Source organism: Acidovorax sp. LjRoot66, assembly GCF_964253305.1.
GTDB lineage: Bacteria > Pseudomonadota > Gammaproteobacteria > Burkholderiales > Burkholderiaceae_C > Acidovorax.
Genome location: NZ_CAXUQU020000001.1, coordinates 3,330,743 through 3,388,413, shown reverse-complemented (window position 1 = coordinate 3,388,413; position 57,671 = coordinate 3,330,743). Strand labels below are relative to the sequence as shown.

Below are 57,671 nucleotides of genomic sequence, written 5' to 3'. Positions count from 1 at the left end.
CTGGTCATCCGCAATGGTCCAATAGGCTTGTTCCGGTTCAACCACGGCTGGTGAATGCCAATGACCCCCTGCCCGCCGAATCTTGTCCTGCACAAACTCGACGGAGTTGAGCGGGCGCCACCCGCCCGTGCACACCCTACCGTCCACCAGCGCATTCATCGCCAGAGGGTACTTCTGCAACGCGGCCATCTGCGCCACATGGAGTGGCGCCAGGTTGGCACCGCCACCGGACGTGGGATTGGGAAGGCAGATCGCGCGCACCGGACTTATCGTGCATGCACCTGCTCCACATACAACCCCAGCCACGACAACATCCCAGACACTTCAACCGTGCTGCCGGCCGGCGGCATGGCACCTTCCAGGCGCCGATGCAGGCAGATCCTGAACGAAGTTGCACCCTGGAGTTCGAATGTCGCAGTGTGGTTGCACCCCCGTCGTGCGTGACGCTGCTCGACGGACGTCACCTGGACCTCCACGCGGGCAGGCGAGCCAAAGGCCCACCCCAGCAGCGCGGCCCAGCCCCAGGGTGCTGTCGCCACCATGCAGGCACTGAGAACCACCCACGCAGGGTACGCAACCAGCCAACGCCCGGCCCAGCTGCGTGCACGGGATTCCTGCGCCTGGGCAATCCGCGCCGCAATGAACCAGATGGCCGCAATCACCGGCAGCAAGCCAAGAAAAAGCAGCCACGCCAGCGGGCCGTATGCGACCTCGCCAAACCATATGAATTGATGCGCCAGGGACAGCCCGAGGACCGTGCCGATCACTGTGTAGGCAACGACCAGCAGCACCGGAACCCGGTATTTGCGCGGGAGCGTCCAGCGCCTGGGCTCTTTGGCCGGCGCATCGAAGTTCCATGGCGTGCGATTCTTTTGCGCCGCCTCCCGCGCCTTCATGTCGCGCACCTGGGCTTCGCCAATCGCCAGCAACCGCGCCTCGATGCGGGCTGTTTCCTGTTCGTCCGGATTCACCTTTCGCTCAGGAGTTGCGTGCTCAATTCCAGGCGGGTCTGCCACATCTCCCGTACCGCCGCCGGGTGGCACGCCATGGAGCCCATCGCTAATCAGGCTCTTGGCCGGTTGCACGGCTGTAGCGCGCTCACCTGCCATGGATCTCTCGCACATACAGCCCCAGGCGCGAAACGCGCCCATACACCGCCACCGTGTCCCCGGCACCTGGCGCCTTCGCGGCCAGGCGCTCCTCCGCGCAGATGCGCGCAACCGTTCCACGGAACTCCAGGCGGGCATGTTGACCGCAGGGCACATAGTTGCGCCATGCCCCGATCGAGAGCACACGGGCGTCCACGCGCGAAGGCGTGCCGGCCATCCAGCCCAGGTAGGCAAGCCATCCCCAGGGTGCAGCGGCCACTGCTACCGCGCACAGCAGGGCCAGGAGGGGGTACGCGATCACCGTGCGAAAAAATACGCCAGGGAGTGGGTCTGCCATTTGGGGCACAACCCTTTCGAGCCGGCACAACACCACGACGAAGACCGGTACCAGCACACCCACCATCCACGGCATGGCAGCGCGCAGGGCGGTGTTGCCGAAGAACAGGAATCCCCCGCCCATGGCCCATTCGAAATAGAGGCCGCCCAACACGAAGACGAACGCCGCCACGGCAGGCACCGCGAAACTGCTGGGCAGCAGGATTCTGGCGCGTTCCTGTTCTCGCTGCAGTCGGGCCAGCCGCAGGTGCCGTGCCCGCAGCGACTGGATGGCACCCATGCCTTTGCGCACTTCGCCCAACACCCGCGCTTCACGCCGGTTCTGCGCAGCCGCCAGCTCCTCAGGGGTCTGCCTTCGCCTTCGTCCGTTGGGCTCACTTCGCATGCACCGCCCCCACATGCAACCCCCAGCGCGAGACCAGCCCCGACACCACGACGGTATCGCCCGCACGCGGCATCACCCCCGACAGGGCGGTGTTCATGCACACCCTACCCGTGCTGCCGCGAAACTCCAGGCGGGCGTACTGGTTGCAACTGCTCGAAATACGCGGTGCCTCCACCGACGCCACGAGCGCCTCCACGCGCGCAGGTTTGCCCACCAGTTCGCCCAGGTACGCGGCCCAGCCCCAGGGGGCGGCGCCCAGCGCTGCAGCACCCAGCAGCGCCGCGAAGGGATACGCCACCATCTGCCGCACGAACCAGGTGGGCATCTGCGCCACCCACCAGGGCGCCAGCACCTCGGTGCGGCACAGTGCCCAGTACCACAGCGGGGCCGCGGCCAGCACCAGCCAGGGCGTGGCGGAGTGCAGGGTGGCGTGACCGGAGACGAGGAAATGGTCGCCCTGCGCCATCTCGAAGAGGGCACCACCAAAAACGAAGACGAGCAGGGCCACGAAGACCATGGCCAGCCCGTAGGGCACGAACAGGTGCGCGGCAGGCGGGTTGCGCAGCAGTTGCTCGCGCCGCTGCTGGGCCCGCCGCATCCGTGCGCGGCGCTCTTGGTCTTTTTGCTTTTGCACCTGGCCCTGCACGCGCGCCTGGGCGCGTTGCTGGGCTGCGGCCAGCTCTTCGCGGCTGCGGCGGCGCTGTGGTGGCGCATCGGTTGCGCGGGCGGTGCTGCCGGGTGTGGCAGCGCCCGTTGCGTAGGCGGCTGGCAGCGCAGGGGCCAGACCTTCGGGGTGGCGATGGTCTCTCATGGTGTCATTTTTTATGGCTCGAAAACTCCCTCGCAGCCATCGTAAGCGCAGCCCTTGAATCGGCAAATTTCGCGTTTGCCATGCAGGTTGTGGGTGCTTTGGGCCGCCCTCAAGACAAGGGAGCAAGCGCATGCAGCCCATGTGCCCAAGCACCGCACAACAGAACCTGCAGCATTCCTGTTTGTCACGTACCATGGCACGCCCTGCCGCAACTGTTTTTGACCGAAAAGGAGCTGGACCACCATGTGCGATTCGAATGACGACCTCCACAAGTACACCCGCCGCGACTTCACCGCGTGGGCGGCTTCGACCGGCCTGCTGACAGCATTGCCTGCGGTGGCCAACGCTGCAACGGTGGCCGAGCGTGACGTGACCATCACCACGCCAGACGGAAGCTGCGATGCCTACTTCGTCGCACCGACCTCGGGCCCGGCCCCTGGTGTGCTGGTGTGGCCCGACATCTTCGGTCTGCGCCCGGCTTTTCGGCAGATGGGCAAGCGCCTGGCAGAGTCGGGCTACAGCGTGCTCGTCGTCAACCCTTTCTACCGGCAGAAGAAGGCGCCTACCGCAGCCCAGGGCGGCCAGACGCCGATTGCCGAAGTGATGCCGCTGATGCAGGCCCTGACGCCCGCCATGCATTTGAGCGACGGCAAGACCTTCGTGGCGTGGCTCGACGCCCAGGCCGAGGTGGACAAGGCGCGCAAGATCGGCACCACCGGCTACTGCATGGGCGGGCCGATTGCAGTGCGCACAGCCCTGGTGGCGGCGGGCCGCGTGGGTGCGGTGGCCAGCTTCCATGGCGCGGCCATGGTGACGCCGGCGGCTGACAGCCCCCACCGCCTGGTGGCGCAGACCAAGGCGCAATACCTCATTGCGATTGCCGAGAACGACGATACCAAGGACCCCGAGGCCAAGGCCAGCCTGCGCACCGCGTTCGAGGGCGCCAAGCTGCAGGCCGAGGTGGAGGTCTACCCCGCCGCCCACGGCTGGTGCCCGCCCGACTCGCGGGTCTACGATGCCGCCCAGTCCGACCGCGCCTGGGCGCGCCTGCTCGCCACCTTCGGCAAGGCACTGGCCTGATACCGGCCTGAACGCATGCATCCCGGGCGCCGCGGCGTCCGGGCATGCATGTGCCGGGTTGCCGCACGCCCCTGGCGCTCTCACTCCCGCCCGCGAAACGACCGCACCAGCATCCACGCGCTCACCGCCATGCCCACCATGGGGATGGCCGCCACCACCGCCACCGCAGCGCGCGCGGCAGGCGCCCAATCGAAGTCGCGCCCGGTGCGCCAGGCGCCGTACGCGGCGATCAGGCCCATCACGGCCATGCCCCGGCGAAAGCTCGCACCCTCCTTGAAGAACAGGATCAGCAGCACCACGTTGGCCGCGCCGATGAGCAGGGCCAGGTGGCCCAGGTGCAGGGAGAAGGTGGTGCGCTGGTAGCTGCGGTCGCGCTCCGGCATGCGGTCACCGTCGTCGTCCTCACCCTCGTCCTGCGCCAGCTGGCCGCGCGATCGGCTTGGTGCCGGGCTTTGCGGGGATGCGGCAGCGGCCGGTGGGATCGGCGTGCCCCCGGTGCGGCCCCAGTCCGTGCCAGAGAGCCCGGCGGCCGCTGCGGCAGCGCTGGCACCCGCCACCACAGCGGCACCCGCCGCGCCCTTCGGGGGTGCGCCGATGCCTCCCGCACCGGCCTGCAGCCCTTTCTCGCGCAGCACGGCGCGCAGGCGGCCCGGCTCGCGCAGGGCGGCCACCATTGCGCGCAAGGGGCCCTGCTCGTGGGGCGCAATTTTCAGGTCGTCCACGCGCCTGGTGGTGCCGCGTGTATTGGCCAGCATGAAGAGTGCCTTGGCGACCTGCGCATCCCGGGGGCCACCGATGCCGTCCTCGATGAAAACGCCCAGGTTGTAGGTGGCGTCGGCATGGCCGGCCTCGGCCGCCTGGGCATACCAGTCGCGGGCCTGCGCCAGGTTCACCAACCCGCCGTCGCGGCCGTGCTGATCGGACGTGCCCAGATGGAATGCGGCATGGGGGTTGCCCTCGCGGGCGAACCAGCCCACCAGGTCGCGCGTGACCGAGCCGGTCCACGCCACGGGGGTGGTGGCCGGTGCCGCAGGCGCCATGGGCGCCAGGCTCAGGCCGCCGGGGGATTCGGCCTCTTCCTTCGCTTGCCGCTGCTTCTGTTCCTGCTGCCACTGGTCTTTGGCCGCAGTGTTCCATTTGGCGGCCAGGGCCATGTCCACCGGGCCGCCCCAGCCGCGCTCGTGCATCAGTGCAAACAGGCGCTTGGCGGGCTCGTGGTCCCAGTCCACCGCGCGCTGGCACCAGTAGCGGGCGTTCTCGTAGTTGGGCTCCTCCCAACCGATCACCACCTCCAGCGCATACTGGAAGGCTGCCACCTCGTGGCCCTGCAGGGCGATGGCCTCCAGAGCGTCTGCGGCTTCGATGCGCTTTCGGGTGTAGAGCATCATCTGCTCGGTGTGCGTGAAGGCGGCGTCCACCGCCTTGCGCTCGCCATCGATGATCGTGAGCAGCATGTCGCCCGATGCCGACTTCAGCCGCGCCATCAGGGTCTGTATGCGCCCTTTCGCCTCGATGGGAAAGCGCTCGTAGAAGGCCTGCGCGTCCTGCCGGGTCGGTGCATCGTGCGCGCCCATCACCTGCAGCGCGGCTGCCAGGTCGAAATGCCGGCGCTGGCCCATGGCGCCAAAGCGCAGCGCGCGGCCCAGGGCGTACAGCGCGTGCGGGTTGCCACGCGCAGCCCAGCGCCGGTACTCGGCCCAGGCACTGGCGTCGTCGCCCCGCTCGCGTGCCTGCACGGCAAAGCGCACCTGCAGGTCCGGCTCCTCGGGCACATCGCCATTGCCCAGGTAGTGCACGCCGCTTTGCGGGTCGTACAGGCTCAGCCCCCGCAGGGTGGCCTGCTCCCACGCCAGGTTGAAAGCCGCGTCCCAATGCTCCGTGCGGGTGTTGATGCCAAAGCCGAGCGTGGCGTCTTCGGTGACGCCGTCCTCGCTGCCGTCCAGCCACACGTCCATCGCCTCAGGGTAGCGCTCCTGCAGCGCCCGGCCCCATTCCAGGAACTTGGGGTTCTGCCCTGGCGGCGGGCTGTCGCTGACGCGCTCGAACTGCGCATCGGCCTCCTTCTTGGTGGTCGGCCACGGCCAGTCAACTGGCTTTTCCCACAGTTGCAGCGTGTAACTCATGCTCGGTACCCTCCCAGGCCTGGTGTTTGTTGCGGATTCTAGAGCGGGACATTGCTGCGCCACGCCCATCGCGTGGCCTGCTTGCGCCACTTTTCGTTACATCAGGCCTGTGACTGCGGCCACATGCTTTGCAGCCCCCGCGTTCCTAGAATGGCCTTCGACAGTCCCGGGAGGATGAGGACCATGAACGACTACACAAGCAACCCGTTTCTTGCATTGCGGCTTTTGCGCAAGGCCACTGCCATGGCGGCGCTGGCGCTGCCTGCCGCTTTCCTGTTCTTGGTGCCATTGGCGGCAAAGTCCACCACGGTGAGCATGGGCTACGGCCATGGGTGCTCGGTGGCCGATACCAGCCAAACCACCTGCTGGGGCAGCCTGCCGGTGCAGGACCAGGGAGCCTATACCGTCAAGGACATCCGGGTGGGCCTTGATTTCAGCTGCGCGCATCTATCCAGCGGCGTGCGCTGCTGGGGCAACAATGATGTGGGGCAACTGGGCACGACCACGGTCGATCCCAAGGGCCAGTGGGTGGAGGGGGTCTACAACCCCAACCAGATCACCCTGGGCGCGCGGCACGCCTGTGTTGTCAACTGGGGAAACCTTGTCTGCTGGGGCGAAGCCAGCCAGGGGCAGCTCGGCGAGCCCGTCCGATCAGCCGTGGCCCGGCCGATGCAGATCCCGGGCATACCCAAGGCAGTGCATGCCGCAGCCGGCAAAAGCGCGACCTGCGCGGTGCAAGACGATGGGCGCGTGCTGTGCGTGGGCACCGGTAGCGGCCTGGCCGGCGCTGCCGATGCACCGGCCACGCCGCGTGGCGTGCCCGGCATCAACAATGCCGTGGAAGTGTCCCTCTTCGATGGCCACGCCTGCGTGCTGCGCAAGGAGGGCAAGGTATCGTGCTGGGGCAGCAACCGCTTTGGAGAACTGGGCGTGCCAGCCACCAACAGCCCGCTGACGGCGCCTGTCGAGGTCACCCACCTGGCCGCCGCCGCCAAGGCCGTTGCGGTGGGCGCTGGCTACAGCTGCGCCCTGCTGGTGAATGGCAGGATCCAGTGCTGGGGCAACAACGTCAACGGTCAACTGGGCTTGGCTCTGGGCGGTGTAGACAACGCGGGCCTGGTCACCGGCATCACGGATGCCACCGCCATCAGCGCCGGTCAAACCGCCGCCTGCGCTGCGCTGCAGGGCGGCTACGTGCAGTGCTGGGGCGAAGGCACTGGCTGGAGCAGTAGCCTGTGCCACGTGGCGGGCGGGCGCTACCCGCAACACCCCGACTCCTGGGGCCACATCGTGGAGCCTCCGGCCTGCGGCCAGCCAGGTTCGTCTGCACCCATGGCCGTCAAGGGCCTGGGCCCGGCGAACGACGCGGCCCAGGTGCTGGACTGGGCCGAGAAGACGCTGCCGCAGACCTTCCCCGCAGGGGGAGCAGGCGCCCCCGGCCTGGGCAACAACAACTGGTACTACCTGCGCGAATACCCCGGCGGCCACACACTGGCCGTCAACGCCCACGGCACACCGCACCTGCTTTACCTGGGCCCTCAAGGCGACGGCAAAGTGCTCGACCTGGGGCCGCTGAGCCGGTGGCTGGATGAAGCAAGCCGGGACGAGGGCACCCGGAGCGGCATGCAGGTCCAGGCGACGCCCTGGGTCGATTTCATGCCCACTATCTTCGGCGGTCCCTGCCAGAACTTCCTCGTGCGCTATGCCATCAGCGGCGCGGGGGGCGCCCTGCCCGAAGGCGTGGTCACCACCTCGGTGCGGGTGGAAGTCGACGGTCGGGCCGTGGAAATCCCCATCCGCGACCGCTATGTCGACGGCGTTCTGCAAGGCACCGCCCAGGGCTGCCCCATAGCCAACCTAGCCGGGCAGATGGTGGACGTGACCGTGTTCTACACCCAGGGCAACCGCAAGGGCGTGTTGCGCACCCGCGCCAAGGTGGGGGCGACGGCGTAGAGCGTTCCTCCCCCACCCGTCCGCACCGCACATACCCATCCATTCCATGGAGCGCTGGCATGAACCCTGATTTCTTCCCACGGCGCCTGTTCCAGCAGTTGCTTGCCCCGGTAGCCCTGCTGTTGTCCACCGCGCTGGCCCCTTCTACAGCCTCTGCCACCACGGTCAGCATGGGCACCAGCCACGGCTGCTCGGTGGCCGATACCGGCCAGGCGACCTGCTGGGGTGACCTGCCCATACAGGACCAGGCTCCCTATGTGGTCAAGGACATCAAGGTGGGCCGCGACTTCAGCTGCGCCCTGGTGCTCAGTTCCGTGCGGTGCTGGGGCAACAATGAATTTTCGCAACTGGGCACAGCCGCCGCGAAGCCGACCGGGCAGTTCGTGGACGGGCTCGATCAGGCCGACCAGATTGCCGTGGGTGCGCGGCACGCATGCGCGCTGCTCTACGGATCGCTGCGCTGCTGGGGCGATGCGAGCCAGGGGCAACTCGGCGAACCTGCGCGCGCGGCGGCGGCCCGTGCCACCCCGATCCCCGGCATTGCGAAGGCCGTGCATGTGGCGGCTGGCAACGGCGCCACCTGCGCGGTGCAGGAGGATGGCCGCGTGCTCTGCGTGGGCGCCGGCAGCGGCCTGGCCGGCGCAGCCGATGCGCCGCGCACGCCGCGCGCAGTGCCCGGCATCAGCGACGCACTGGAGGTCTCCCTTTTCGATGGCCATGCCTGCGTGCTGCGCAGGCAGGGCCGGGTGGCGTGCTGGGGCAGCAACCGCTTTGGCGAGCTGGGCATAGCCGCCAGCAGCGGCGCGCAGACCACGCCGGTCGAAATCACCCACCTGGGCGCCGCAGCCAAGGCGGTCGCAGCGGGCAACGGCTACAGCTGCGCCCTGCTGGTCAATGGCACCATCCAATGCTGGGGCAACAATGCCAGCGGCCAGTTGGGCACAGCCCTGGGTGGCGCCGCCACCGGCCTGGTCACCGGCATCACCGACGCCACCGCCATCAGTGCCGGGCAAACAGCGGTCTGCGCCGCGCTGCAGGGCGGCTACGTGCAGTGCTGGGGCCAGGGCACGGGTTGGAGCAATGGCACCTGCGGCGTACTGGGTGGGATCTACCCGGAGCACCCTGCCAGCTACGGCCCGGTTGCCGACATCGCCATGTGCCGCCCGCTGGGATCGTTCGCCCCCATGGCGGTGAAGGGCCTGGGGCCGGCCAACGATGCCGCCCAGGTGCTGGACTGGGCGGAAAAGACCCTGCCGCAGACCTTCCCTCCGCTGGGGGCCAAGGGTCCTGCGCATATCGACGCCTTCTACCTGCGCGAGTACCCAGGCGGGCACAAGCTGGCCGTCAATGGCCAGGGCACCCCGCACCTGCTGTACCTGGGGCCTTTGACTGCAGGGCAACTGGCCGACCTGGGGCCGCTGGGCCGCTGGCTGGACGAGGCCAGCCGGGAGGAAGGCCTCCAGAGCGGCCTGCTGGCGCATGGGTCGGCAGGTATCAACTACATGCCGATGTTTGGTGGGCGGTGCGAGAACTTCCGGCTGGTATCGGCCATCCATGGCACGGTTAACAGCCTGCCAGAAGGGCTGGCGACCACTGGGATGCGCGTGGAAGGCACTGGCTGGTCCATAGACCTGCCGATCTCCGGACGGACCCGCCTGGTGGTGCTGACCAACGGGGAGAGCTGGCCCCCTGCACACGCCTTCCAGGCAGGCCAGCCCGTTCCTCCCGGCATGAAGGCAGAGCCGGTTCTGTACAGCGGAGCGCAGGCCTGCCCCCCGCCCGCGCTTCACCCAGAGGGAACGGTGGACCTTACGGTCTTCTACTCTCTTGGCAACCGCAAGGGGCAACTGCGCACGCGGGCCAAGGTGGGGGCGGCGTACTGAGTTGCACGCCCCTGCGCATAGCGCTCTGCAGCATCGACGTCCACCATCCCGACATCTTTGCCCCGGCGCGTTTGCGCTCTCCCGCACTCAAGGACCATGACCATGCACAGCACACCGAGCGCACCGCGGCTTCTCCAGAAAATGGTGCTCTTCACCGCAGCGCTGCTGCTGTCCGCGGCCTTTGCGCCAACGGTGGCCACGGCCACCACCGTGAGCATGGGCCACAGCCAAGGGTGCTCTGCAGCGGACACCGGGCAGGTGACCTGCTGGGGCAGCCCGTCCTTGCCAGGCCTGGAGACCTACGCCAAGGATGTGAGGGTGGGCAAAGACTTTGGCTGCGCACTGGCGGGCAACAACGTGCGGTGCTGGGGGAACAATGATTTCCTGCAGCAAGGAAAGCTCTCGGCCTGGGGAAGCATCGCCGATGTCTACGCCACCCAGATCGCCACCGGTGCAACGCATGCCTGCGCGCTGGTCTACACCTACGTCCAGTGCTGGGGCGATGCCAGCCAGGGGCAGCTTGGCCAGGCGTACATGGTGCCGACGGCGGAGGCCGTCCAGGTCGAAGGGCTGTCGCGGGTCAAGCACGTGGCGGCAGGCAATGGCAGCACCTGCGCGGTGCGGCAGGACGGCACGGTGGTTTGCGTGGGTGCCGGCAGCGGCCTGGTGGAGGGAAGCATGGACCCCCGCCTGCCGCGCACCGTGCCCGGCATCACCGATGCGCTGGAGGTTGCGCTCTTCGACGGCCATGCCTGCGTGCTGCGTACGGGCGGCAAGGTGTCCTGCTGGGGCAGCAACCTGCATGGCGAACTGGGCGTGCCAGCCGGCACCGCCAAGGTGGTGCTGCCGGTGGAGGTGACCGGCCTTGCCGCAGCGGCCAAGGCCGTGGCGGTGGGCCATGGCTACACCTGCGCCTTGCTGGTGAACGGCACCGTGTCCTGCTGGGGCAACAATGCCAATGGCCAGTTGGGCACCGGCCTGGGCGGCTCCGGTGCAAGCCAGGTCACCGGCATCACCGATGCCACGGCCATCAGCACCGGCAAATCGGCGGCCTGTGCGGCGCTGCAAGGCGGCTACGTGCAGTGCTGGGGCGAAGGCGCCGGCTGGAGCCATGGCATCTGCCGCGTGCCGGGCGGGCTCTACCCCGGCGTACCTGCATCCTGGGGGCCCATCATCGAACCAGCGATCTGCCATGCGCAGGGCTCGGCGGCACCCATGTCGGTCAAGGGCCTGGGGCCGCAGCAGGATGCGACGCTGGTACTGGACTGGGCAGAAAAGACCATGCCCCAGCCGTTTGCAGCAGGCCCCGCCACGGTGCGCGACCCGGCCGACAAGCTCTACCTGCGCGAGTACCCCGGCGGCCACAAGCTGGGCGTCAACGGCCATGGCAGCGCGCGCCTGCTGTACCAGGGGCCCCTCAGCAGCGGGCAGTTGCTTGACCTGGGCGGCCTACCCTACTGGGTGGACCAAGCCACCAAGGACCTGGCCGCGCAAAGCGGCATCCAGATCCGTGCCGCGCCCTACTACAACATCGGGCTCAACACCGGCCTGTGCAACCTGATCGTGATCTACTGGGTGCGCAGCACCAACGGTCTGCCGGCCGGGTTCGCTCCGACCTCGCTGCGTGTGGAAAAGGAAGGTGGCGTTTCGGCAGAGGTTCCCATCCGGGACCGGTTGGTCTTCCCTACATGGACCTCCGAAACCGACTGGTCCGGCAATGTCCCTCAGCCTGACCCACTCCAACCCATCCCGCCTGGAGTCAAGCAGGAGCCGGTGCACTACGGTGTCGCCGATGGGTGTGTGACGGGCTTCTACGGCCTGACGGTGGACGTGGTCCTGACCTACACCATCGACGGCAAAAAAGGCCAGGTCCGCACCCGTGCCCGAGTGGGCGCTGCTTCTTGAAAGGCCCCTACACCACCGACACCGACGCAGCCCCCTGCCCCACCCCGCCCAGCACCGGCGGCATGGTCACAATCGACCGCAAATCCGGCACCGCCCGCCGCAGCGCCGCCAGATCCGGCCGGGGCCGGCGCAGTTCAGACCGCGCGGCAAACGCCCGCTCCATCGCCAGCGATGCCCCCAGCACCTGGTGGTCTTGCCGAAACCCGCCCACGATCTGCAGGCCGAACGGCATGCCCGCATGGTCCACGCCGCAGGGCAGCGACAGGGCCGGGTGCGTCATGAGGGTGACCACATAGGTCAGGCCCAGCCAGCGGTAGTAGGTGGCCTGCTGCTCGCCGTTGATGACATCGGCATACAGCTGTGTCCACGCGAAAGGCGACACGGGTGTGGTGGGCGACAGGACCAGGTCGTAATCGGCAAACGTGCGCTGCGTGGCCTGGATGATGCGCGTCTGCTCGGCCTGGGCCCAGGCGCTGTCGAGCAGGCTCATGCGCTTGCCCATTTCGTAGTTGGCGCGGGTGTTGGGGCCCAGGCTGTCGGGGTCGCGGTCGTAGGCGGCCTGCATGCCGGCGACGAAGGCCTCGGCGCGCAGCACGTCGAAGCAGCGGTGGGTATCGCCCAGGTCGAATTTCACCTCGTCGCAACTGCGAAACAGATGGCGCATGGCCGCGATCTTGCCGCGGAAGCTGGAGCGTATGCCCTCGTCCACCGCGCAGGTGCCAAAGTCTTCGGTGTAGGCCACACGCAGGCGGCCCAGGTCCACCTCGGGCGGGGTGAGGAAGCCCATCGCATCGAGCGGGTAGCTCAGCGGGTCGCCCGCGTGCATGCCGGCCGATGCGGCCAGTTGCAGGCAGGCGTCTTCCACCGTGCGGCCCATGGGGCCGACCACCGAGATGGGCGTCCACCCCAGCGGCTTGCGCACGCTGGGCACCACGCCCGGCGAGGGGCGAAAACCCACCACCCCACACTTGGCCGCCGGTATGCGCAGCGAGCCCCCGGTATCGGACCCCGTGCACACCGGCAGCAGGTCACACGCCAGCGCGGCCGCCGAGCCACCCGACGAGCCCCCGGCATTGAGGTTGGGGTTGAACGGGTTGCCCGTGGCGCCCCACACCGTGTTGCGCGAATTGGCGCCCGCGCCCAGCTCGGGCACATTGGTCTTGCCGGCCACGATGGCACCGGCCCGGCGCAGGCGCGCCACGAGCTCGATGTCCTGCGTGGGCACATGGTCGCGGTAGATGGCCGAGCCCCAGGTGGTAAGAAGGCCCTCGGTGGGCTCCAGGTCCTTCACGCCCAACGGCAGGCCGTGCAGCAGGCCCAGGGGCGCAGTGCCATCCACCACGGCCTGCTCGGCAGCGCGCGCCTCGGTGCGGGCGCGGTCGAAGCAGGTGGCGGTGACGGCGTTCACAAAGGGGTTGATGCGCTCGATGCGGTCTATGCAGGCCTCAAGCAGCTCCACGGGCGAGATCTCCTTGCGCCCGATGAGCCGGCGCAGCGCCACGGCGGATTGCTCCACCAGCGCATCGCCAGGGCGGCTGGCGGTGTCGGGGCGGTCGGATGGGGTGGCGGTGGAAGAAGCGATGTCTGGCATGTTGTCTCGGCAATGTTGTTCAGGGCACCGTGCGCTGCGCGCACAGCGCGGGGATCAGTCGGCAGTGATGTTGGAACGGGCTGCCACGGCGCGCATGGCGGGCAATTCGCGCTGGATCAATTCGCTGGCCGCAGCGCCGCTGCTGAACGCCGGCTCCATGCCCTGGGCAGTCAGCTTGGCCTTGGTCTCGGGGTCGGCCACGGTGGTGGCCAGGGCCTTCTCCAGCTTGGCGCGCACCTCGGGCGGCAGGCCCCTGGGTGCGGCCACCACCAGCCAGGTGTCCAGGTTGATGTCGGGGTAGCCGGCCTCGGCCAGCGTGGGTACGTTGGGCAGCAGCGGCGAGCGCTTGGCCGTGGTGACGGCAATGGCCTTGATCTTGCCGGTCTTGAGCTGCGGGATGGCGGCGCTCACCGTGTCCACGGTGAAGGGCACCTGCCCGCCCATCAGGTCCGTCATGGCCGGGGCGCTGCCCTTGTAGGGGATGTGCGCCATCTTCAGCCCCGTGGCCTGCAAGATGGTCTCACCCGCGAAGTGCGAGGTGGTGCCGCTGCCGAATGATCCGTACGAATACTTGCCCGGCGCTGCCTTCACGTAGTCGACGAACTGCTTGACGCTTTGCACCGGCACCTCCTGGTTGGCCAGCAATATCAGCCCCGTGCGGCCCGAGATCCCGATGGGCTCGAAGCCCTTGACCGGGTCGTACGGCAGGTTGCTGCGGATGGCGGGGTTCACCGTGAAGGTGGTGCCCGAGCTCATGAGCAGCGTGTACCCGTCTGCCGGCGCTTTGCTAACGTAGCTGGCGCCGATGATGGTGCCCGCCCCCGCGCGGTTCTCGATCACGATGGGCTGGCCCAGCGCCTGGCCCATGCGCAGCGCGATCACGCGGCCCAGCACATCGGTGGCGCCGCCCGGCGGGAAGGGGATCACCAGCGTGATGGGCTTAGTGGGGAATGCGGTTTCAGCCGCCTTCGCGGGGGCACTGAACGCAGCCAGCGCGGCCACGCTGGCCAGGCCGGCGAACAGCATGGCGTGCAGGCGGTGGGCACGCGCAGGGTTGGATCGGGTGGCAGACAGCGGCATCGGTGTTTTCATGAACAGCATTCCTGAAAGAGAGGTCGGTTGGTCGTCAGCGTCACATCCACGCCATGCAGCCATGGTAGGAGCCGATATTGAATGCAACAAGCGCAATGTTTAGAATTGTCGATTGCCGAAAAAGCAATTGAACCAGATGCCCCCTGAGTCGCTTCGCGCCTTCCCCCTCAGGGGGACGCCCCCAGTGCGGCGGGGCGGCCCTTGCACGGGGGCACTGGCTCTGGCCGCGCCAGTTGCATGGGCTGCGGGCAACGCATAGCGCGATAGATAACTGAACCGACAGGAAACCCCATGGCCAGCCACATCCTGCAAGAGACCGCCGTCCGCTACTTCCTCGAAGTGGTGCGCGCCGGCTCGGTGAAAGACGCCGCCCTGCGCCTGAACGTGGCCCCCTCCGCCGTGAGCCGACAGGTGGCGCGCCTGGAGCGCGAGATGGACACCCTGCTCTTCGAGCGCCAGGCGCGCGGCATGGTGCCCAATGCGGCGGGCGAGCTGCTGGCCGCGCACGCCAAGCGCGTGCAGCAAGACAACGAGCGCGTGCTCAGCGACATATCCGCCCTGCGCGGCCTGCGCAAGGGCTTTGTGCGCGTGGCCAGCGCGGCCGGCTTTGCCTACGACCTGCTGCCCACGCTGATCGCGCGCTTTGGCGAAACGTATGAGGGCATCCGCTTTCACCTGGAGATGTGCGCCCAGGGCGAGGTGCCGGGCCGCATCCGCGACGGCGAGGCCGACATCGGCATCACCCTGAGCGGCCTGCCCGAGCCCGGCATCAAGCTCGAGCTGCGCCACCCCTGCCCCGTGCTGGCCGTCATGTCGCGCCGCCACCCGCTGGCTGCGCAGCGCCAGCTCTCGCTCAGCCAGGTGGCGGCCTACCCGCTGGCCCTGCCCACGCCGGTCAGCTCCATCCGCCAGTTGCTGGACACCAGCTGCAGCCGCCAGGGCCTGCAGTACACCACCGCCATCACCAGCAACCACGCCGACTCGCTGGTGAGCTACGCCGCCACCGCGCTCGAATCCATCGCCTTCTACGGCGAACTCTCGGTGCGCACGCGCCTGCAGTCGCTGGAGCTGGTGGCCATTGCCCTGCGCGACCGCGAGATGAACGAGCGCTACCTGGAGGTGCAGACCCTGGCCGGCCGCGCCCTCCCCGCCGCAGGCAAGGCCTTCGTGCAGTTCCTCACCGAGCACATCAGGGCCGGGTAGCGGCGGGCGGGCGGGCGGGCGGGTGGGGGTTGGCCCCCCGCCCTGCTGCATATATGCCGGCACTCCCCAGCGGCTGATCCGCGCGCCAGAGTGGTCTCGTACCACCAACCTCCGCGCGGAGCCCTTTCCATGAACCTGTACGAACTGGCCTCGCAAGACGAGGCCTGGGGCGCTTTCACCCTCGACGACAACGACGACGGCACACCGTTGTCTGCCTGGCCTGCGGACCCGCCCGCCTCCATGCCGCCCGGCCCAGTACCTCTTGACGCAGCCCTGGAGGCTGCCGCCCGCGAATACGGGGTGGACGCCGACGTGCTGCGCGCGCTGGGCCACGGCGGCTCGGTCGATTCCATTTTCGACACCGCAGCCTCGCTGCGCTCGCGCCTGGAGGCCTTCGATGGCGACTACGCCCAGGCCCTGGCCTCCTACCGCCGGGAAGAAGAGGGCAACGCTGGCGATGCCTTGGCGGCACCGGCCGCTGCACCCCTCTCGCCCCCAACGCAGGCCGATGCGCAGGTGCCCGCCCCGGGGCCTGCACCGACGCCGGCCCCCTCGGAACGGCCCAGGCCCGCAAGGCCCCAGGCAGCCGCGCCCGTGCCGGGGGCGCCGCCATCGCAAGCCGCAAGGCCAGACCAGCCCCCTGCCCCGCCAGACGCCAGGCTGGGCGCCGCCGACGACCCGCGCAGCCTGCTGTACCGCCAGGCCCCGGCGACGCAGAAGCCTTTCGTGGATGAGGTGAAGAGCCAGCTGGCGTCGGGTGCGAAGACCCTGGCCCGGATGCTGCCGGGCATCGGCGCCGCCGCACGATGGGTGGCCACCCAGCCCGAGGCCACCGCCGGCAAGGCCACGCCAGCCAGCGTTGGCAGCGTGCTGGAACGCGCCGCACCGCCTGCGGACTTGCCCAGCGCCAGCTTCGCCCCGGTGCGGCCCGAGGTGCGCCAGGCCTTTGGCAACGCATGGAACGCAGCCAACCCTGAAGACCGCCAGCGCATGCAGTCCATGCCAGGATGGCAGGGCCAACTCGCACGCGAGAGGGCCGCGCAGTTCGCGCGGGCAGACGAAGGCGCCCTGTCGCGCTCGCCCACCGCAACCCTGCTCGATACCCGCGCCGAAGGCCGCACCAAGGCACTGATCGCCAAGGGCGAGCACCCCGACTTCGCGCGGCGCGCGGCCAGTGAAGGCGCAGCCGCAGGCGTCGCACCGGGGCAAGAGATCAAGGCCCTGGGCGGCACGGTGCAGCCCTCCACCTACGACTTCGACACCAAGAACCTGTTCGACCCCGACCACCCCGCCAACCTGCTCAACAACGCAGTGGTGCGCGGCGTCGCCAAAGGCGGGCTGGGCCTGGGCAAGGGTGTGGTGGGCTTGAGCCAGGCCATCGAAGACCTGACCGGCGCAGACGATGCAACCCGGCAACGCACCGCAGACCGCGCCACCTCATTGCGCGGCATGGAGCAGGCCATTGGCGAGCGCGGCACGCACCTGCAGCGCAACTTCGAAGGTGCCGTCAGTTCCATCACCCAGCAGTTGCCCATGCTGGTCACGGGCAGCTTCGTTCCATCGCAGCTGCTCAGCATGGGCGGCATAGCGGTGCAGTCGTTCGGCCAGGAGTACAGCGACGGCAAATCACGCGGGCTCGACCCGCAGCAGGCAGCCGGGCGCGCAGGCGCATTCGCCGCCTTCGAGGTGATCGGCGAGAAGTTCGGCTTCAAGGGCAACATGGAGGCCATCCGCAAGGCCACCGCCGGCATGCACGGGGATGCGCTGGCGGGCTTTCTGGCCAACCTGGTCAAAAAGGAAATCCCCGGCGAGGTGCTCACCACCACCGGCCAGTTCGCCGTGGACAAATGGGCCCCCGCCGGCATGGCGCTGAACCCGAACGCCACGCTGGGCGACTACGTCCAACAGCTGGGCGACACCATCACCCAGACCGTGATGCAGGGCGCAATGATGAGCGGGGGACGGCGCGTGCTGGGAGGTGGTGTGACGCAGCCCGCATCGCGCGTACAGGACCAATCCACCGCACCGCACGCACCCCAGGCCGGTGAAGGGACCTATGAGGGAGGCACCGGCAACACCACCGCCCCCACTCCAGCGCCCTCATCAGGCTCCACGGCACCAGCAACGGGCTACCACGGCGAGCCCGTGCCCAACACCACCCAATGGTCGGACGTAGCCGCCGCCGACAAGAAAGCCCGAGCCGAAGCCGAGATACTGCGCCAGGCCGAGGCCCTGCCGGCACAGGATGCTGCAACCGGCGCGGCGACCACACCAAGCCCTGCCGCCCCATCGGCCACGCCCACGATGCCCATGCCGGCATCGACGGACGGCAACAGCAGCGGCACACAGCAAGGCGCCAACGCCTTGCCGCACGGACAGGTCAACAGCGACGCAGATCAGGCAGAGACAGCCACCCAGGCAAGCGCCGCCGATCCCGCAACCAATGCACCCGGCACCCCAGCTCCGGCCCCAACGCCTTCCGCTGCGAACGCTGAAGCCGATGCCAGCGCCGCAGCCACAGACATAGCGCCAGCCACTACCCAGCACGGCTCGGCCCACCACACGGCAACGGCACAGGTCCAGCCCCCGGCCTCCGCCCCCATAGACGCACAGGTCCAGGCCCTTGACTCCGGCATGCTCGTCGTCGGCGGCGACCAGGCCACCATCCTGGCGCACCTGCAGGCTGGCGGCGTGCGCGGTGCCGAGCCATTCGCCGGCGTGACCCTGGTGCCCGTGGACCAGGCGGCACTGGCGCAACGGGTGCTCAGCCGCCCACTCGCCGTCACGGCTGGCCCGCAGGTGGGGAGCGGGTCTCAGCGCGCATCGGCAACGGCCACCCTGCCACAGGCCAGAGCCGCCTCGCGGTTCGCGCCCGCAGACCCTCGAGGTGGAGCGCCAACGGCTGGCAGCTCCAAGGAGGGCTCCAGCGATGTGGGCGCCGGCGCCTCACGCACAGAGCATGGCTCACCGGCGAATGGGGGAGCATTTCAGCCTGCGCCAGTCATGCAGATGCAGCGCGACGGCACGCTGATGGTCAAAGGCGACCCCGCACAGTTGCAGGAGCGCCTGCGCCAAGGCGGCGTGGACCGCGTGCTGCGGCGCAAAGGCGGCGTGGTTGTCGGGCTCGATCAGGTGGACAAGGCGCGGCAGTTGCTGGGCGGCCTGCAGCCCGCGCAACCTCACAATCCTGCACCCAGCCAAGGCAAGCTCGTTGCAGAGAGCTACCGCAGCGGCTACAGTAGTGTCAATGGACGCGTTCAAGAACCAACCCAGCCCGACGATGGACTCGGACCCACTCAAGGCGACGCCCGAGCGGCCGGCGATGGTGCTTTGCGGCGGGGTGGTGGAGCACCCTTACCGCATCGGACCGCCTCTCTCGTGGGAGTCGGATTTGCCGGGCGAATGGAGCCAGCCGACGACCAAGGGAGCAGCCAGGGGATTCTGCGGCGGGATGGAAGAACATCCCTACCACGTAGGACCGCCGCTCTCGTGGGACTTGGAATCGCCGAGCGAATCGAACGCTCCGGCAGCCAATCCCTCCTTGGCGAGCAAGTAGACAGCCCGCAACGCCTGGCCGAGCTGGCCCAGGTGTATCGCGATCCCCGGTTCGAGACGTTCCGGGTTTTCTTTGTCAAGGACGGCGTGGTGGTGCATGCCACCGGCGTTAGTTCCCGCATGCCTGGCACAGCGCCCATGGCTCCTGCTGGCGTCAGCGAGCAAGAGTATGTGAACCAGATGCGCGACATCAAGCAGAAGACTGGGGCGGACTCTTACTACCTGCTGCACAACCATCCGTCGGGCAATCCCACGCCCAGCCCTGAGGACGTTGGACTCACACGCATGCTGGGGGCGCATGTCCCGGGTCTCGTGGCTCACGTTGTCATCAACAGCAACAAATACGCCGTGATCGACGCTGCGAACCAAGGCAGAGAACCTGCCGACATGGTGCGCTACCAAGACTTCGGCGAGGACAGGCTGCTCAAGGCCAGCAAGCCCATGGCGGTATTGGGCGAAAAGATGGCTGGGCCAGACGACCTTGCCATCGTGGGCAAGTCCATGCAGCGGCCAGGCTGGATCACGCTCATCGGCACCGGCGCAGATGGCAAGGTGCGCGCGATCTCCGAGGCCCCAGCCAGCATCCTCACGCGCAACTATCCCTACCTCGCGGCCACCGTGCGCCGCTTCATGCGCCAGTCAGGCTCGGGCAGCGTTTTCGCGGTAGGCGACGCGGGCGACATAGGGTCCAAGCCTGTGCGCGATGCACTGGCCGCCGGCATCCTGCATGACGCGCTGCCCGATGCAGGGCGCACACTGCACCAGCAGGGCGTGCATACGGGCGGCAAAGGCTTCTCGCTGACCCGGGGGCGCCGGGTTGCCGAAGGCGGTCCAGCACCGACCTCCCCAAGCGCAGCGAGCATGGAGACGCAGCTCGACGGCACGCTGATGGTCCGAGGCGATCCCACACAGTTGCAGGAGCGCCTGCGCCAAGGCGGCGTGGACCGCGTGCTGCGGCGCAAGGGCGGCGTGCTCGTCGGGCTTGACCAAGTGGGCAAGGCGCGGCAGTTGCTGCAGCAGCCGCCGCCACGCACCTCGGCCTCGGCGGACCACTCTCTGCCCTCCCCCCTGTCGGGCCAGCAGTTCAGCCGCAACGCATCAGCAAGCAAAGCCGAAGATGGACCTTCGCCTGCCAGCCGCTACAGCACCCGTTCAACGCTCCCCAAGGCGGAGCTTTCGCTTGAACGCATCGACCAGGTGATCCAGGAGACTCTTGCGGGGGTTGCTGGTGCGCCACCAGTCAAGGCCGTGGGCAGCCCCGGAGATATCGAACTCGTCGTGCCTGCGGAAGTAATGGCATCGGGCATTACCCTCGGGAGTGGGGATATCTATGTGTTCCAGTCGGGCGTGGGCTCGGACCTGGACGTGCGGCTGGTCGTTTTCCATGAACTGCTCCATCGGGGTGTGCGCTTTCTGGTGCCACGCGCGCAGTACGTGCAGACCATGCTGGACCTGGCGGCAAGCGACACGCGGGTTCAGCAGTATGCCAATGAGTGGAAGCGCACTGGCATCGTGCCGCAACAGCGTGAGCAACTGGCGCGCCTTGGATACACAGGCAGTGAACTGCAAGGGCAGTTGGAGGCGATGGCCATTGAGGAAGGCTTGGCACGGATATCCGAGGAGCTGAATGTCGATTTGAGCATGGGAACGCGCTGGAAGCCATCGCGCATCCGAGCACTGGCGCAATGGTTGGCCACCGTGGCTGACAAGGCAGGCATGGCCAAGCTGGCGCGGGCCATAAGAGCCATGACCTACAACGAGGCCGAGCGCTTTGTGATGCGGGCAATCGAGCATGCGGGGCGCAAGGATGGCGATGCCCAAGGCAACAGCCAAGCCCGGTTCAACACCACATCCGCACACCAGTCGCAGGGATCGGGTGCAGCCGGTGCAGGTACGTTGCAGTTCTCTCGAACTGCAGCGACCAAAACTGCCTACGAGGCCCGAATCGATGCATTGTTTGCGGGAGCGCCAGCAAACAGAATCGGCGTCACTGTTCTGGACTCGTCTGACATGCTGGGTTTGCTTGGATACGCGGCAACACCACTGTACTTGCAGGAAAGCAAAGTCTTGCAAGGACAGTTCAAGCATCCCCACATGACTGCTGCTGAGTGGATGAAGGTACCGCAATGGCTGGAAAGCCCAGCTGCGGTTTTTGATTCGGATACCGTTGCAGGAAGGCTGGTGGTGGTCGCCCCAGAGACAGTGCAAGGTTCGCATGTACTCATGGTCGTAGAGCCTGACGCGGAAATCGGCTCCGCGGCGCTGCGACTGCATTTACTGGTCAACGCATACGACAAGGACGACGGGCCGCCGCCCTATGGCCGCTGGTTGAGGGACGGACTGGCGCGGTATGTCGACCAAAAAAAGTTCCCGACCATCTTGGCGCAGGCTGGGCTCCGATTGCCCAGTACGGCGGTCCAAAACAAGCCGGGAACGCGAAGGATTTTATCGGAAAAGCACTTGGCTGGCTACCGCCGCGCACAAGGCGAAGGCCCTGGCGCGCGTCCAGGCGCCCACACCAGCCAGGGCCTGCCCTCCCAGCCCGCCACCGTGCAGTCCGTAAAGGCTGCCGTGGCCAAGCTCACGAACAGCATGGGCCTGCTGGCAGAGGGTCGTGGCCGCGTGGTGGTGGCCACCTCAGCAGATATCCAGGCGCACTGGGAGCCTCTGGTCGGCGAAGTCGATCTGGGGTCGCCGGTTTCGGGCTTGGCACAAGGTTTCTACGACCCCAACAGCAAGACCGTCTTCCTCATCGCCGATCACATCGAAGCCGGCCAGGAGATGGCCGTGGCCGCGCATGAGCTGGTGCACAAGCATGGCAAGGCGGTGCTGGGAGAACAAGGATGGAAGCAACTGCACGAGGTGATCGGCAGTTGGGCGAACAGGCCCAAAGGGAGCCTGGAGCGCCGGGTCTACGACGAAGCCATGGCACGCGTGCAAGCTTCGCGTCCAGACAGTGCAGAGCCGGGCACCTACAGCAGCGAAGAACTGTTTCCCTACGCCGTGCAGGTGGCGATGGAGCTGGGCGTGCAACCTACGGCGCTCATGCCAGCCAACTCGGTGCAGGGCTGGTTGGCGCGGGTGCGGGCATCGCTGCAGGCCTTGCTGGGCAAGCTGACCGGGAATCCGCAGGCTTTCGATGGGCAGGACCTGGTGGATTTGGCGTTTGGCATTGCGCAGCGGGAACGCTCCACACGCGACGATACTTCTGGTGCCGCAACTGACCTTGTGCATGGAACGGCCCAACGCACTGCCTTGTTGTTCAGCCGAACACGTGTTCCGAAGGTGCGCGAAGCATCAACCTTCAGCGAAGCACGCGAGGCGGTTAAGCAATTTCAGGGCAAAGAGCTAACCAACGAGTCCACTGGCCTCAAGGCAGTGGTATCGCGCAATTCACTCGACAAGATGCTCAGCGGCAAGGCGGTGGCCAAGTCCGAGACACCCGCTACGCATGCCATGGCCGTAGCCAATGCGGACAGCTTGTTTGAGCATGCAATCCTGGGTTGGAGCAAGCAGGACCGAAGTGACGACGTGAACATTCGGGCAGTTCACCGCTTCTTCGCACACATGCAGGTGAATGGACGCTCAAAGCTGGTCAAGCTGACCGTTAAGGAAACGGGGCAAGAAGGACGGGCCAACCCACTGTACACAGTGGAGGCGGTGGAACTCAACGAGCATGTGCCCAGCGCCCAGTGGTTGGAAGCTGCAGCCCGCGAGGACGGGCTGGAATTGAACACAAAAGATCCCCAGCGGGGGGAGTGGGTTGGCGAGATAGCCGATCCACGAAAGACCGACCCTAGAACAACCCTCTATGGGGTGCAGCTCCCGGCTCGCGCCGTGAACCACTCCGCTGGGGACCTGTTCAGTTTAGCCCAGGAGATAGAGCGGCGCAATGCGCGTGGGGACGCTGCCGGTGATGCGACGCCTCGGTTCAGCACACGCAGCAATGACCAGGGCCCAGGCCTATCGCTTGAACAGGTGCAGCAACTTGTGCAGCAGGCTTTGTCGGGCCTCCGGAACCCGCCACCAGTCGATGTCGTGCTGCGGGCCGCTGACCTGGGGATAGTCGCGCCGGAAGGTGCAATGGGTGTATGGACGGGGAATCGGCTTGCCATCGTCGTCGAGAATCATCGGCAGGTCATACAGGTTCGAGAGACGGTTTTTCATGAGCTGTTCCATGCGGGGCTGCGCAACATCTTGCCCCGGCGTGATTATGTGCAGGCCATGCTCGATCTGGCAAAGCGCGACGCCAGAGTGCACCAGTACGCGATGGACTGGAAGAAGGACGCTCCTGAAGCGGCGATGCAGCTACAAGCCCTGCGCGATGCCGGGTTCGCCGGCAGCGAGCTGACAGCGCAGTACGAAGCCCTGGCCATCGAGGAAGGCCTGGCCGTGGTGGCCGAGGAACTGCGCGGGCGCATGCAGGCAGGCTTGCGTCTCGGAGAGCAGGTGCGAGTGCTTGCGGGTTGGCTGGCCAGCGTTGCCGACCGCATGGGCATGAACCGCCTGGCAGATGCCATCCGGGCGATGACCTACAGCGAGGCCGAGCGCTTTGTGATCCGCGCCATCGACCACGCGGGAGCGGCAGGCGGCGAGATGGAGAACTCTGGCCGGGCACGGTTCAGCACCCGCCGCGCACAAGCTCCGCAAGCCGGTGCTGCAACTTTTTTCGCGCAGCCAACCGACTCAGTGCAGATGCAAATCCAGCGCGACGGCACGCTGATGGTCCGAGGCGATCCCACACAGCTGCAGGAGCGCCTGCGCCAAGGCGGCGTGGACCGCGTGCTGCGGCGCAAAGGCGGCGTGGTCGTCGGGCTTGACCAGGTACACAAGGCGCGGCAGTTGCTGCGGCAGCCGCCAAGCGCCCCAGCCTGGGCAGGCCCCTCCCTGCCCTCCCGCCCCTCCCTGTCGGGCCAGCAGTTCAGCCGCAGCGCACCGCCTTCGCCTGACCGCACCTCGCGGTCCAGAGGCTTGCCCGCCAAGCCCGCCACCGAGCAGTCCGTGCGCGCCGCAGTGACCAGGCTCACCAACAGCATGGGCCTGCTCGCCGAGGGTCGCGGCCGCTTGGTGGTTGCCACCTCAGAGGACATCAAGGCGCATTGGGAGCCCCTGATCGGCGAAGTCGACATGGGCTCGCAAGACACCGGTCTGGCCCAGGGGTTCTTCGACCCCAACACCGACACCGTCTTCATCATCGCCGACCACATCGAAGCCGGCCAGGAGATGGCAGTGGCCGCGCACGAACTGGTGCACAAGCATGGCAAGGCAGTGCTGGGCGAAGCGAGGTGGAGGCAACTGCACGAAGTGATCGGCAGTTGGGCGAACAGGCCTGAGGGGAGCCTGGAGCGGCGGGTCTACGACGAGGCCGCAGCGCGCGTGCAGGGTTCGCGGCCGGCCGGAGCGGATGAGACCAGCTACAGCAGCGAAGAACTGTTCCCCTACGCCGTGCAGGTTGCGATGGAGTTGGGCGAGCAGCCTACGGCGCTGATGCCGGCCAACTCGGTGCAGGGTTGGCTGGCGCGGGTGCGGGCATCGCTGCAGACCGTGCTCGGCAAGCTGACCGGGAATCCGCAGGCTTTTGATGGGCAGGACCTGGTGGATTTGGCGTTTGGCATTGCGCAGCGGGAGCGCGCTACGGCAGTCAAAAGGAAAGGAAAATCATTCAAAAAAATATCGAGGCATACAAAAATTGAGACGGTGAGCATGCCCAAACGACCAGGATCACAACTCCTTGCTCGACCTTCCCGGCGCACCTTAATAGAACTCCATAAATTTGGAATGAATGCAAAACAACGCAGAGATTTTCTTCAAGGTGAACAGGTTATTTTCGAAGACCCATCCACTGAAAAATCAGTGATATACGTTTTCAAATTAGATAGAGGAATCTTTAGAGCAGGCATTTGGGATTTGATCAGCGATGAGAGTGGCGCTATAATGAATTTTTCAAACCAATCACGATCACTAGGTCAGAATCTTGGAGTTAGCCATCTGGAACTGTTTGGAGCAGACATTAGGAATACTCGTCTCGCAAAGCTATTGGCTAAGCGTGGTTTTTCAGAAGGGGAGTCCGTCTTCATTAGAGGCTATGGATTCAGCAAGCATGTGCCAACATTGCGCAAAATGGAGCGTTTGAAAAATGAATAATTCCACATCCGAAAAAATGAGGCCTTACATAGAGATGAAAAATTCTGGCGCAAGCAGCCATGAGGTATTCGCGAGACTAAAAGTTGATGGTTGGACAACCTCCGACTGCATGCTGATTGTGGCTGGCATATTTGAGATGGAATTGGGGGATGTCCGAGAAATTTGGCATGACTTCTACAGGCGGCACAAAACAGTAAAAACTTAATCCTTGCAAATCTTGATTTCGCATGGCTGAACGTCGAGCGCCCTCAGCCCCCTGAAGGTTCCTACGAAGCGACCCGCCGGCAACGCAGGGTGATAAGGTGCGCACGGCACCGGCAACTCAAGCTGCCTCATGCCGGTGCCGTCACCGGTCCCTACGTCGTCAGCAACTGGCTACCAAGACGAGTCCGCGCTCAATGTCACCCAATAGTTTGACGTAGGTAGCTACCGCCAGGGAAAGCCGAGACTCTCCCGACACAGACAGCACTAGGCCATCAGGACCTGCCGCTCCATCGGCCACCCCCGCGACGCCCTTGCCGGCATCGACTGACGGCAACCGCAGCGGCACCCAACAAGGCGCCAACGCCTTGCCGCAAGGACAGGTCAACAGCGATGCGAGCCAGGCGGAGAGAGTCCCCCAGGCACCCGGCACCCCAGCTCCGGCCCCAACAGCGTCCACGCTGAATGCCGAAGTGGATGCCAGCGCTGCAGAAGCAGCACCCACAACTACCCAGTACGGCACAGCCCGCCATACCGCAGCGGCACAAGTCCAGCCCCAGTCCCCCGCCCCCATGGACGCCCAGGTCCAGGCCCTCGACTCCGGCATGCTCGTGATCGGCGGCGACCAGGCCACCATCCTCGCGTACCTGCAGGCAGGCGGCGTGCGCGGTGCCGAAACTTTTGCGGGCGTGACGCTGGTGCCCGTGGACCAGGCGGCACTGGCGCAACGGGTGCTCAGCCGCCCACTCGCGGCACCGGCTGGCACGCAGGCGGATCGTGGGTCTCAGCCCGCATCGGCAACGGCCAGCTTGCCAGGGACCAGAACTGCCGCACAGCTTGCGCCCGCTACTGCCCGAACGCCAACGGCTGGCGACTTCACAGCGGGCCTCAGCGCGGTGGGCGCCGATGCACCTCGCACAGGTCATGGATCGCAGGCGAATGCTGGAGCGCTTCAGCCCGTGCCAGTCATGGAGATGCAGCGCGATGGCACGCTGATGGTCAAAGGCGACCCTGCACAGTTGCAGGAGCGCCTGCGCCAAGGCGGGGTAGACCGCGTGCTGCGGCGTAAGGGCGGCGTACTCGTCGGGCTCGACCAAGTAGACAAGGCACGGCAGTTGCTGGGTGCACCCCAACCCCACCCTGCGCAGATAAGCGAAGGCGCAGACACTGCAGGATCGCCACCCATCAATGCCCTCCACGCCAGTTCGGTCGCCTTCGAATCGCCCTCAGCCACCTCAGTTGCATCATCAAGTGACGATGCTCAACGCGAATCCAGAATTCAGGAACAGGCGCGCATACTGCAAGGAGCACCTGCGGCTGTGCTCAAAGGCAACGAAGCGCCTCACGGGTATCCGCTCCTGCGCGACTGGGCGGTGAGACTGTTCCAAGGCTTCGGCAACAAAGCCACGAACAGAGAAATTGGTCAGGTGGTGCTGGACGAACGGTCGGTGCGCGACTCAATGGCACACCGCATGAATCCTTACAAGGCGGTGGCGTTCGCCGCAGCAAGACAGGTGGTGGAGCATGGTGCTCTCGTACTGAGCGCACAGCACAGTCGCGACACCACGGGCCACTTCATCAGCGCGCCGGTGAGCATTGCAGGGGTGGAGAACATAGTCACCGTGCTGGTTCGTACAACGCCGAACAGCCAGCGCATGTACCTGCACAGTGCAATCACAAAAGAAAGCCTCCTGAAGTCCGGTAATTCCGGGGCCGACACCGTGGACGGTGTGGAGCGATCCAGCAAGGCAACTTCAGGAGACGTGGCCAGTGTACTTCGCAGGTTGTTGACGGTCAACGTAGAGGTGCCAGTTGCCAGCATCTCCAAGCCTTCACCCCGCAATGCCACATCCAAATTCAGTACGCACAGCGGTAACCACGCACCAGGGCTATCTCTTGAACAGGTGCAGGAGCTTGTGCAGCAGGCCTTGTCGGGGCTCCGCAACCCGCCACCAGTCGACGTCGTGGGGCGGAGCGAAGAGGCTTGGGTCGGGGCGCCGGAGGGTGTAATGGGCGCGGCGCTGCCAGAAGAGGGCCGGATCGTGATCGTCGCTTCGGCTCACCAGAACGCCGACGCGGTGGCCGAGACGCTTTTCCATGAAATGTTCCATTTGGGAGTGCGCAATGTATTGCCGAGCCGCGATTATGTGCAGTCCATGCTGGACTTGGCAAAGCGCGACAGACGGGTGCAGCAATACGCGATTGAATGAAAGGCGAAAGCGCCGGATGCTCCGCGTCAACTGCGCGTGTTGCGTGAGAGGGGCTTCACCGGAACTGAGCTGACAGCCCAATACGAGGCCCTTGCCATCGAAGAGGGTTTGGCCGTAGTGGCCGAAGAGCTTCGTGCCCAGAAGCTGGCGGGCACCCGTCTGGGCATGCGCATCCGAACGCTGGCCAACTGGCTGGCCAGCGTGGCGGACCGCATGGGCATGGGGCGGCTGGCCGCTTCGATCCGAGCGATGAGCTACAACGAGGCCGAGCGCTTCGTGATGCGCGCCATCGACCAGGCGGGGGCAGTTGGCGCGGAAGCTTCGCACACCGGGCAGACACGGTTCAGCACCCGCAGCGCGCAAGATCCATCGGCCGGCCTTCAAACTGATGACAAGAATGATGGCACGCAGATCCACTCCATGCGCATGCAGATGCAGCGCGACGGCACGCTGATGGTCAAAGGAGACCCCGCACAGTTGCAGGAGCGCCTGCGACAAGGCGGCGTGGACCGCGTGCTGCGGCGCAAAGGCGGCGTGGTTGTCGGGCTCGATCAAGTGGGCAAGGCGCGGCAGTTGCTGGGCGGCCTGCAGCCTGCGCAACCTCACAATCCTGCACCAAGCCAAGGCGACTTCGTTGCAGAGAGCTACCGCAGCGGCTACAGTGATGCCAATGGACGCGCTCAAGAACCTACACAGCCTGACGATGGCCGAGGACCAACAACTGGTCGATCCAGTGCTTCCACCGCTGACAGCGTGCGGGGGGCGGGTGATGCCATACCGCCTCGAACCGCCACTCTCGTGGGACTTGGAATCGCCAAGCGAATTGAGCGTACCGGCAGTCAATCTCTCGTCGGGCAGCAAGTAGACAGCCCCGCGCGCCTGGCCGAACTGGCCCAGGTGTATCGCGACCCCCGGTTCGAGACGTTCCGGGTCTTTTTCATGAAGGATGGCCAGGTGGTGCATGCCACTGGCGTCAGCGCGCGGCTGCCGGGCGAGACGCCCATGGTGCCGGCCGGGATGACCCATCCTGAGTACTATCAAGAGTTCCGAGACAACATGCAGCGCACTGGGGCTGATGGTTACTATGTGCTGCACAACCATCCATCTGGCAACCCCACGCCCAGCGGGCCGGACCTGGAACTGACCAAGACCCTCGCCGCGCATGTGCCGGGCCTGCTGGCCCACGTTGTCATCAACAGCAACAAGTACGCCGTGATCGACGCTGCGAACCAGGGCAGTGAACCTGCCAACATGGTGCGCTACCAAGACTTCGGCGAGGACAGGCTGCTCAAGGCCAGCAAGCCCATGGCGGTATTGGGCGAGAGGATCGCAGGATCGGACGACTTGGCCATCGTAGGCAAGTCCATGCAGCGGCCAGGCTGGATCACGCTCATCGGCACCGGCGCAGATGGCAAGGTGCGCGCGATCTCCGAGGCCCCAGCCAGCATCCTCACGCGCAATTATCCCTACCTGGCGGCCACCGTGCGCCGCTTCATGCGCCAGTCAGGCTCGGGCAGCGTTTTCGCGGTAGGCGACGCGGGCGACATAGGGTCCAAGCCTGTGCGCGATGCACTGGCCGCGGGCATCCTTCGTGATGCGCTGCCCGATGCCGGACGCACGCTGCACCAGCAGGGCGTGCATACGGGCGGCACAGGCTTCTCGCTGACCCAAGGGCGCCGGGTTGCCGAAGGCGGTCCAGCACCGACCTCCCCAAGCGCAGCGAGCATGGAGACGCAGCTCGACGGCACGCTGATGGTCCGAGGCGATCCCACACAGTTGCAGGAGCGCCTGCGCCAAGGCGGCGTGGACCGCGTGCTGCGGCGCAAGGGCGGCGTGCTCGTCGGGCTTGACCAAGTGGGCAAAGCGCGGCAGTTCCTGCTGCAGCAGCCGCCAAGCGCCCCAGCCTGGGCAGGCCCCTCCCGGCCCTCCCTATCGGGCCAGCAATTCAGCCGCAGCCCACCAGATCAAGCTTCACAGGCCAGGGGCCTGCCCTCCAAGCCCGCCACCGTGCAGTACGTGCGCGCTGCCGTGGCCAAGCTCACCATCAGCATGGGCCTGCTGGCCAACGGCCTCGGCCGTGTGGTCGTGGCCACCTCAGCCGACATCCAGGCGCACTGGGAGCCCCTGGTCGGCGAGGTGGACATGGGCTCGCAAGACACAGGTCTGGCCCAGGGGTTCTTCGACCCCAACACCGACACCGTCTTCCTGATCGCCGACCACATAGAAGCCGGCCAGGAGATGGCTGTGGCCGCGCACGAGCTGGTGCACAAGCATGGCAAGGCGGTGCTGGGCAAAGCGAGGTGGAGGCAACTGCACGAGGTGATTGGCAGCTGGGCGAACAGGCCCGAGGGGAGCCTGGAGCGGCGGGTCCACGACGAGGCCGCAGCGCGCGTGCAGGCTTCGCGGCCGGCCGGAGCAGATGAGACCAGCTACAGCAGCGAAGAGCTCTTCCCCTATGCCGTGCAGGTGGCGATGGAGTTGGGCGTGCAGCCTACGGCGCTGATGCCGAACAACTCGGTGCAGGGCTGGCTGGCGCGGGTGCGCGCATCGCTGAAGGACGTGCTCGGCAAGCTGACAGGCAATCCACAGGCTTTTGATGGGCAGGATTTGGTGGACTTGGCGTTTGGCATTGCGGAGTTGGAGCGCTCAGCCTCGGCCCTGCCGCAGAACGGTCTTGAGCGGCCCAATGGCAGCGCACCTTCCGCCCCCTCTCTTCCCATCCAGATGAGCCGCGATACAGGCAAGGACGGTGCGGGGACGGCGAAGGAGAAAGGCCCGCTGGGTTCGGAGGGCCATCCGCGTCCGGTTCCGCTCACAGACTTCAAGGTTAACTACGGACAACGACCCAAGTAACGCCATTACGATGCTCGTGGACGGAGAGCTTGTTGTTTTTTCCGGCATCGAAATAAAGGATTGCGATCCCATCCTATTTATTGGAAAAAATGGAAAAAAGAAATCAGGAGAGCACATAGTAATCGACGCCCATGGAGTGACAGAGGCGATGCTGAAGGCAGTGATTTCTTATTACATTGAAACGAAGGGCGCCCCTCCGGTTGGATTTCCGGGGAATTTGACTGATGATAATCGCAAAAATTTCCGAAAAGAGTTCGACAAACATCGCGCAAGAGATCACAATGGCACAATGGATGATTGGGCGCAGTCCGCAATAAGGGACATATCGTTCGGTAAAGCCAGGCAGAAACTGGGGTATGGGGTTTTTGAAATAGAGTTGCTGGGTTTTGTCAATGTCGGTGATTTTAAGAATGTGCCCAAAGAAATAAATGTTATTGCAAGGCGCTATTGATTTTTAAAGGAGTTACCATGACGGGGTTGGATGAAGAAGGTTTGGAGATGCTGAAGTCTTATCTTGGGAGAGACGTTTCCCAGGAGGTAGGGAGCTGTCGTGATTACATGGATGTGTACAATCTGCATATCGAGGATTTGCGCGAGCTTGTTCGAAAAAGAGCGGATGTGTATGCAGCGATGTACGTAATGCATCTTCTTGGGAAGGGGGGGCTTCGGAATGCAAAATTATTTATATGTGATGTTGTTAAAGAGAATGAAAATATTGATGATTGGTTGAGAGATAGTTACCAGGAAGGGTGAGATAATTTTCTGCGAAAGCTATAAGGATGGTCTGCAAAACCCAATTCGCCAGACCGGCACAGCCTGATGTCGAGCGCAAGGTCACTTGATGCCTGCGTAATCCGCTTTTTGGGACCGGTTTGACACCGTTTGCAGGCCTGTTTCAGCCCTTGTGGCGCCACTTCGAAACGGCGAGTTCAAACACGGTCGCGGCACGCTGGCTGGAATTGCTGAACAAAGAGATCGACTCGGAAGTGATCGCCCTCTGCAACGGATCTTCTACAGCCGCGACAGACGATCCAGTGACGTAGCAGGCTGCCCCGACCCCATAGACGCACAGGCCCAGGCCTTGGACTCCGGCATGCTCGTCGTCGGCGGCGATCAGGCCACCATCCTGGCGCACCTGCAGGCAGGCGGCGTGCGCGGTGCCGAGCCGTTTGCGGGCGTGACGCTGGTGCCCGTGGACCAGGCGGTACTGGCGCAACAGGTGCTCAGCCGCCCACTCGCTGCACCGGCTGACCCGCAGGCAGGCCGTGGGTCTCAGCGCGCATCGGCAATGGTCACCTTGCCAGGGACCAGAGCTGCCGCACAGCTTGCGCCCGCTACTGCTCGAAAACCAACGGCTGGCGACTTCACAGCGGGCCTCAGCGCGGTGGGCGCCGATGCACCTCGCACAGGTCATGGATCGCAGGCGAATGCTGGAGCGTTTCAGCCCGTGCCAGTCATGGAGATGCAGCGCGATGGCACGCTGATGGTCCGAGGTGACCCCACACAGTTGCAGGAGCGCCTGCGCCAAGGCGGCGTAGACCGCGTGCTGCGGCGCGAGGGAGGCGTGGTCGTCGGGCTCGACCAGGTACACAAGGCGCGGCAGCTACTGCAGCAGTCACCACACGCCCAAGCCTCGGCCGGCCCCGCCGCCACGGGCCAACAGTTCAGCCGCAGCGCACCCCCTTCGCCAGACCGCCCCTCACGGGCCATGGGTCTGCCCTCCCAGCCCACCACCGTGCAGTCCGTGCGCGCTGCCGTGGCCAAGCTCACCAACAGCATGGGCCTGCTCGCAGAGGGTCGTGGCCGCGTGGTGGTGGCCACCTCAGCCGACATCCAGGCGCACTGGGAGCCCCTGGTCGGCGAGGTGGACATGGGCTCGCAAGACACAGGTCTGGCCCAGGGGTTCTTCGACCCCAACACCGACACCGTCTTCCTGATCGCCGACCACATAGAAGCCGGCCAGGAGATGGCTGTGGCCGCGCACGAGCTGGTGCACAAGCATGGCAAGGCGGTGCTGGGCAAAGCGAGGTGGAGGCAACTGCACGAGGTGATTGGCAGCTGGGCGAACAGGCCCGAGGGGAGCCTGGAGCGGCGGGTCCACGACGAGGCCGCAGCGCGCGTGCAGGCTTCGCGGCCGGCCGGAGCAGATGAGACCAGCTACAGCAGCGAAGAGCTCTTCCCCTATGCCGTGCAGGTGGCGATGGAGTTGGGCGTGCAGCCTACGGCGCTGATGCCGAACAACTCGGTGCAGGGCTGGCTGGCGCGGGTGCGCGCATCGCTGAAGGACGTGCTCGGCAAGCTGACAGGCAATCCACAGGCTTTTGATGGGCAGGATTTGGTGGACTTGGCGTTTGGCATTGCGGAGTTGGAGCGCTCAGCCTCGGCCCCGCCGCAGAACGGTCTTGAGCGGGCCAATGGCAGCGCACCTTCCGCCCCATACTTTCCCATCCAGATGAGCCGCGGGGCGGGAGTGGACAACGCAGGTGCAGCACCGGAGAAAGGTCCGCTGGGAACAGAGACAAATCCTCGGCCAATCCCGTTCAAAGAAGAAGACCTCAAGGTCCGGATGTCAAAAGACAACCCCTATGAAGACGACATTGCTTTGCTCGTGGAGGGCGAGTATGTTAGTTTTGCAAACATAGAAGATACGAAATATGGCCCTCGCCTAAATATTAGCAAAACGGCACAAATGGAATCAAAAGAGTATATCAAGATTGATGATCACGGAGTGACAGAAGCGATGTTGAGAAAAATAATCCTTTACTACACACAAGAAAGAGGGGGACCTCCAACTGGATTGCCAGGAAATCTAGCCGGAAGCAATCTTGAAAATTTCCGAAAGGAATTCGACAAACATCGAAAAATCAATCACAATGGCACGAAGGATGATTGGGCACAGGCAGCAATAAGAGACATATCATTCGGAAAATCCAGGGAAAAACTGGGGTATGGAATCTTTGAAATTGAATTATCGGACTCTATTGATATCGACGACCTGAAAAATCTACCCAAAAATGTAAATATTATTTCAAGGCCCAGCTGATTTTCAAGAAAACATCATGACCAATACGAATACCATAGAGATTCTGGGGGCGGCCCTTGGAAGAGATATATCCCAAGAAGGGGGTAGCTGCAGCGATTACCTTTATCTATACAATCATCATATTGACGAAGTACGAAAAATCATGCCCATGGGCAGTGTTTACACCAACAAATTCATACTATTCCTTCTCGGCTGGAATGGCGACCTTGGAAACACGATGTCTTTTATGGAGTATGTAGTCAAAGGAAGGGAAGATATAAATTTGTGGCTGAAGGAGTCTTATAAATCCGAATGGAGAAAGAGCCCTCCTGCATCCTGAAATATGGTACGCCGGCGTCAGCGGAATGACCCGGCGGTCTCAAATTTAAAGAGCAACGCCGCGAGCCCATCCAAATTTGTTCGATTGGTAGTTGTAATGGGTTAAGGTCGGCGAGCCACTTACCGTCCTGAACAAACCCACTTCCCGCAAGCGCACCTGCAACAGCGCCCCAGGCCCGGCCACCGCCCCCATAGACGCACAGGTCCAGGCCCTGGACTCCGGCATGCTCGTCGTCGGCGGCGACCAGGCCACCATCCTGGCGCACCTGCAGGCCGGCGGCGTGCGCGGTGCCGAGCCATTCGCGGGCGTGACCCTGGTCCCCGTGGACCAGGCGGCACTGACACAACGGGTCTTGCTTCGCCCATCGCGCGCTCTGGCGCCATCAGGCCAGTCGGCAGGTCATGCATCGGTGTCTGCAAATAGCGACGGGACTACTGCGCGAAGGCCCGTGCGCGACACATCTGGTGAACGAGGATCCGGGCCCCATACTGGGGATCGCCAGGGGCATTCCCGCTACACTTTCCGTGATGACGACGTCCCCACCCGCCCTGCCCCATCCGTTGACCGGCATGACACGGATTCCGCCTCACCAGAACCGGTCGCTCCTGTCAGTGCGCGAGTCGGAGACACGCATGGATTACTACGATCCGGGCGGGCCGTTGATCTGGGAGTCGGACGAACAGGACGCGGTGGACGGGGCGACTTTGGCCCTGACAGAACTGCCGCAGATACCTCAAGTCACGGCAGTGGCCGCTTTTACCTCCACGAGCCCGCCCAGCCCGACGATGGATACTCTGCGGGCACCGCACAACCAGCCAGAGCAACTGCTGGCGGAGCGCGCCGTGGAGGGGCGGGCCAAGGAGGGCCCGCGGCACCCCGGGCCACTCTTGTGGGACTTGGAATCGCCGAGCGCGTCGAGCTTGCCGGCAGCCAGGCCCTTGTCGGTGAACGGGTAGATTCGCCAGAGCAGCTTTGCCTGCCGGCCGTTCAACGGCTGCGGCCCATGGCGTACCGCTTACCCGCCCTCCTCAACCCCCCGCACGCCGCCACACCAGCCCCAGCGCCTTGAATTTCTGCCAGGCTGTGGCGCGTTCGTCCGAGAGCACGTCGAGAAAGTCCGACAGGCGCTTGGACTTGACCATGGTGTAGATGGTCAGCGCGGTGGTCAGCACGAACACGAGGGCGAAGATCCCCAGCTTGCGGCCCAGGGGGGCATCGGCCTCGGCCAGCAGGTTCATGCCCAGGAAGCCCGTGGTCACGGTGCCGATCAGGCCGAAGATGGTGACGACCGTGAGCCGCACAACGGTGTTGGCCTGGCGGCGCAGGCTGTCGGCGTCCAGGTACTGGTTCATTTCGCCGATGCGCTCCTTGACCTCGGTGTACAGCGGGTCGAGCCCGAGGTGGTTGGCGCACATGCGGAACAGGGCGCGCACCTGGGCCTGTTCGGACACCTCGTGGAACCAGTAGCGGTGCGTGAAGCGCAGAAAGCCGGCAAAGCTGTCGCGGATGGTGCGCTTGAAGCGGCGCACGCTGGCGGCGTCGGCAATGTCCAGGTCTTTCAGGGCCTCGGCCAGCCGGTCCGAGAACATCAGCAGCGCCGCCTTCTGGAAGTGCGCGATCAAAAACAGCAGGAAGTGCTGGTGCCGGAACTGCGCCAGCACGCCCCGGTCGCGGCAGACGTAGAACGGGCTGCCGGCATTGCCCAGCACCAGCAGCGAGTGGCCGCTGCAAAGATAGCGCGTGTTGGGGGCGGCACCGCTGCTGCTCCAGAAGCGGTCGTAGCAGAACCGCTTTTCAAAGTCGGCCAGGTGCTCTTCGGAATAAGGCAGGCAGGTGTCGTCGTCGCTGGGCGGGGCCGCCCCCGTGACCAGGCCGAAGCGGATGAAGTCGCTGCGGCTGAGCGCGCGCGGGTCGTCCAGCGCCAGAAAGGCCAGCTGCGGCATGCGGTAGTACTCGATCTGGCGGTAGCGCAGGGACCCGCTGCGTTCGGAATGGTCGCTCACCAGCGGCTCCAGCAGCCAGGCCCAGTGGGCCGAGATGCGCGGGGCGCGGTGGCTGCTGACGTGTGCCATGAAGAGGTCGCGCTGGTTGGCGTCGGACGCGGCCAGCACCTGCCCGGCGGCGTCAAGCCACTCGGCGCTGTACAGGCAGTGCTGGGCATGGCCCTCTGCATCCCAGCCGGCGGGGTAGCCACGGCCGAAGCGGTACAGCAGCTCCTGCGCCTGGGCGAGCTGCAGGTCGCGGGCGCTGACCTCGACATTGAGCAGCACCAGGTCCAGGTCGAGAAAAAAGTACAGGTCCACATGCACGATGTCGAGCGTGATCGGCGCATCGCCGGGGCGCAGCACCGCCCGCACGGCGCTGACGTCGCTGCGCCGGAACACCCGCATCGGCGAGCCGGTGGCGCGGGCGCCTTCCCGGCTGCGCCCTTCGCCATACAGGAAGCGCTGCACATAGGGCAAAAAGGTCACGAACTCGTTGTAGTGGCGTTCGTGAAAACGGCTGCTGTCGCCCGTGAATTCGTCCACCACCTCGCGCCAGGGCGAGGCCTGCTCGCCCATGTCCGCCAGCAGTTGCCAGGGTTTGGCATGCCGGCCCTCGGAGCCCCGCACCGGCATCAGGCGCAGGGGCCACAGCAGGACCTGGCGAAACTCCCGCACGCAGGCGGGGTGGGACTCAGCGGACATGGGTGGCCTTTCGTGGGGAGCCCGGCAAAGTCGATGCTACCCAAAACTGCGGGGGATGGGTTGCTCGCGCAGCCGTCGAGTGCCCCGTTCAGCGGGTGAACGAAGGCAGATCGTCATCAGGCCGCGACGCGGCCACTCTCGGCCAGCCGTTTGAGCGATGCCAGGGTGATAGGAAGCCCGGTGCGCAACGGGTTGCCGACGATGGGGCCGAGCACAAAAGACAGTGCACCGGAAAAAATCACTCGGTGGACGACTTCGGTGCCTGCCGCCGTGGGGTGGAGCTCGTGCTCGAACAGCATGCGAAAGAGGGGAATGCGGGACTCGACGGTGAACGATTGGTTGGGCACCACGGAGATGAAATCCATGGGGACCGCCATCCCCTTGGGCGGCGTGATCCGGCCCTTGCTCCCGGTCTGGAAGGGGCCGTCAATCGATGAGTCCTTGGTATCCGGGTCCCAGGTTTTCCAGTTGCCTACATCCGCGTAGATGGCGAATATCTTCTCGGGCGGCACGGAGACGGTGACTCGGCTTTCCACTTGCATGCGGGGACTCCTGTAGGGCTTACCGATGATTCAACGAAGCCCCAGACTCTAACGGCTCTGGCAGGTGTGCCGCGCACAGAGTCGCACAGAGGCACACGAAGGCGCGCCAGGGCGAATGGCGGCGACCCTGGGTTCCGGTGCCAGGGATCAAGCACGCCGCCCCCGCCCGGCCGCCTTGGCGCGGTAGAGCGAGGCGTCTGCACGCTCCATAAGGCCGCGCCAGCCGTCGTCGCCCGCAAAGGCCACGCCGACGCTGGCGCCGATGTGCACCCTGCGCCCGCCCAGGTCAAAGGGCTGGCCGGCGGCGGCCACCAGCTTGTCGGCCACCTGCTCGGCCGCTGCCTGGCCGGGCATGCCGCCCAGCACCACCACGAACTCGTCACCGCCCACGCGCGCCACCAGGTCCAGGGGCCGCACCAGGGCGATGAAGCGCGCGGCCACCGCCTGCAGCAGTTGGTCGCCCACCGGGTGGCCCCAGGTGTCGTTGACGGGCTTGAAGCGGTCCAGGTCCACGTACAGCATGGCCACGCCGTGTGCTTCGGCCAGGGGGATGCGCTGCAGGTGCGCCTGCAGGCCCTGCCGGTTCACCAGGCCGGTGAGCGCATCGCGCTCGCTCAGGCCGATGAGGCGTGACTCGCGCTGGCGGTGGATGGTCACGTCGTCCAGCACGGCGATGAAGCCATCGGGCTGGCCGCTCTCGGACTGGCGGGGCACCAGGCTGATGGCCATGTTCCTCGGGCGCCCGCGCAGCTGCAGCACCAGCTCGAAGGCGGTGGGCTCGCCGGCCAGCGCCTTGTCGATGAAGCCCATGCTGTCGCGCAGCTCGGCCAGCGGCACCACCTCGCCGATGCGCCGGCCCACGATCTCTGCGCGCGTGGGGCCCACGAGCTTTTCGAACGCGGAGTTGACGAACTCGTAGCGGCCTTCGCGGTCCACCACGGCGATCACGTCGGGAATGGCCTCGGCAATCGAACTCAGGGTGCGCTGCTGGCGGAACAGGTCGGCGCGCGCGCGCTGCTGCGCAGAGATGTCGCGCATCACGGCCGTGTAGCGCACCACCCGGCCATCGGCGTCGCGGTGGGACAGCACCGAGTGGTCCACCGCAATCGGCTGGCCGGCCACCAGCACCGTGCTTTCGCCCATCCACACCCCGGTCTTGATCACCGACGGCATGACCTCGTCGCGGTAGCGCCGGGTGGTTTCGGGCGTGTTGAAGTCGGTGAAGCGGTGCTGCGTGACGTCGTAGCCGTCGCCGTAGCCCTGGGCCTGGCGCGCGGCCGGGTTCATGTAGGTCACGCGCCCTTCAGCGTCGGCCTGCACCACGAAGTCGGGCGTGGCTTCCAGGATCTGGCTGAGCATGTGCAGCGACTCTTCGGCCCGCTTGCGGTCGGTGATGTCCTGCAGCGCACCCACCACGCGCACCGGGGCGCCCAGTTCGTCGTATTCGGTGTTGCCGATGGCGCGCGCCCAGACGCGCGTGCCGTCGGGCCGGCGCAGCGGGGCTTCGATCTCCCACTTCTCGCCGGTGGCGATGCCTTTTTCAAAGGCGGCGATGAGGCGCTCCTGCGCGCCGTCCTCGTAGAAGCCGACCACGCCGGGCAGCGTGGGCACGAAGACATCGTCCACGCCATGGATGCCTCGCACCATGGGCGACCAGTGGACCTCGCTGGTGTGCAGATCCACCGTCCAGGGGCCCACCAGCGCCAGCTCGCCCATGCGCTGCAGCAGGGCCTGGTTGGCCTGCAGCTGGCGCTCGGCGGTGTGGCCGTGGCTGGCTTCGCGGATGAACCCGGTGGCACCAATGCCCCCTGCCATGCGCAGCGGGGCGATGGACAGCTCCACAGGCAGGCGGTGCCCGTCCTTGTGCAGCGCCTGCAGCTCGAAGCGGCGGCGCAGCACGGGGCCCTCGCCCGTGCGCTGCAGCCGGGCCATGCCATAGAGATGGGCGCTGCGCAGCTCGGGCGGGATGATGAGCTCGTGCATCGGGCGCCCCATGGCTTCATCGTGGCTCCAGCCCAGCGTCGCCTGCGCCTGGTGGTTCCACTCGGTGATGAAGCCGCCGGGGTCGATGCTGATGAAGGCGTCCTGCGTGCTGACCAGCATGCTTTGCAGTGCCTCGTCGCTTGCCGACCGGGCGGGCAAGGTGTGCGGACTGCCTGATAGGCCCGGGGCCAGGGAGCCTGGCGCCCGCGCATGCGGGTCGCTGCCCAGCGGCTCGCGCAGGTCCCAGCGGGGACGCTGGCTGGCAAAGGCGCTGCGTGTGCTGCGGATCGCGCCCGGGTCGTCGAGCGTGCCCACCGCCACCTCGACCACGTCGGGCCGGCCCTCCTCCAGGCGAAACAGCTGGCTGCCGCACTGCGGGCACAGCTGGCGCACCGCGTGCTCGGACGACTGCCAGGTGTGCAGGGCGCCGTAGGTGCGCAAGGTGGCACGCTCGCCCTCCAGCCACGCCATGCCGGCCCCGCCAGACGCCCGGCGGCAGCTCTCGCAGTAGCACACGGCGGCCTCCAGCTCCAGGGCATGCACCGCGTACTCGACGCGGCGGCAAGCGCATCGGCCTCTCATCACCACCGGAGCTGTTCTCATATGCGCCCTCCAACCCCGGCGTGCATCCCGGGTTCTGTTCTTGTGCTTTGCCATGCAGGCAGCAGCGGCGGTCCACCGCAGGGCTGCCCTCGCTCCCTGCCCAAACCCTAACCGGTCTTGCCCCCGGCCCCTGTAGGACAGCGCCCACGCGCACCCTGCAGCGCGCTCGTCCGCCGCGCCACCAGTGTGCAGTTGGATTGCCAATCCGGCAATCCAGTCGTCGAAAAATGGCGCCCCAGCCGGGCTCGGCATGCGTTGGGGGCCGGCACAATGGGGTGCTTTTCGCCCGACCGTTCGGCCCTGCCCACCCCTGTCCGCCGCCGCAATAATCACCCCCATGGAAACCCTTGTTCTCGGCGCCGGCATCGTCGGCGTCAGCACCGCCCTGGCGCTGCAGCAGCGCGGCCACGCCGTGACCCTCGTCGACCGCCAGGCGCCTGGCCGCGAGACCTCGTACGGCAATGCCGGCATCATCCAGCGCGAGGCCGTGCAGCCCTACGCCTTTCCGCGCAGCATCGCCACGCTGGCGCGTGTGGCCACCGGTTTGAGCAACGACGCCCACTACCACTGGGGGGCCCTGCTGCACCTGGCGCCGCAGTTGTTCAGCTACTGGGCCGCATCGGCCCCTGCGCGCTACGCGCCCATCGCCCAGGCCTACAGCCGCCTGATCGAGCACTGCATTACCGAGCACCGCGGCTGGATCGAGCAGGCCGGCGCCAGCGACCTGGTGCACAAGGATGGCTGGCTGCAGCTGTACCGCAGCGGCCCGGCGTTCGACGCTGCGGCAAAGCAGGCCACCGCCGTCGCCGCATCGCACCACCTGGCCTGCAAGGTACTCGGCACGGCCGCCCTGGCCGCCGCGCAGCCGGTGCTGCAGATGCCGCTGGCCGGCGCCGTGCACTGGCAAGACCCCTGGACCGTGCGCGACCCGGGCGAACTGGTGGCGCGCTACGCGCGGCTGTTTGTGCAGCGCGGCGGGCAACTGGCCACGGGCGATGCGTTGACGCTGCACCAGCAAGGCAGCGGCTGGGCCGTGCAGGTGGACTCTGGCAGCATCAGCGCGCAGCACGCCGTCATTGCCCTGGGCCCCTGGGCCGGCGCGCTCACCACGCGCCTGGGCTACCGCCTGCCGCTGTTCAGCAAGCGCGGCTACCACCGCCACTTTGCGGGCGGGCCCACGCTGACCATGCCCGCGCTGGACATCGAACGCGGCGTGATGCTGGCCCCCATGGTGCGCGGCCTGCGCCTGACCACCGGGGCCGAATTCGCCCTGCTGGATGCACCCGCCACCCCCGTGCAACTGCGCCGCGCGGAGATCTCCACCCGCGAACTGCTGCCCCTGGGCGAGCCCGTGGAGGCCACGCCCTGGCTGGGCGCCCGCCCCTGCACCGCCGACATGAAACCCGTGCTCGGCCCCGCTCCGCGCCATGCGGGCCTGTGGTTCAACTTCGGCCACGCGCACCAGGGCTTCACCCTGGGGCCCGTTACCGGCCGGCTGGTGGCCGAGCTGATCAGCGGCGAGGCGCCGTTCGTGGACCCGGCGCCGTATTTGGCGCAGCGGTTTTTGTAACAGCGCAGTCCGCGCACGGGGCGCGGTCCCGCCCCTCGCCCCGCGCTGCAGTGCGTTTGGCGGTAAGCCCTGCTGGCATCACCCATATTGGCGATTGTGGTGATCGCTCCATTGCTTTGAAATCAAGAAACCAATGGATACAAGTGTGTCCATGTGGACACATGCGCTTCGTGCGCGTTTTCCTTGTCACCCTCTGCCGGCCACCACAACCCCAAGAATCCCACGCCGGCTCAACTTCGATCCATCACCGACATGCGCCTTACCTGCACGCTCAAGAAAATTGCCGCCGCCACCGCCATCGTCGCCAGCCTGGGTGCCGCCAGCCCCGCATGGGCCGACATCACCGCATCGGCCACGGCCAGCGGCCCATCGAGCGCTTACACCCTGGTTGCCCGCGTCACGCCCGAAGCCCAGTACGTGGGCCGCGGCAAGCTGTATTTCGTAATGCTGCACGGCTCGCAGATCTACGCGCTGTCGGAGACACGTGGCTTCGTCCCTTACACGGGTGGCGAACCGCCGGAATACCGCACCATCTCCCAGGCCACCGAGACCATCACCGTGCAGGGCTGGAACACCACGGCCCAGGCCGGTGCCTCGATCTTCGTGGGCTTTGGCACCGACGTGATGGACATGGTCAACAACGGCAGGTTCAAGCTGGTGGCAACGCTGCCGGCGGCGCCTGCGCCGGCGCCGACGCCCACACCGACCCCAACGCCCCCGGTGACCACCAACCCCTATGCGGTGCACAACGGCACCTATATGTGCTACGACGACTATGGCCGCTCGGGCACCGTCACCGCCACGTTCACCGCCAGCAACACGGTGATCGACACCACCCGGCTGACGACGATTCCGGTGTACTCGTACAACCTTTCGCTGAGCACCATCGTCAGCCAGCCCGGTTACAGGACCTACAGCAGCACGAGCCTGCCGCTCAAGCTGGTCATGCTCAATCCGTCCGGGGGGCCTTACAGCTTGGCGATCGGCTACCAATCGAACGCCTACAGCAGCCAGATTGTTTACGTCTGCACCAAACGCTGAGACGGCGCGGCAAACGCAAGCAAGAGTGCCCTGCGGCAATCACCGCCGCGAGAACACGCTGGCGGCCTCGGTGCTTCTTTTGCAAGCGAGCCGGGCCATCCAGCACATCCCGTCACAGATTACACATTCACCGCCGCCCCATCCACCGCCCAGCGGCACTCCGCCATCCAAGTAGGCAACGCGGGGTCGCGCACCACGGGCGCCAGGGCGCGCAGTGCGGTGTTCATCTGGCTGTCGAACCAGTGCAGCTTCTGCTCGGCGAACTGGATGGACGACAGCGCCTGCAGTACCAGCTTGCCCCCATCCACCACCGGCAGTGGCAGCGCCGCGTTGAACGCCATGTCCAGCGACGGGTGCTCGCGCACCAGCTCCTGCAGAAAGGCGCAGGCCCCATCGATGGCCTGCGCATGCCGCGCGTGGAAGGCCGGGCTCATCTCTTCGGTGCCCAGGAACTTGGCAACGCCGGCGAGCGACTCGAACGGGGTGGGCAGGCGGGTAGGGGTGGGGGTTGTTGAAGGCATGGTGGCGGTCGGCTGGGCTGAGGAATGGCAACGGCAACCACGCGCAGGCGGTGTGGGCACGTATCCAACGTAACAGTATGCGCCCGCCACGTGCCCCGCGGCCCAGTCGGGGCGCAAAATGCACTGCGCGAGCCTGCTGCTGCTGCAGCGGCACCGCGTCCGTATCCACGTAAACCGCATTCAACGCCACCGCGTTGAATGCGCTGTAACCGGACATCGCCATGCCCACCACCGAGCCCCCAAGTACCCTGAGTAACTTGCGCAACCTCCTCGCAGGCGCCGCACTGGCACTGGGCTTGGTCGCCGCGCCCGCCTTCGGCCAGATCACCACGGTGGCCACCACCATCAGCGGCACCACGCAGGCCCTGAATTTCGCCGTCAGCGTCAACACCGAGGCCCGGTTCCTGGGCCAGGGCAAGCTGTACTTCGTGCTGCTGCACAACGGGCAGTTCTACCTGCTGTCCGAGGCGCGTGGCTTCGTGCCCTACACGGGCGGCGAGATCCCCGAGTACCGCACCATCCGCCAGGCGACCGAGACCATCGCCGTCAGCAACTGGAACACCCGCGCACAGCTGGGTGGCGCCATCTTCGTGGGCTATGGCACCGACTTCTGGGAGATGCTGGCCAGCGGCCGCTACCGCCAGGTGGCCACCCTGGCGGAGTACCCCATCCCGCCCGTGGCGGGCGATCCCTATGCGGCCTACAGCGGCGCCTACCTGTGCTCCAGCAACACGGGCGCCACCTACAACGCCACCGCCACCTTCACAGCCGCCCAGGCGGTGGTGGACACATCCCGCATGCCCGCCATTGCGGTGCCCAGCATCAGCGTGCCTTTCGACGGCCTGGGCAGCAGCGGCGACCGCATCTATGCCAACCGCGACTTCCCGCTGTACCTGGTGTCGCTGGATACGACGGCAGCCGCCCGCTACCCGCTCGCGCTGGCCTACCAGGCCAACGACTTCAGCGCCTCGCACATCTTCGTCTGCGCAAGGCGCTGATAGCGCCCTTCTCCCTTCTCTCCAGGCACCTCGCGCGCGGCTGAGCCCCACCGGGGGCGAAGCGCCTGCAGTGCGCCGTCCAGCGCCTCCCCGATACCGCCCGTCGGCGCGCAGCGCCATGTCGTGACATTTGGTTTCACGCCACAGTGTGCGCCCCACCCCGGTGATAGATTCGCCGGTCGCTCGGGCCACGCGCCGGGCGCTCTCCCGATCCACCGCCAACAGATACACACAACATGGCCGTTACCGTCTCCGACCTGCAGAACATGCGTTTTTCCGGCAACCCGCAGGCCGATGCCTTGCTGGGGGGCACCCCGGTGTGGAACTTCTGGCCCGACGGCCGCAAGGTGATCTACTACACCTTTGACGCGGGTGCCAGCAGCGAAGCGGCCAAGAAAACCGGCAGCGCGGTCACGGCCTTCAACGCCGACCAGAAGCAGTCCACCCTGCAGATCCTGCAGCACGCCTCTGCCGTCACCGGCATCGTCTTTACCGAGGTGTCCACCTCGGCCCAGGCCGACCTGCACTTCGCGGCCACCAACCTGCAGGGCCCCTCCACCGCAGGCCTGGCATCGTCGGGCTACAACTACAGCTACTCCGGCCCCAACCAGGTGGTGGGCTCGCTGAACATCGAGGCCGTGGTCTACCTGGACAATGTGGAGCACGCCGGCATCAACAACAAGCCCACGGCCGGCGGCTCGGGCTACGAGGTGCTGCTGCACGAAGTGGGGCATGCGCTGGGCCTGTCGCACCCCTTCGACTCCTCGCACCCCCTGCCCTCGGCGCAGGACAACACCAACAACACCGTCATGTCGTACACACATGCCGGCCCGAACAAGACCACCTTCCAGAGCTACGACCTGCTGGCGCTCGACTGGCTGTATGGCCGCGACGGCCTGGGCGGCACCTACGGGTTCAACTCGACCAAGGGCCCGACGCTGACCTTCGATGCAGCGCCCGCACCGGCCCCGGCACCTTCCCCCGCCCCGGCACCGGCACCCACACCCGCTCCAACGCCGAGCCCAACACCCGCCCCTGCGCCCACAACACCGACAACGCCCACGGCCCCAACCACCCCCACCAAGCCCACGCCCGCACCAACACCTACGCCCACCAATCCCAACCTGCCCACGGGCAACCAGGGCACGGGCGATGCCGACCTGTTCAACAGCAAGCCCGCCACCGAGACCTTCAACGGCGGTGCGGGCGTGGATACGCTGGTGGCCCACGGCAACCGCGGGCAGTACACGCTGCAGCCGCTGTCGGGTGGCAACTGGCTGCTCAACGACAAGGGCACCGGCCTCGACGGCATCGACACCCTGCAGCAGATCGAGCGCGTGCGCTTTGCAGACCACTCCGTGGCGCTGGACCTGAACGGCGCTGCCGGCACCGCCGCGCGCCTCATCAGCACCTTGCTGGGCTCCGACGCGCTGAAGAACAAGGGCCTGGTGGGCGCCGTGATCAAGGCCGTGGACGAATCGGGTGCCACGCCCCAGCAACTGGCAGAACTGGCCCTGGCCGCCGTGGCCGGCCCCTCCGCTACGCCCCAGCAGGTGGTGGCCCTGCTGTACGCCAACCTGTTCGGCACTGCGGCCGATGCCGCCACCGTGCAGAACCTGGCAGGCCTGCTCCAATCGGGCAGCTACACCGGCGCATCGCTGACCTGGGCCGTGGCCAGCTCGGACCTCACGGCCAGCAAGATCAATCTGGTGGGGCTGAGCCAGGTGGGGCTGGAATACATCTGAACCGAACGGATGCGCAGGGACGGCCTGCGCATCCACGGCCTTGGCGCAGCCCTACCTTTGGGGGATACCGCCCGCCAGAAATTTGCGTTTGAATCACGTTCGATGCTCCTTGGCAAGCCATTTTTTGCCAAGGGCAGCCATGTTCGCCCCCGGCGACTGCAGGCCCCGGAGAACAACTCCCCGCTGGTGCCAAGGTCCCGGGCGCACAACACCTGGCCAACCCAGTGACTGGGGCATTCCCAACGTGATTACCGCACTCTTCGAATTCACCCGCTCCGGCGTCTGCAGGTTTGCGCCCAGCGTATCCGCCTCCACAGACGCCCAGGCCGTGCTGCTCAACTGGACACTGATGGCCAACGACCGCGCATTCCGCACGGTGCTCGACCTGCCCGACCGCCTGGTGGCCGAACTCAGCTGGAACGAGCGGCACGACACCGCCCAGCGGCACGACCTCGACTCCTGGGCCCGCCGCCTGGACATCACCGTGTCCAATGCACTGCGCATGTCGCACAGCGACTGGCAGACCGCACGCCCCCTGGCGGCGTAAGGCGCCTCGCCCGCCCCCGCCCCGGGTCAGCCCACGGTGCCTGCCGGCACCTGGCAGGGCCTGATCGCACCGCCGCCCGATACACCGCCGTTGCAGTGAACAGAGCGGCCCGCCGGGCTACTCCGGATAGGTTACGGTACCCTCGCCAATAATCACGGGGCCTTCGCACTGGACCACAAATCCGGGACCCGCTCAATACCCCGACTTCCCGCCAACAGGTGAACAAACGCCCGCTCCTCAGACGCGGACTTCGTCGATCTTGCGCTTGCGCTCCAGCGGATCGGGCCCTTCGCACCAGCACCTCCAGCGCCTGGGAGCCAAGGCTTCCTTCCATACCCCGCGTCAGCGGCCGAGTCATGAAGGAGGTGGACTTGACGGCCTCGCGCGCCGTGCCCTTCAGGTGCGAGGGCAGGAACATCTTTTCGATGGCGTCGCCGCCGGGCACCAGCTTCATCGACAGCACGGACGCCCCGGTACCTACCAGCAGTGCGCGGTTTGCGGCCGCCGCGGCCAGGATGCTTCGGGCCTTGTCTTCGCCGTGCTCCCGGGCCAGTTGCTGGAACTCAGGCTCCGCCGCAAAGGCGGACGTGGGCAGCTTTTGCAGCTCTGCATACAACTCGTTGGCGACCGAAGCGCCCTGCTGCGCAGCCGATAGGCGCGAGTCCCCAGAGCGGGGCAGGGCAATCCAAGCGCCAGGACTCCGGCCCCGGCCTGCCGGCAACCATCTTGCGCGGGCTTGCAGCTCGCGAATGAAGGGCTGGATCAGGCCATCTGCGTCTGCAGAGAGCGCGACTGTTCAGCTGTTGGCTGGAAGCTGAGGGTATTGAGAGGTGCCCCCATGGCTCAGCAAAAGCCTACCAACTGAAGCTACAGCAAATGGATTTCGTAAAACCTAGAGCCCAGCTTGGGCTGCACTGCGTCCCATGACATGAGTCCAAAATTCAAGGAACCATTGCCCAATCCGTCTGCCACAACAAACTTGCCATTTTTTTTCCAATGCAAGCACAACCCGACCTCGCATGGCCGACTCTCCAATCTAGGATTTACAGGATTTTCCTTGATGATGGACAACCCAAGCAAAAAATCCCCGACAAAAGCATTCCAGTATGCTATTGAAAAAATGGGATCTGAAGAATCAACAGGAAATATATCCACATCCTCGTCCATTGGATGGAAATCAGGATCTCCAGCCTCATCCCTGTCAAGCCAAACAATGACGCTGTTCAGGCTATCGTCACCCGCCATTCCAAGGACCCGGCCATCTTCGAATGTGAGCGCCAACGGCCCTTCCGTCCTTTCAAAAACCCGGGAAAATGGAATCCCTCCCTCGACTGCAGCAACGTCCTTGGGCGAAAGACTGTACCTCCTCATCGACAAGAGCCTTTTACCCAAAAAACTCTTAAATAGCAAAGCCGATTGAGATGGCAGCGCCGCAGAATATGAATCCATCATCTTTTCCCCATATTTCTCGCCATTTCAATCAGCAGATCAATCATTTTCATATTCTCCTTCTTATACCCCTTCTCCACACCCATTGGATCAGATATTACCACGCCGCCATCCCTATTCACAAGAAATTGCAAATCCTTGATTTTTATCTCAGCGTTTAGCAATTTTTCCTTTATCAGCATCAAGTCGGCAATACTCTTTCCATTCAAAACACCTAGATCACCAACCACCGTGACACGGCCTCTGATCACTTTGACCGCATCTTTGGTCCCCGCCTCAAATCGATCGTACACAAGCGCAGGGCGATCACCTACCATGATCGGCCCCCTGGCGTTAACGACGGGAAGGCCCATCTCCTTTAGTTGGCCAAGCAGTTTCAACTCGCTTTCCAATTCACTGATGCGGCCTGAGTGCAAGACGCCAACGGCGTACTTTTCGCCATAGGCGAATACATCCTTGGTGCCCCCTTCGCCCAGTTTGGGCCCCAGGTCCGAAAGGCCCAGGTTGGAGAAATCATCAGCTGCAGCTCCAGGTTCCGCACCATCGAACTCCTTCATGCCATTGCTGGTTGGCGCAGTTTCAGTCCCTGCCGGATCGCCTGCCAGATTGTTGTCTGCAAGTATTTCTTGAGCAAGTGCCGCTTCGTTGGCCCAGACCGTGACCTCCTTTTTTCGCACCTTCACATTGGCAACTCCACCGTTGCGAAGAACCGCGAGGATTTTCTTGGGATCGCCCTTGATCTTGAGCACACCCGTTTCGAGCTTGGTTGCCACCATCGGCGCGGGCGGAGCAGTGGCTGATCGCCCATCCTGCACTGGCACAGCCTCCTCCTCGTGATCAGCCGTTTGCGCCGTTGACAGTAGTGCGGGTGCCACCGGTGCTGGTGCTGCCAAGGCCCGCTTCGCCCGCTCGACACTCCCCGCTGTGACGATCACACCCTCTGGCCCATCGGTCATGGCACCCCGGGGGACGCCCGCATCCTCAAGCCACTGGCGCACCGCCTTGGTGTCGCCCTGCACGTCGAGCATGCCGCCCTCGCGCATCGACATCTGCACCGATGGTGGCGGCTGCCTTACCGCATCGGCATCAGCGCCAGGCTGTACCGGTGCCAGCACCTGCTGGGCCCGTGCAGCCTGCTCGGGCCCGACCCATACGCTGTCGAGCCACATCCACACCTTGTCCAGGGCCTGTTCACACCCATTTCGGGGTCGCGAAATTGGTGTGAACAGGCCCTACAGCGCGCGGTTTGCGGCCGCCGCGGCCAGGATGCTTCGGGCCTTGTCTTCGCCGTGCTCCCGGGCCAGTTGCTGGAACTCAGGCTCCGCCGCAAAGGCGGACGTGGGCAGCTTTTGCAGCTCTGCATACAACTCGTTGGCGACCAAAGCGCCCTGCTGCGCAGCCGATAGGCGCGAGTCCCCAGAGCGGGGCAGGACAATCCAAGCGCCAGGACACCGGCCCCGGCCTGCCGGCAACCATCTTGCGCGGGCTTGCAGCTCGCGAATGAAGGGCTGGATCAGGCCATCTGCGTCTGCAGAGAGCGCGACTGTTCAGCTGTTGGCTGGAAGCTGAGGGTATTGAAAGATGCCCCCATGGCTCGGCAAAAGCGTACCTACCAACTGAAGCTACAGCAAAGGCACTTCGTAGAATCGGGAGTTCAACTTGGGCTGCACTGCATTCCATAGCATCAGCTTGTTGGACCCCCAATAGTCATCGCCTTGCCCTCCCAGTATCGCTGCAAGCTTGCCATTTTTTTGCCAGCTCAAGCACAGAGCAACCTCGCACGGCCGATTCTCCAGTCGAGGATTAATCGGATTTTCCTTGATGATGGACATGCCAATCAATTGATCACCGACAAAATCGCGCCATTTCGCTTGCGAAAAGACCGGATCCGATGCTTCAATTGGAAAAAGCACACCCTCCTTTTCGCTCATCGGCGTGGCGCCAAGCCGCCTATTTCTGTCACTGTCAAGCCAAACAATCGCACTATTAAGGCTGTCATCCTCCCCAACCCCGAGGATTCCGGCTCCTTCGAACGTGAGACCCAGCGGCCCTTCAGTCCCTTCAAAAACACGCGAAGGCGACTCTTCCATTTCGGCTCCCGCCTCTTCCTTGGGAAATATGCTGTATCTCGTGAATGAAATCAGCTTGCGCCCCAAGAAAGTTCGGAGAAGAGGAATAGATTGAGATGGCGTCGGTTGATCTTTATATTGGTCAATCATTAGAATCCCTATTTTCCTTCGGCCAATTTTACCAAATAATCGATCATCTTTATGTTTTTTCGATAACCCACACCACCCACCGCAAGCCTTAATGGGTCAGATATCACAATACCACCATCTTTTCCCACAAGAAACTGCAGATCGGATATATGCAACTTGGCCCCTTCAATTTTTCCTCTGATGAGTATCAAATCAGAAATACTTCGCTTATTCAACAAACTTAGATCGCCGACAACCGTCGCATGGCCATCCACCATTCTGACCGCATCTTTGGTCCCCGCCTCAAATCGATCGTACACAAGCGCAGGGCGATCACCTACCATGATCGGCCCCCTGGCGTTAACGACGGGAAGGCCCATCTCCTTTAGTTGGCCAAGCAGTTTCAACTCGCTTTCCAATTCACTGATGCGGCCTGAGTGCAAGACGCCAACGGCGTACTTTTCGCCATAGGCGAATACATCCTTGGTGCCCCCTTCGCCCAACTTGGACCCCAGGTCCGAAAGGCCGAGGTTGGAGAAATCATCAGCTGCAGCTCCAGGTCCCGCACCATCGAACTCCTTCACGCCATTGTTGGCTGTCGCAGTTTCAGTCCCTGCCGGATCGCCTGCCAGATTGTTGTCTGCAAGTATTTCTTGAGCAAGTGCCGCTTCGTTGGCCCAGACCGTGACCTCCTTTTTTCGCACCTTCACATTGGTAACTCCACCGTTGCGAAGAACCGCGAGGATTTTCTTGGGATCGCCCTTGATCTTGAGCGCACCCGTTTCGAGCTTGGTTGCCACCATCGGCGCGGGCCGTGCAGTGGTTGATCGCGCATCCTGCACTGGCACAACCTGGTCCTCGTGATCAGTCGTTTGCGCCGTTGGCAGTGGTGCTGGTGCTGCCAATGCCTGCTTCGCCCGCTCGACACTGCCGGCCGTCACCACAACCTTCCCCGGCCCATCCATCATTGCGCCTTTGGGGATGCCCGCGCCCTCAAGCCACTGGCGCACCGCCTGGGTGTCTCCCTCCACGTCGAGCATGCCGCCCTCGCGCATCGTCATCTGCACCGGTGGTGGCGGCTGCCTTACCGCATCGGCAGCAGCGCCAGGCTGCGGCTGCGCCAGCACCTGCTGGGCCCGTGCGGCCTGCTCGGGTGCTACCCATACGCTGTCGGTCCACATCCACACCTGATCTACCCCGGCAGCGCGCAGTCGCTTGTCCAATTGCCAAGGGTCTCCTTCCACGCTCAGCGTGCCTTTGTCGGACAGGTGCATTGCGCCAACAGGCGCTTCCACCGCAGCATCAGCAGTCGACTCGGGCGCGGAAGTGCCTTGGGGGAGTGCCACATGCGAGTACGGCACGATCTCCTGCTGTGCATCTGCAACTTCAGCACCGGTCTGATGCGCGATCGTCCCAGCCTCGCCCCCGGGCACAGCGGGTGCCGCCAATTCGTCCATATGGCCGCTTGGCAAGGGCTGCGCATTCCTTTCCATGGATGAAGAGTCCACCGCCTGCGGCACGGCCGAGGCGACCGGGGTCACCGGCTGGCCTTGCACCAGGGACCGGAGCAAGTCGTCTCCATACCCACTGCCGCGCTCTGCAGCGCCCGCCGAGTTATCCAGCACGGGGTTGTAGGCATCGGGTGGGCCTTGCTGCGCGTGGCCCACCGGGCTATCCGGGCCGGGGCGAAGGGGTGCAGCCTGCACCCGGGTTCCTTTGGAACCGCTCGGTACTGTGCCAAGGACGCCCCCGACAAGTGCGCTGCGGCCGGCGTCATCGAGCAGGCCCTTGTCCTTGCCCGACACATGGATGTCGACAGCGTTGCTGCCGATGGTGTTGGCCGACTCCTGGATGGCCCCGGTCAGGCCCTTCGTGGTGATCTCTGAGCCGGTCGCCAGAAGGCGCCTGCCGGCATCGGCCAGCACCTGGGTGCGCACCGGTGGCGGGATCTTGAGCACCATGTCCTTGATCGCTTGCCCCGCAGGCAGCGGCAGCTTCTCGCTGGCGGCCGCCAGCCCTCCCTTGAGCGCGGCGGCCGCCGCACTGTCACCCTCTGCGTAGGCGGATCCAGCCGCGCTGGCCGCCATGGGCGCCGACAGGCTGGACTGCGCGCCAGGCACCATCATGGCCGCGAGAGCCTGCGCTGCAGGCAGGGAGTTGCCTGCCAGTTGGACCGTCATCCAGCGGCCGAACTCGCCGTTGTCCCAGGCTTGCGCCGGGCCTTGGCGCGACAGGGTGGAGGCGTAGCCTTCGCTCATCTGGCGCAAGTCATCCACCAAGGGCATGTTGGGTACACGGCCGAATACGGGAGAGCCGCCGCCATCGACCAGGACCTTGTTGACACCCTCGGTGACCAACCCAGTCGCCACCGACGGGACATTGAGCGTCCCCGCCAGCGAACTCGCCGCGCCCTGCTTGAGGGCGGCCTTGACGGGGTTGGCTTCGGCATAGGCCTGCACCCTGTTCAAGGGCGTAGGCGCCCGCATCTGTGGCGAATTGGCGATGCGCTGGCGCTGCTCGACGGCTTCTGCATAGTCGCGGCGGGAGAGTCTTTCGGCCTCGGCCAGGTCCATGCCTCTCGCAGCGCCGACCACATCGGGGCCCTCCAGCACGCTCTTCCACTCCGGGCGCGGACCGTTGGACGCCTCGATGGCCGGCCTCATCCAGGGCATCACTGCTGCGGCAGCACCTTTCACCAGGCCGTAGGCCTGGTCTGCAGCGTCCGACAGGATCGACGCCTGCCTGGGCGCATCCGTCCTGCGCGGGTCATCCACCTTGCGGCCATCCTGTGCGCGCGCGGCCGGCTCCATATCCACCATTGAAGTCGCCTGCCTACCATCGCCAGGCCCCAGCGCCACCAGCTCGAACGCAGACCAATCAATGCCTGCATTGGAAACCTCTGGCTCCTCCACCAGTTCGAAGCGGGACCAATCCATCACTGCGCTTTCGCCAGGGGCTCGGGCCGGCCATTGCGCACGATGTACCGCTGGCCGCTGGCGTCGCGGACCACCGTTCCGTCCTGCGGCGCGGACGACAGCGGCCGGCGCGCACCAGCGCTGGTGCTGGCGCCCACCCGCGAGCCAGTGCCGGCCTCGCCTATTTGGACCGGGGCCGTGGGGCGCAAAGCCGGCTCAGGCCTTGGACGCTCACTCGGGCGCTCGGGCTGCACGGCGCTGCTGCGCTGGAAGGCCGCAGCAGCATCGAGGGCAGAGCCGCCGCCCTGCTCCACGGCCACGGCACTGGCCTCCCCCCGGTCGTTCAGCCCGAACTGCCGCTCTCCCCGCGCATGCACGTCGAGCTTGCCCGGGTCCAGGAACAGCGTGTACAGCCGCTGCAATGCCTGCGCGCCCTTCTCGCGGTCGTAGGCGGCGCGCTCCAGCGTGGTGGTGGGCGGCGCAGCGTCCATGCTGCCGGCCCGGTCGTAGCGGGCAAAGTCGCCGGCCGTGGGGGCCACGGCGTTCATCACGGGCATGCCAAAGCCCACGTCGGCCAGGCGCAGGCCGGCGTCTTCATGGACGGCACGCACGCGGTTGACCAGGTCCTGCCGTTGCTCGGGCGTCCGGGCGCGGGCGGCTTCCTCCATCAGGTTGAAGCCCTTGCCGCTGCCAGCACCACCAGCGGACCCGACCCGCGTCTGCTCCTGCTGCCACTGCCGGTCGGCCGTGCGTTGCTGTTGCAGCTCCAGCGCGGCCTGCTGCTTGTCCTGCAGCAGCGCGCGCTGTGCCTGCAGTTTCTCATCGTCGACCGCCATGGCCGACATGCCGCCGCCCACGCCCTGCAGCGTGCCGCCCAACAGGTTGGCGAAGAAGCTCATTGCATACCCCCTTGCAATGGCTGTGGTTGCTGCTGCGCCATCTGCGCGAGGTTCAGGCCCTGCGGTCCGGGCGCGGGCCCGGGCGCCGGCAGCGGCTGGCCACCGGGTGGAGCACCGGGCGCAGGCATCAGCCCATCCTCGGCGTCCATGCGCATGTACTCGGCGATGGACTCCTGCATCACCTGCTGCAGGAAGGGTTCGAGCTGCTCGTCCGGCACCATGCCCGCGTCGTTGGCCAGGGCGGCCACGTCCTTGACGAACTGCACGCCCACGTGCAGCAGCACGGCCGGGTCCACGGGCTGGCCGGCCTTTTCGGACTGCGTGGCCAGGAAGCGCAGGGTCTGCGTGCCGAACTTCACCGCTGCGCCGGCAGGGTCGATGTCCATTGCGCCCTTCCATTCCACCGCAGACTCGCCCAGCAACTGGCGAGCGCGGCCCAGCAGCATGTCGAACTGGGCCTGCTGCTCTGCGCTGGCAGGGGTCTTGCCGCCGGTCGTGCCTGTGGTGGGCGAGTGCGCGGGCGCACCCTGTGCCATTTCGTTGAGGTTCATGGTCGTCCTTTACTGCACGATGCGGGTGGTGGGTGTGTAGCTGTAGCGCTGCTTCTGCCATGCCAGCTTTTTTTCCTCGGCCTTGGCGTTGGCCGCGCCGCTGATGCCAGCGCCCACGCCCTTGATCACTTCGCCCGCGGCCTTGTCGTTGCTGAGCAGCTTGTCGAAGAAGCTGCCCGGCTTGGTGGCTGCCGTGTTCACGGCCGGCGTCTTCGGCGCCTCAACGCCTTTGGTGATGTCGCCTGCCTTGAGCTGCTGGCCCGACGAAGCCTTCATCCCGGAGGCGTTCTGCCCAGCTGCCGTCTGGCTGGCAGCACCGCTCTGAAAGGAGGAACTCGCTCCCTGGGATCGATTGGCAAGCTCATCGGCCGCCGACGACGTCGCATTGAAAGCAGGCTTGGCATCCACCTGCATGGGCGCCTCAGGATTGAGGAGATTGACCCCCACCCCGTCAGAAACGAGCCCGCCTCCTGCCGCTTTGTTCGCCAGATTGAAGGCGTTGTCGGCGGCATCCATGCCGTTCGTGGCCCAGAGGGAGGATGCATCCGTCGCGCTGCCCAGGGCACCCGCCGTGTCCGCCAGGTCAAAGGCCCCTATTGCCGAATTGACCCCGAAGGCATTGGTGCCGTCCAGCATCGCTTTCGTGCTCAATGCGCCTCCGGCCTCGGTCAGCCCCGCTGCCTCCCCGCCGCCACCACCGAACCCACCATTGACAGCCCCGTACACCGCCCCTGCGACGTTGGCGATCATCACCAGGTCCTCCCCGAACACCTTGGCGGCGGCCTGGTTGATCTTGTTGTTGATTCCGGACACCTGGAAAGCCACCGACGCAATGGCGGTCACCGCAGTGGCGGAGATACCAACGGCGGTGCCAATGGCGGCCGCAGCGCCCGTGTAGCTCAAGAGAATGGGGACGATGATGGCCATGGATCAGCTCTCCAGTGCGGACACGTAGGCTGTGCCCATGACGCCAAAGCCGCGGCGGGCCATGACCTTGTTGAAACGTGCCGGATCGGCGATGCCGGCGTAGTCGTGCACCACGAACTGCACAGCCCGCATGCGCGTGGCCCAGTCCTGCAGCGCTGCCAGCAGGCGCAGGCCCGAGCCGTCCTCGGCGTACCAGAGCAGTTCGTAGGCGGTCTGCCGGCGGTTGAAAAGGCCGGGCTGCACGATGCCCGCGATCAGGCCGCGCAGCGCGCCGCCCTCTTCGCTGACGAACACCGCGCCGGCCAGGTTGTGGATGACCCCCAGAAAGGAAGCCTGCACCTGGGCCATTTCGATAGGCTGGTCTGCCATGCGGCTGGCGGCGTGCTCGCGCAAGGCCAGCGCCACCAGGCCGGGCAGGTCGTCGCGGGTGGCGCGGCGGATGATGGCGGTAGTCATGGGCTTGCCGCGTTACCGTCATTGCCACTAGGCCCACTAGGCCCACTGGCTCCACTGGATCCACCTGGTGCGCCACCAGTGCCATTTCCACCTGTGTCGGCGTCTGCATACGGGTTAGGCGGCCTGGAAGCATCAGCAGACGTGTTCGCCCTCGCCTCCGTCTTGATGATCCAGCTGTCCGGGTTGTAGCCCAGCCGGTTGGACAAGGCGGTCAATTGCAGGTTGTAGGTCGCAGCCAGGTCAGAGATGGCGCGGTCTGCCTTTTCCGGGGAAAGGTCGGCGGTGTTGATCTGGAAGATCTTGGCGGCGTAGTCGGATCGCAGGTTGTTCAGCGTCGCGCGGTCATTCGCGTCGGTCTGGTTTTGCTGGTTGCGGTCGTCGTGGTTGAGCTGCATCTGCAGCCGCGCCATGCTGGTGTCGGGCTGGATCGCCGCCGCGCGCGAGGCCGCATCCAGCTGCGCAATGGACATCTGGGTCTGCGCCGCAAACTGGTCGCGCGCCGACTGGTAGCCGTTCTGCACCGCGTCGCGCTCCAGCGTCAGCTGCTGCTGGCGGTCCAGCATCCGGTACTCGCGGTCGAACTGCTGCTGCGCCGCCCATTCATTGGCCTGCACATTGAAGTCGGCCATATAGGCATCGCGCACGAAGGCATTGTTGTCGCGCGCAAAGGTGTTGGCCTGGCCGGCGTTGAACTCGCCTGCGCGGGCATAGGTGCTCGCGTCCTGCTGGGCAATTGGCATGGCCGCGTCGTACAGGGCCGAGTCGGCCGCCGTCAACGCCATCGAGCTGTTGAGCAGGCCGCGCGTGTTGGCCGTCTGCAGCGCGCGGGCGCGGGCCTGCTGCATCAGCGGGCTGTCGTCCGCAATGATCTGCTGCAACTGGCTGCGCACCGTCTCGTTGGGCGCCACGTCCCAGCGCGTCATGCCCTGCAGCTGCGACAGGTTGATGCCCGTGGTGGGCGGCTTCCTGGCGTCCTTGGTCCAGCCCTTCTGGGCGTCGTAGGTGTAGTCGTAGTAGGGCTTCTCCAGCCCGCCTGTGGTGCCATAGCCACCGATGGCCGAGTCCTCGGCCGACCAGCCGTAGAGTTGCCCGAACTGCTTTTGCGTGAGGCCCAGGCCCTGGGCCTGTGCGGCGACTTCCTGGCTGGTCTTGCCCACCGACCACTGCTTGCCGGTGTTGATCTCGTCGGCCGTGAGGTCGCGCCCGCCCTCCCAGCCGGTGGAGGCTGCGGCGGGTGCGGGCGATGGCGCATACGAGGGTGCCGGGGCTGGCGACGGCGCTGCGCCCCAGGCCTGGCTGGCCAGGTTGAATTGCGCGTCGGTAACGCCCAGCGATTTACCGATGCGTGCCAGGTCCTCGTCCGACGCGCCGTTGGCCCGCTCGGTCGCATAGGCTGCGTTGACGTGATCCTGCGTGTACTCTGCCATGGTCAATATCCTTTGCTGCGGTCGGTGGTGCCGCGCTGCTGCGCCTGCAGGGCAATGCGGCCTGGCAGGGCCAGCAGGGCCTGCAGCTCCTGGATGGCGGCCTGTGCGGCGCGGATTTCGGCGTCGCTGGAACGCACCGTGGTGCACACGGTGGTCAGCTCGGCGATGCGCTCGGCCGCGTAGGCCTGCACACCGCGCCACACGGCGGTGGCGGGGTTGATCTGCTCCATCCAGCTCATACCCCCCTCCCCGTCTGGGCGGCGAACTGCATTTCGGCGTTCAGCATCTGCGCCTTGCTGTCGCGGTCGGCCTGGCGGTCGGCCAGCACGGCGCGGGTCTTTTGCACCTCGAACGCCTGGCGCCGCTGGGCCTCGGTCTGGCCCGTGCGCTCGCGCGCCGCGGCGGTGGCCGCGTCCAGCGCCATGCGCTGCTGGGCCAGCTCGCGTTGGGCCATGGCCTCGTCGCGGCGCAGCTGCAGGCGGGCCTTCTCCAGCTCGCCATCCATCGCGGCCTGCTCGCGTTGCTGGGCCACCCGCTCGGCGTCGGGGCCGCTCTTGCCGGGGGGCTGCTGCGCCTCGGCCTGCTGCATGCGGGCGATCTCCTGCTCGGTGGGCAGCACGCGGTCGGGGTCGAGCTTGAAGGCGCGCGCAAATTCGCGCATCAGCCGCATCTGGTTGCTCGGCGGCAGGCCCATGGCCTGCGCCGTCTGCATGAAGGCCTGCAGCCGCTGCGCCTGGCCCTCCAGCTCCACCAATGCGGCAATGCCCAGCGCACGCACGCGGCTGTCGCCCTTGATCTCGGCCTTCTCGCTGTACT

40 protein-coding genes (1 of these 40 cut by a window edge) are annotated in these 57,671 nt (G+C 65.7%); 18 read left to right on the top strand and 22 right to left on the bottom strand.

The genetic code is table 11. The features are described 5' to 3' along the window. Positions 1-266: 266 nt before the first annotated feature. The 3 genes from ACSQ3Y_RS15910 to ACSQ3Y_RS15900 form a co-directional block, all read right to left on the bottom strand. Entirely contained in the window at positions 267-971 is a 705-nt protein-coding gene (locus tag ACSQ3Y_RS15910) for a hypothetical protein (RefSeq protein ID WP_436178013.1), read from the bottom strand. 127 nt (positions 972-1,098) lie between these two features. Then, the gene (locus ACSQ3Y_RS15905; RefSeq protein WP_436178012.1) at positions 1,099-1,830 is read right to left on the bottom strand and encodes a hypothetical protein; all 732 of its coding nucleotides are present in this window, start codon (positions 1,828-1,830) and stop codon (positions 1,099-1,101) included. Further along, positions 1,820-2,641, bottom strand: coding sequence for a hypothetical protein (locus ACSQ3Y_RS15900; RefSeq protein WP_436178011.1), 822 nt, complete (start codon positions 2,639-2,641; stop codon positions 1,820-1,822). The genes ACSQ3Y_RS15905 and ACSQ3Y_RS15900 overlap by 11 nt, the downstream gene beginning before the upstream one ends. 243 nt (positions 2,642-2,884) lie before the next feature. Between ACSQ3Y_RS15900 and ACSQ3Y_RS15895 the strand changes: the two genes are divergently transcribed. After that, positions 2,885-3,721: a dienelactone hydrolase family protein gene (locus ACSQ3Y_RS15895; RefSeq protein WP_436178010.1), complete on the top strand. Its 837-nt coding sequence runs from the start codon at positions 2,885-2,887 to the stop codon at positions 3,719-3,721. A gap of 80 nt (positions 3,722-3,801) precedes the next feature. Here ACSQ3Y_RS15895 and ACSQ3Y_RS15890 read toward each other — a convergent pair whose 3' ends face one another. Then, positions 3,802-5,844: a tetratricopeptide repeat protein gene (locus ACSQ3Y_RS15890; RefSeq protein WP_436178009.1), complete on the bottom strand. Its 2,043-nt coding sequence runs from the start codon at positions 5,842-5,844 to the stop codon at positions 3,802-3,804. A 183-nt stretch (positions 5,845-6,027) separates the two neighbouring features. Between ACSQ3Y_RS15890 and ACSQ3Y_RS15885 the strand changes: the two genes are divergently transcribed. The 3 genes from ACSQ3Y_RS15885 (at position 6,028) to ACSQ3Y_RS15875 (ending at position 11,585) form a co-directional block, all read left to right on the top strand. Further along, on the top strand, positions 6,028-7,797 hold the full coding sequence (locus ACSQ3Y_RS15885; protein WP_436178008.1) for an RCC1 domain-containing protein: 1,770 nt from the start codon (positions 6,028-6,030) through the stop codon (positions 7,795-7,797). A 59-nt stretch (positions 7,798-7,856) separates the two neighbouring features. Then, complete coding sequence (locus ACSQ3Y_RS15880; protein WP_436178007.1) at positions 7,857-9,680, top strand: RCC1 domain-containing protein; 1,824 nt, start codon at positions 7,857-7,859, stop codon at positions 9,678-9,680. A 102-nt stretch (positions 9,681-9,782) separates the two neighbouring features. Next, on the top strand, positions 9,783-11,585 hold the full coding sequence (locus ACSQ3Y_RS15875) for an RCC1 domain-containing protein (protein WP_436178006.1): 1,803 nt from the start codon (positions 9,783-9,785) through the stop codon (positions 11,583-11,585). 7 nt (positions 11,586-11,592) lie between these two features. On the opposite strand, the gene ACSQ3Y_RS15870 is transcribed toward ACSQ3Y_RS15875, so the two are convergent. Further along, positions 11,593-13,176: an amidase gene (locus ACSQ3Y_RS15870; RefSeq protein WP_436178005.1), complete on the bottom strand. Its 1,584-nt coding sequence runs from the start codon at positions 13,174-13,176 to the stop codon at positions 11,593-11,595. Between the two features lie 54 nt (positions 13,177-13,230). Then, entirely contained in the window at positions 13,231-14,202 is a 972-nt protein-coding gene (locus ACSQ3Y_RS15865) for a Bug family tripartite tricarboxylate transporter substrate binding protein (RefSeq protein WP_436180124.1), read from the bottom strand. A 357-nt stretch (positions 14,203-14,559) separates the two neighbouring features. Between ACSQ3Y_RS15865 and ACSQ3Y_RS15860 the strand changes: the two genes are divergently transcribed. The 9 genes from ACSQ3Y_RS15860 (at position 14,560) to ACSQ3Y_RS15820 (ending at position 34,752) form a co-directional block, all read left to right on the top strand. After that, positions 14,560-15,471 (top strand): LysR family transcriptional regulator, encoded by a 912-nt coding sequence (locus ACSQ3Y_RS15860; RefSeq protein WP_436178004.1) that lies wholly within the window; start codon positions 14,560-14,562, stop codon positions 15,469-15,471. A gap of 129 nt (positions 15,472-15,600) precedes the next feature. After that, positions 15,601-25,170 (top strand): JAB domain-containing protein, encoded by a 9,570-nt coding sequence (locus tag ACSQ3Y_RS15855; protein ID WP_436178003.1) that lies wholly within the window; start codon positions 15,601-15,603, stop codon positions 25,168-25,170. Between the two features lie 773 nt (positions 25,171-25,943). After that, complete coding sequence (locus ACSQ3Y_RS15850) at positions 25,944-27,581, top strand: hypothetical protein (protein WP_436178002.1); 1,638 nt, start codon at positions 25,944-25,946, stop codon at positions 27,579-27,581. Between the two features lie 117 nt (positions 27,582-27,698). Then, a complete protein-coding gene (locus tag ACSQ3Y_RS15845; protein ID WP_436178001.1) occupies positions 27,699-30,434 on the top strand; it encodes a JAB domain-containing protein in 2,736 nt (911 codons plus the stop codon). Between the two features lie 10 nt (positions 30,435-30,444). Further along, positions 30,445-30,885, top strand: coding sequence for a hypothetical protein (locus tag ACSQ3Y_RS15840; RefSeq protein WP_436178000.1), 441 nt, complete (start codon positions 30,445-30,447; stop codon positions 30,883-30,885). Between the two features lie 17 nt (positions 30,886-30,902). Further along, the gene (locus ACSQ3Y_RS15835; protein WP_428001195.1) at positions 30,903-31,187 is read left to right on the top strand and encodes a hypothetical protein; all 285 of its coding nucleotides are present in this window, start codon (positions 30,903-30,905) and stop codon (positions 31,185-31,187) included. Between the two features lie 340 nt (positions 31,188-31,527). Further along, complete coding sequence (locus tag ACSQ3Y_RS15830) at positions 31,528-33,477, top strand: hypothetical protein (RefSeq protein ID WP_436177999.1); 1,950 nt, start codon at positions 31,528-31,530, stop codon at positions 33,475-33,477. A gap of 16 nt (positions 33,478-33,493) precedes the next feature. Continuing rightward, positions 33,494-33,796, top strand: a complete 303-nt coding sequence (locus tag ACSQ3Y_RS15825; RefSeq protein WP_436177998.1) for a hypothetical protein — start codon at positions 33,494-33,496, stop codon at positions 33,794-33,796. 632 nt (positions 33,797-34,428) lie between these two features. Continuing rightward, the gene (locus ACSQ3Y_RS15820) at positions 34,429-34,752 is read left to right on the top strand and encodes a hypothetical protein (protein WP_157412569.1); all 324 of its coding nucleotides are present in this window, start codon (positions 34,429-34,431) and stop codon (positions 34,750-34,752) included. 72 nt (positions 34,753-34,824) lie between these two features. Here the strand turns inward: ACSQ3Y_RS15820 and ACSQ3Y_RS15815 are convergent, their stop codons facing one another. The 3 genes from ACSQ3Y_RS15815 to ACSQ3Y_RS15805 form a co-directional block, all read right to left on the bottom strand. Then, a complete protein-coding gene (locus ACSQ3Y_RS15815) occupies positions 34,825-36,483 on the bottom strand; it encodes a hypothetical protein (protein WP_436177997.1) in 1,659 nt (552 codons plus the stop codon). Between the two features lie 116 nt (positions 36,484-36,599). Further along, positions 36,600-37,025, bottom strand: coding sequence for an SRPBCC family protein (locus tag ACSQ3Y_RS15810; protein ID WP_436177996.1), 426 nt, complete (start codon positions 37,023-37,025; stop codon positions 36,600-36,602). Between the two features lie 147 nt (positions 37,026-37,172). Further along, positions 37,173-39,611, bottom strand: a complete 2,439-nt coding sequence (locus tag ACSQ3Y_RS15805) for a PAS domain S-box protein (RefSeq protein ID WP_436177995.1) — start codon at positions 39,609-39,611, stop codon at positions 37,173-37,175. 337 nt (positions 39,612-39,948) lie between these two features. Between ACSQ3Y_RS15805 and ACSQ3Y_RS15800 the strand changes: the two genes are divergently transcribed. Both ACSQ3Y_RS15800 and ACSQ3Y_RS15795 read left to right on the top strand, forming a co-directional pair. Next, positions 39,949-41,181, top strand: coding sequence for an NAD(P)/FAD-dependent oxidoreductase (locus tag ACSQ3Y_RS15800; protein WP_436177994.1), 1,233 nt, complete (start codon positions 39,949-39,951; stop codon positions 41,179-41,181). Between the two features lie 252 nt (positions 41,182-41,433). Beyond that, a complete protein-coding gene (locus tag ACSQ3Y_RS15795; RefSeq protein WP_436177993.1) occupies positions 41,434-42,222 on the top strand; it encodes a hypothetical protein in 789 nt (262 codons plus the stop codon). A gap of 119 nt (positions 42,223-42,341) precedes the next feature. On the opposite strand, the gene ACSQ3Y_RS15790 is transcribed toward ACSQ3Y_RS15795, so the two are convergent. Then, positions 42,342-42,743 (bottom strand): hypothetical protein, encoded by a 402-nt coding sequence (locus ACSQ3Y_RS15790; RefSeq protein WP_057268258.1) that lies wholly within the window; start codon positions 42,741-42,743, stop codon positions 42,342-42,344. A gap of 221 nt (positions 42,744-42,964) precedes the next feature. On the opposite strand from ACSQ3Y_RS15790, the gene ACSQ3Y_RS15785 reads away from it, so the two are divergent. From ACSQ3Y_RS15785 to ACSQ3Y_RS15775, 3 genes are all read left to right on the top strand, one after another. Next, on the top strand, positions 42,965-43,741 hold the full coding sequence (locus ACSQ3Y_RS15785; RefSeq protein ID WP_436177992.1) for a hypothetical protein: 777 nt from the start codon (positions 42,965-42,967) through the stop codon (positions 43,739-43,741). Positions 43,742-43,977: 236 nt separating this feature from the next. Beyond that, positions 43,978-45,486 carry a M12 family metallo-peptidase gene (locus ACSQ3Y_RS15780; RefSeq protein ID WP_436177991.1) on the top strand — a complete coding sequence of 503 codons (1,509 nt, stop codon included), beginning with the start codon at positions 43,978-43,980 and terminating at the stop codon, positions 45,484-45,486. 244 nt (positions 45,487-45,730) lie between these two features. Further along, entirely contained in the window at positions 45,731-46,033 is a 303-nt protein-coding gene (locus ACSQ3Y_RS15775; RefSeq protein WP_057268261.1) for a hypothetical protein, read from the top strand. A gap of 867 nt (positions 46,034-46,900) precedes the next feature. On the opposite strand, the gene ACSQ3Y_RS15770 is transcribed toward ACSQ3Y_RS15775, so the two are convergent. The 12 genes from ACSQ3Y_RS15770 to ACSQ3Y_RS15715 all read right to left on the bottom strand — a co-directional run. Continuing rightward, entirely contained in the window at positions 46,901-47,482 is a 582-nt protein-coding gene (locus tag ACSQ3Y_RS15770) for a hypothetical protein (protein ID WP_436177990.1), read from the bottom strand. Further along, positions 47,482-48,651 carry a hypothetical protein gene (locus ACSQ3Y_RS15765; protein WP_436177989.1) on the bottom strand — a complete coding sequence of 390 codons (1,170 nt, stop codon included), beginning with the start codon at positions 48,649-48,651 and terminating at the stop codon, positions 47,482-47,484. The genes ACSQ3Y_RS15770 and ACSQ3Y_RS15765 overlap by 1 nt, the downstream gene beginning before the upstream one ends. Positions 48,652-48,714: 63 nt before the next feature. Next, positions 48,715-48,864, bottom strand: coding sequence for a hypothetical protein (locus ACSQ3Y_RS15760; RefSeq protein WP_157412573.1), 150 nt, complete (start codon positions 48,862-48,864; stop codon positions 48,715-48,717). 240 nt (positions 48,865-49,104) lie between these two features. Then, the gene (locus tag ACSQ3Y_RS15755; protein WP_305745432.1) at positions 49,105-49,701 is read right to left on the bottom strand and encodes a hypothetical protein; all 597 of its coding nucleotides are present in this window, start codon (positions 49,699-49,701) and stop codon (positions 49,105-49,107) included. Positions 49,702-49,709: 8 nt separating this feature from the next. Further along, on the bottom strand, positions 49,710-52,616 hold the full coding sequence (locus ACSQ3Y_RS15750; protein WP_436177988.1) for a hypothetical protein: 2,907 nt from the start codon (positions 52,614-52,616) through the stop codon (positions 49,710-49,712). Then, a complete protein-coding gene (locus tag ACSQ3Y_RS15745) occupies positions 52,616-53,494 on the bottom strand; it encodes a hypothetical protein (RefSeq protein WP_057203432.1) in 879 nt (292 codons plus the stop codon). The genes ACSQ3Y_RS15750 and ACSQ3Y_RS15745 overlap by 1 nt, the downstream gene beginning before the upstream one ends. Next, on the bottom strand, positions 53,491-54,045 hold the full coding sequence (locus tag ACSQ3Y_RS15740) for a hypothetical protein (RefSeq protein WP_436177987.1): 555 nt from the start codon (positions 54,043-54,045) through the stop codon (positions 53,491-53,493). Before ACSQ3Y_RS15740 ends, ACSQ3Y_RS15745 begins: the two co-directional genes overlap by 4 nt. A 9-nt stretch (positions 54,046-54,054) precedes the next feature. Next, positions 54,055-54,972: a hypothetical protein gene (locus ACSQ3Y_RS15735; protein ID WP_436177986.1), complete on the bottom strand. Its 918-nt coding sequence runs from the start codon at positions 54,970-54,972 to the stop codon at positions 54,055-54,057. 3 nt (positions 54,973-54,975) lie between these two features. Next, positions 54,976-55,428, bottom strand: a complete 453-nt coding sequence (locus tag ACSQ3Y_RS15730; protein ID WP_428001212.1) for a hypothetical protein — start codon at positions 55,426-55,428, stop codon at positions 54,976-54,978. Then, positions 55,425-56,855, bottom strand: coding sequence for a hypothetical protein (locus ACSQ3Y_RS15725; protein ID WP_436177985.1), 1,431 nt, complete (start codon positions 56,853-56,855; stop codon positions 55,425-55,427). Before ACSQ3Y_RS15725 ends, ACSQ3Y_RS15730 begins: the two co-directional genes overlap by 4 nt. Positions 56,856-56,857: 2 nt before the next feature. Then, complete coding sequence (locus tag ACSQ3Y_RS15720; protein ID WP_436177984.1) at positions 56,858-57,094, bottom strand: hypothetical protein; 237 nt, start codon at positions 57,092-57,094, stop codon at positions 56,858-56,860. Next, a protein-coding gene (locus ACSQ3Y_RS15715; RefSeq protein WP_436177983.1) for a portal protein crosses the window boundary here: on the bottom strand, positions 57,091-57,671 show its 3' portion. Its footprint extends 1,702 nt past the window's final position; the window shows 581 of its 2,283 coding nt (coding positions 1,703-2,283); its start codon lies off the right edge, out of view; it ends in the stop codon at positions 57,091-57,093. Before ACSQ3Y_RS15715 ends, ACSQ3Y_RS15720 begins: the two co-directional genes overlap by 4 nt.

Excerpts from the sequence above, each read along its gene's own strand:
- ACSQ3Y_RS15905 (WP_436178012.1), bottom strand. The coding sequence starts at position 1,830 with ATGCGAAGTGAGCCCAACGGACGAAGGCGAAGGCAGACCCCTGAGGAG.
- ACSQ3Y_RS15900 (WP_436178011.1), bottom strand. The coding sequence starts at position 2,641 with ATGAGAGACCATCGCCACCCCGAAGGTCTGGCCCCTGCGCTGCCAGCC.
- ACSQ3Y_RS15895 (WP_436178010.1), top strand. The coding sequence starts at position 2,885 with ATGTGCGATTCGAATGACGACCTCCACAAGTACACCCGCCGCGACTTC.
- ACSQ3Y_RS15890 (WP_436178009.1), bottom strand. The coding sequence starts at position 5,844 with ATGAGTTACACGCTGCAACTGTGGGAAAAGCCAGTTGACTGGCCGTGG.
- ACSQ3Y_RS15885 (WP_436178008.1), top strand. The coding sequence starts at position 6,028 with ATGAACGACTACACAAGCAACCCGTTTCTTGCATTGCGGCTTTTGCGC.
- ACSQ3Y_RS15880 (WP_436178007.1), top strand. The coding sequence starts at position 7,857 with ATGAACCCTGATTTCTTCCCACGGCGCCTGTTCCAGCAGTTGCTTGCC.
- ACSQ3Y_RS15875 (WP_436178006.1), top strand. The coding sequence starts at position 9,783 with ATGCACAGCACACCGAGCGCACCGCGGCTTCTCCAGAAAATGGTGCTC.
- ACSQ3Y_RS15870 (WP_436178005.1), bottom strand. The coding sequence starts at position 13,176 with ATGCCAGACATCGCTTCTTCCACCGCCACCCCATCCGACCGCCCCGAC.
- ACSQ3Y_RS15865 (WP_436180124.1), bottom strand. The coding sequence starts at position 14,202 with ATGCTGTTCGCCGGCCTGGCCAGCGTGGCCGCGCTGGCTGCGTTCAGT.
- ACSQ3Y_RS15860 (WP_436178004.1), top strand. The coding sequence starts at position 14,560 with ATGGCCAGCCACATCCTGCAAGAGACCGCCGTCCGCTACTTCCTCGAA.
- ACSQ3Y_RS15855 (WP_436178003.1), top strand. The coding sequence starts at position 15,601 with ATGAACCTGTACGAACTGGCCTCGCAAGACGAGGCCTGGGGCGCTTTC.
- ACSQ3Y_RS15850 (WP_436178002.1), top strand. The coding sequence starts at position 25,944 with ATGGACGCCCAGGTCCAGGCCCTCGACTCCGGCATGCTCGTGATCGGC.
- ACSQ3Y_RS15840 (WP_436178000.1), top strand. The coding sequence starts at position 30,445 with ATGCTCGTGGACGGAGAGCTTGTTGTTTTTTCCGGCATCGAAATAAAG.
- ACSQ3Y_RS15835 (WP_428001195.1), top strand. The coding sequence starts at position 30,903 with ATGACGGGGTTGGATGAAGAAGGTTTGGAGATGCTGAAGTCTTATCTT.
- ACSQ3Y_RS15830 (WP_436177999.1), top strand. The coding sequence starts at position 31,528 with ATGCTCGTCGTCGGCGGCGATCAGGCCACCATCCTGGCGCACCTGCAG.
- ACSQ3Y_RS15825 (WP_436177998.1), top strand. The coding sequence starts at position 33,494 with ATGACCAATACGAATACCATAGAGATTCTGGGGGCGGCCCTTGGAAGA.
- ACSQ3Y_RS15820 (WP_157412569.1), top strand. The coding sequence starts at position 34,429 with ATGGATTACTACGATCCGGGCGGGCCGTTGATCTGGGAGTCGGACGAA.
- ACSQ3Y_RS15815 (WP_436177997.1), bottom strand. The coding sequence starts at position 36,483 with ATGTCCGCTGAGTCCCACCCCGCCTGCGTGCGGGAGTTTCGCCAGGTC.
- ACSQ3Y_RS15810 (WP_436177996.1), bottom strand. The coding sequence starts at position 37,025 with ATGCAAGTGGAAAGCCGAGTCACCGTCTCCGTGCCGCCCGAGAAGATA.
- ACSQ3Y_RS15805 (WP_436177995.1), bottom strand. The coding sequence starts at position 39,611 with ATGAGAACAGCTCCGGTGGTGATGAGAGGCCGATGCGCTTGCCGCCGC.
- ACSQ3Y_RS15800 (WP_436177994.1), top strand. The coding sequence starts at position 39,949 with ATGGAAACCCTTGTTCTCGGCGCCGGCATCGTCGGCGTCAGCACCGCC.
- ACSQ3Y_RS15795 (WP_436177993.1), top strand. The coding sequence starts at position 41,434 with ATGCGCCTTACCTGCACGCTCAAGAAAATTGCCGCCGCCACCGCCATC.
- ACSQ3Y_RS15790 (WP_057268258.1), bottom strand. The coding sequence starts at position 42,743 with ATGCCTTCAACAACCCCCACCCCTACCCGCCTGCCCACCCCGTTCGAG.
- ACSQ3Y_RS15785 (WP_436177992.1), top strand. The coding sequence starts at position 42,965 with ATGCCCACCACCGAGCCCCCAAGTACCCTGAGTAACTTGCGCAACCTC.
- ACSQ3Y_RS15780 (WP_436177991.1), top strand. The coding sequence starts at position 43,978 with ATGGCCGTTACCGTCTCCGACCTGCAGAACATGCGTTTTTCCGGCAAC.
- ACSQ3Y_RS15770 (WP_436177990.1), bottom strand. The coding sequence starts at position 47,482 with ATGGATTCATATTCTGCGGCGCTGCCATCTCAATCGGCTTTGCTATTT.
- ACSQ3Y_RS15765 (WP_436177989.1), bottom strand. The coding sequence starts at position 48,651 with ATGTGGCTCGACAGCGTATGGGTCGGGCCCGAGCAGGCTGCACGGGCC.
- ACSQ3Y_RS15755 (WP_305745432.1), bottom strand. The coding sequence starts at position 49,701 with ATGATTGACCAATATAAAGATCAACCGACGCCATCTCAATCTATTCCT.
- ACSQ3Y_RS15750 (WP_436177988.1), bottom strand. The coding sequence starts at position 52,616 with ATGGATTGGTCCCGCTTCGAACTGGTGGAGGAGCCAGAGGTTTCCAAT.
- ACSQ3Y_RS15745 (WP_057203432.1), bottom strand. The coding sequence starts at position 53,494 with ATGAGCTTCTTCGCCAACCTGTTGGGCGGCACGCTGCAGGGCGTGGGC.
- ACSQ3Y_RS15740 (WP_436177987.1), bottom strand. The coding sequence starts at position 54,045 with ATGAACCTCAACGAAATGGCACAGGGTGCGCCCGCGCACTCGCCCACC.
- ACSQ3Y_RS15735 (WP_436177986.1), bottom strand. The coding sequence starts at position 54,972 with ATGGCCATCATCGTCCCCATTCTCTTGAGCTACACGGGCGCTGCGGCC.
- ACSQ3Y_RS15730 (WP_428001212.1), bottom strand. The coding sequence starts at position 55,428 with ATGACTACCGCCATCATCCGCCGCGCCACCCGCGACGACCTGCCCGGC.
- ACSQ3Y_RS15725 (WP_436177985.1), bottom strand. The coding sequence starts at position 56,855 with ATGGCAGAGTACACGCAGGATCACGTCAACGCAGCCTATGCGACCGAG.
- ACSQ3Y_RS15720 (WP_436177984.1), bottom strand. The coding sequence starts at position 57,094 with ATGAGCTGGATGGAGCAGATCAACCCCGCCACCGCCGTGTGGCGCGGT.